The following is a 49,141-nucleotide window of genomic DNA, read 5'->3' as shown; positions in this document are numbered from 1 at the left end:
CTCCATCGACCCCGGCAAATCCTATTGGCCCGATAAACAGAAATCCCCCGGCCGGTGGCCGGGGGAAACTGATAATAATTTGTAAAGCATGTCGCAACTCATCTGTAAACGATGTCTCGACTCTTCACATGGTGGAGGTAAGGGGATTCGAACCCCTGACCTTCTGCATGCCATGCAGACGCGCTACCAACTGCGCCATACCCCCAAACGAGGTGATTCCAGTGGCTTGTACAACCCCTGAACCGAGATAAAACTTTACCGGAGCACTGCCGAAAACTCCAAATCGGCTGTTCGAGACGCTGGTCACAATCCTCTATTCACACGGTGCTCCCCAAGTGGAAGAATATGGGTCGGGACCTGCCGGCCCCACCCATTCCTTCGAAAGGCGCAATCCCATGACCATCGGACTGACCCCATACCTGCGTTTCGCCGGAGACGCCAAGGAAGCTATGGAGTTCTACCACCAGGTACTAGGTGGCGAGCTTTCCATGATGACCTTCCAAGAAGGCATGAATGACAACAATCCGGCCGTTGCCGACCAGATTATGCACTCCTCGCTATTCGTTGAACGCGGCCTGCACTTCATGGCCTCGGACACCCCGACCGAAATGGACGTCCGGGGCAATGGCGTGATCGCGCTAAGCAGCGACGGGACGGCCGGAGCCGACGCGGAGACCCTGACTAGGTGGTGGGAAGGATTGGGCGAAGGCGGCCAGATCAACATGCCATTGGAGCGGGCCCCGTGGGGCGACTCCTTTGGCGAGCTGCGCGACAAGTTCGGCGTGGTCTGGATGTTCAACATCACCGCGGTGGCCAGCTAGCCGAAGCGCTAGTGGGTGCGCGCCTGCTCGCGGGCTTCCAAAGCTTCGCGGCCTACGAGCAGGCCCACCTTCTTCGCGCGGATCTGGGTGATCCACGCGATCAGCAGACCCAAGGCGGCCAGGCCAGCGCCGACCACAGATGGGGCGCGGAAGCCGTAACCGGCGGCAATCACCGCGGCACCCAGGGCGGCGCCCAGCGCGTTGGCAACATTCAGCGCCGAGTGGTTCAGCGAAGCAGCCAGCGACTGCGCATGCGGGGCCGAATCCATCAGCAGCGTCTGCAACGCAGGGATCAGCAGGGAACCCACCGCGCCCATCACGAAGACCATGATCATCGTCGGAACCACCCAGCTGGTCACGGCAGCGAAAATCAGCATGGTGGCGATCATGAAAACGGAAGAAAGCTTGATCGCGCCGAAGATCGACCAGTCGGCAAGCCTGCCACCGGCCAGCGAACCAACGACCATGCCTACGCCATAGAGCGCCAAAGCCAGCGGCACCAGCTCAATTGGCAGTCCTGCTTCTTCGGTCAGCGTTGGCGAAATGTAGGAGTAGACCGCGAAGAATCCGCCGAAGCCGACAATGCCGGTGAGCATCGCCAGCCACACCTGGGCGCTCTTCAAGGCGGTCAGCTCGCGGCGGATGCTCGCCCCGGCGTCGGTCTTGCGCCATGGGACGAACAAGCTAATCAGCACAGCGGTCAACACGCCGATCGCAGTAACGACCAGGAACATCGAACGCCAGCCGTATTCCTGGCCGAGCCGGGTCACCAACGGGACACCGGCAACGTTGGCCACCGAAAGCCCGAGCATCACCCAGGCAATGGCGCGTCCGCGCATCGTGGCCGGAACCAGGCTGCCGGCAAGCACCCCGGCCAGCCCGAAGTAGGCTCCATGCGGCAGGCCTGCAAGGAAGCGGGTCACCAGCATGGTGTTGTAGTCCGGAGCGAAGAATGAGGAGAGGTTGGCGAGCGTGAAGAAGAGAATCAGCAGCTGCACCGCACGCTTGCGCGGGATCTTGGCAGCCAGCGCAGTGAGCACCGGGGCGCCCACCACTACGCCGATTGCGTAGGCGCTGATCATCAGGCCCATCTGCGCATAGCCCACTTCCAGATCAGCGGCGCCTTCCTGGAGCAAGCCCATCATGGCAAACTCCGTGACACCGATGCCGACGCCGCCCATGGCCAAGGCAATAATTGCCAGCAGTAGTTTTCCGCCAGATACATAGGCAGTCATTCAATTTCTCAATTCATGGCAGGGTCTTGGGAAGCGGCTCCCTCGGCGCTCTTATCCATCGTAGTGACTGCAGCGGGCGACAGTGGCAATCCCCGAGCGGAAAATTACGAATCCCACAGTTTTTTGTGCCACTGTATTAAGTCCTATGCCTCATTCATCGCACCATCGCCTGTCGGCCTCGCGAATAATCGCGAGGTTCTTCTTTGTCATGCTCTGTCTCGCGCTGGCCGGGCTAATGGTGTTCCACCAGCAGATCCCCGATGTCCTGGGTCTCGGATTGATCGTCGATAACCTGGCCCCGTGGATGGGCCTCGGAATTCCAGTGCTCTTGCTGATGGCCTTGGTGGTGCGCGGACGCATCAGCTTCATCGGCCTGCTCGTACCGGTCGTTGTTTGGGCTGTGCTCTTCGGGCCGGCGTTCCTGCCTTCGGACCGGCGCGCACCAGAAGCTTCCCTGCTGGTTGCCACGCAAAACGTCCACGAGTCTGCGGGGGTGCAGGCGGCCCGCGAATTGGCAGCCAACGGCGCGCAGGTCATCACCCTGCAGGAAATCGGTGAAGGCCAGGAGCCGGAAATCACCGCCGAGCTCACCCAATCCCATCCTTACAGCTACATGGTCAGCACCGTAGGCGTGTGGAGCTCCTATCCGCTGAAGAATCCAGAGCCCCTGGATCTGGGGCTGGGTTGGGACCGCGCGTTGCGGGTGGACGTGGCCAGCGAAAAAGGGGATGTACGCCTGTATGCTGTGCATGCGGCGTCGGCCAGGCCTACCGGCCATCACGAGCGGGACATGATGCTTGCTTCCTTGGCCGGCTACCTCGCCGATGACGATTCTCCGAAGATCGTTGCCGCCGGAGACTTCAACGCCACCAGCTCCGACCGCCACTTCGCGCCGGTCGCCAACCAGCTGGAGGAAGCCCACTACAGCGACTGGGGCTTGGCCCTGACCTGGCCGCGGTCCCTGTTCCCGATGCTCGGCATCGACCATGTGATGCTGCGCGGAGTCGAATCGGCCGGCCTGGAGCGGCTGGAAATCGCCGATTCCGATCATTACGCGCTCGCTGCCACGATCGACCTGGGGAACTAGTTCCCTTCCAGCCCGGTCTGGCGCAGCGTGATGTTAATGCGTCCGCCGCCAAGGCCCAAGCCTGCTGGCGCGGTCCCGGCATGGATCTTGCTCACCCCGTGATAGGCGAAGCGTGAGGGGCCGTCGAAGACGAACAGGTCCCCCGAGGCCAGCCGGATCTCTTGCCATGGCCGGTTGCGGTTCTCGGTATTGCCCAGGCGGAATGTTGCCGAATCGCCGATGGACAGCGAAACCACCGGGGCGTTGATGCGCTCTTGCGCATCCTGGTGCATGCCCATGGCGGCCTGCACGTCGTAGTAGTTCACGATAGCCGCATCGGGCTGGTAGTCCTGCGCGCGCTGCAGGTCACCCGTAGCTTCTGCGACCGCCTGCTTGCCCAAGCGGACCAGCCAGTCTTCCATGGGCGCCACTGATTGCCCGTCCAGGTCGTCAGCGGTCTTGGAGTAGCGGTTCGGGCTCCAATGCCACCCCAGGCACAAGCTCTGCACGCTCATCGGATGGCCGTTGACGGCTGTGCGGTGCGGCGGAACAGGCCCGCTGCCCCATTCGAAGAAGCGCCGGACGATCCACTGCTGCGCGGGCGCGTCCAGCCACCCCGGCAAGTGCCAGGCTCCTGGGCGCAAGGCTCCCCCGGTACGGGGCAGTGCACTGTCGTCGAACAGGGATTCCATGTTCCCAGCGTGCCCGTTGCAGGCAGAACTCGGCAAGTCTCCCGCGTATTCGCTCACTGAACTTTGCAGGATCAGCCAGGCCGGTGCCTCGCAACAATATTTACATTAGAGACTTTGTGTTTCGTCTTACCCTCGCGAACATTTCGAAAAGGTTAACCTTTACTCGAATTATTGCGCTTGAAACATTTGCGATACCTCCGGGAAAACCTGGGCGCCTAAGCTGGGTGCATCCACTAGTTCAAGGAGAATCCCATGTCACCCCTAGAAACTCGAGCAGAATCAAGGAAACCATGATTGGCATCGACCTCGAACTGCGCGGATGCACTGTGCTGATCGCTGGAAGTAAATCCGGGAGCAAAAATACTGCGCTGCGCTTCCAGGCGGAGGGCGCCACGGTGCTCACCGCCGACGGGCCCTTCCAGGCAGTACAGTTGCTGGAACAAGCCGGCCTACTGGTGATCTGCGATGCCGAACCGCTGCGCTTCGCCTCGGTGGTGCAGGCCGCGCGCATTCCCGTCATGCACCTTGGACCAGCGACCCGGGCCGGATCCATCACCCTGCTCGGTGGCGGCCCCGGCGCATTGGACCTGCTGACCCTGCGCGGCGTGCGGGCCCTGGCCGAAGCAGAAGTCGTCTTCGCCGACAGGCTCGGTCCCGCAGCGCACCTGCCGGCTCTCGCACCGCAAGCTCAAATCGTGGACGTCGGCAAGCTTCCCGGACACCACAAGCTCACCCAACGGGATATCGAAGCCCTGATGATCGAAGCGGCCCGCGGTGGCGCTGCCGTAGTCCGGCTCAAGGGCGGAGATCCCTTCGTCTTCGGCCGCGGCTTCGAAGAAATCGCGGCCGCTACCGCTGCGAGCATCCCGATCAGCGTCATCCCGGGACTGAGCTCGTGCATCACCGTGCCGGCAGCAGCCGGCATCCCGGTCACCGCGCGCGGGGTGAACACCATGTTCACCGTGGTCTCGGCCCACGATCCACTCAGCGATGCGCAGCTTGACCACCTGGCCAAGCTGGGCGGAAGCATCGTGATCCTGATGGGCATGGGCACCATCGAGCAGACCGTCGCCGGGCTGCACCGGGTCGGCATGGACCCGCAAATGCCATGCGCCATCGTCGAATCCGGCACCACCGACATCCAGCGCACCAGCTGCACCCGGCTAGCCCGTCTCGCCGAAACAGCCCGCGGCCATTCCAACCCTGCAGTCATTGTCATCGGTGAAGTCGCTGGGCTGCCGGCCACCCTGGTGAACGCGGCAGCGCAAGAAGAGCCGGCCACGCTGGCAGCGCAATTGGAAGTGGCCTGATGAGCAGCCCCAAACCCTTGGCCGGCTTCCGGCTGGCCGTCACCAGCGACCGCCGTTCCGCAGAACTCATCGAAGCCTTCGAACGCCGCGGCGCCGAGGTGACCCATACTCCGCTGCTCCAGCTCGCCCCGCTGGACGATGAGCAGCAACTGATCGCGCAAACGCAAAAGCTGATTGAGGTCCGTCCGCAGGTAGCCGTCATTACGACCGCCTACGGACTGCGCCGCTGGGTTGATACCTCCGAGGCTGCCGGCATTGGCGACGAGCTGCTGGCAGCGCTCGGGCAGGCGCAGCTCTACGTCCGCGGGGCCAAAGCCCATGGCGCCGTCAAGGCGCTGGGCCTGGAACCGGCCGCCGTGGCCAAGGACGGGCGCAGCGCCTCCATGCTGGAACTGCTGGAGGGCAAGCTCCAGGGCGCCACCGTTGCCTTGCAGCTTCATGCCGATTCCGACCATGGAATGCCCCAGAGCCTGCGCGAGCTGGGCGCTCGCCGGGTGCTGAAGGTGGAGCCCTACCGCTGGCAGGACACCAGCAGCGATAGCGGGATTTCTGCTTTGGTGGAGGGCCTGTGCGCCGCCCACTTCGACGCGGTGACCTTCACCAGCGCGCCAAGCGTGCATGCGCTGTTCGCCGCTGCCAAGGCGCGCAATCGCTTGCCCGCCCTGCTGCGCTCCCTGGCCGAGCGCGTCGCAGTGGCCACCGTTGGACCGGTGACTGCTGCCCCGCTGATCGAGGAGGGCATCTGCCCGCTGGTTCCCGAGCGCCATCGCATGGGTGCGATGATCGGCCAGCTCGTGGAGCATCTGGCCTCGCTGGGCACGTTGCAGGCCCAAACGGTCCACGGCCAGGTGCAGCTGCGCGGTCGTACCCTCTCGGTCCAGGACGAAAACTGCGAGTTGACGCCCGGGCAGGCCGAATTGGTGCGGGCGCTGATCGAGGCCGGCGGCAGCGTCCTCTCCCGCGACGAGCTGGGGGCCGCGCTTCCGGAAGCCAGTTCCAAGCATGCCTTGGATATGACCCTGAGCCGGCTGCGCAAGGCGTTGCCGCAACCGGAAATCATCGCCACGGTCATCAAACGTGGGTACAGGCTGAACGTATGATCGCCCCGATGGGCTTTTTCCCTCCGGGTTACGTAGGATCGATGTCATGGTTAATATTCAGGTTGCCGGTGAAGCCCTCGTCGATATCGTCGATGGTGTGGCGCATCCCGGCGGTTCCCCGATGAATGTTGCTGTTGGACTGGGCCGATTGGGCCACGAAGTCCTGCTCCAGACGGACATCGGCGATGACGAGCATGGCCGGCTGATCGCCGAACATGTGGCGGCCTCAGGCGTTCAGCTCGCAGCCGGATCACACACCGATGCGCAGACTTCCAGCGCCACCGTCGTGCTGGACGAGTCCGGAGATGCCAACTACGAGTTCCAGCTGAACTGCAAATTGCAGAGCATGGCTTCGACCCAAGCCACCTTGTTCCATTCAGGATCCGTTGCAGCATTCCAGGGTCCGAGTGCCGCTCGAATCCATGAGGCTTTCGAGGCTTCCCCACCGGGCCAGATCCTGAGCTTCGATCCGAACCTGCGCCCGGAGCTGGTCGAGGACCGGGCAGAATCGGTCAAGCAGATCGAGAAGCTGGCCGGGCTGGCGGATATCGTCAAGCTCAGTGACGAAGACGCCCTGTGGCTCTATCCGGGATGGGACACCAATCGCATCCTGGAGCACTTCTTGGAGCGCGGGGCATCGCTAGCGATCATTACCTTCGGCGCACGCGGAGCCGAGGCCCGGACCAGGCAAAGCGAAGTCATGGTTCCCTCGATTTCGGTGCGCACCGTAGATACGGTCGGCGCCGGTGATGCGTTCATGGCCGGGCTGCTCCACGCCATCTTGGACAGCTCGCTGGCCAAGTCCCTTCGCGATGGCACGCAGCTGGACAGCGTCGAGCTGGAGAAGGTCATGCAGATCGCTTCGGTGTGCGCGGGAATCACCGTGTCGCGCGCCGGGGCGAATCCTCCAACCCTTGACGAGCTGAATCATTTCCTCAGTTCCACGACGCGCTAGACCTTTCATTTCTGGCCGATAGTCGCTGGGATCTCCGCCTGGAATGGCGCTGATCCCAGCGACTATTTATTTCATTCGTTGTGGGTGACTAGCATTATCCGCCGGCAGCCAGCCCAGCAGCCTGGACTATCGAAGGAAACCGCTGACCAGGTTGCTAGAGTTCCTTGCAGAGCACTATGCACGATTCATTGAGGAGGCCCCATGGGCAGCAAGGTTCCAGCGGCCGATAACACCTTGCGGATCCTCAGGTTGCTGGCCAGCAGGAAGACCCCGACTCCGGCGGCAATGATCGCCACGTTGCTGGAGCTTCCTCGATCCAGTGTCTACCAGCTGCTGAACGTGATGCTGGAGCACGGATTCATCACCCACTATCCAGAGGACAAATCCTATGGTCTGGGTGTCTCCGCTTTTGAGCTTTCCAGCGCCTATACCCGCCAGGAACCGCTGGCACGGCTGGGTGCCCCGCTGATTGCCCAGCTGGTCGACAAGGTCGGGGAAAGCGCCCACCTGGCCGTGCTGCATGGTTCCGATGTTCTCTACATTGTCGAAGAACGCGCCAAGGGCCGGCCATCCTTGGTCACCGACGTGGGTGTTCGCCTGCCTTCGCACCTGACCGCATCCGGCAGGGCAATTCTCGCCGCGCTGCCCAAATCCCAGGTGCGTGCGCTCTACCCCGGTGCTGCCAGCTTCACGGAGCGAGTGGCCGAGTCATCGATCTCCAGCTACTCGCAGTTGCGCCGCGAGCTGGACCAGAGCACGCAGCGCGGCTATGCCGTAGAGCGCGGGGATGTCACCCCGGATTTCCACTCGCTCGCGGTAGAAATCCGGGATTCCAGCGATTGGCCGGTGGCCGCCGTTGCTGTCACCTTCCTGGCCGATCGTGTCCCCGAAGAGCAGTGGGAGACTCTCCTGCTGCAGATCCGCGCCACCGCTTCGGTGATTACCTCGCGGGTGCAGGGCAAACGTCCGTCCTAGCCAGGGGCTACTGGTTCGAGAATGCCGCGTCGAAGGACGCTTCGGGGCGTTTGAACAGGAGGCTGCGGATGTAGCCCACAGCTTCCTTCGCACCGTGCAAGCGGTCCATTCCCGCGTCTTCCCATTCGATGGAGATGGGGCCCTTGTACCCGTGGAAGTCCAGTGCGCGGAAGGCATCTTCCCAGTTGATGTCTCCGTGGCCGGTGGAGACGAAGTCCCAGCGCCGGCGGGGATCGCCCCATGGGAGATGGGAACCCAGGATGCCGTTGCGCCCGTTGGGATGATGCATCCGGGTGTCCTTGCAATCCACGTGGTAGATGCGGTCGGCGAAGTCGGTGATGAATGCGACCGGGTCGATGCCCTGCCAGAACATATGGCTGGGATCCCAGTTCAGCCCGAACGCTTCGCGGTGGCCGATTGCTTCCATGGTGCGCACGGTGGTCCAGTGATCGTAGGCGATCTCGGAGGGGTGCACCTCCAGCGCGAACTTCACCCCCTGCTCATCGAATTCGTCCATGATCGGATTCCAGCGATCCGCGAAGTCCTCGTAGCCTGCATCGATGACTTCGCCCGGAACCGGCGGGAACATGGCGACGTACTGCCAGATCTTCGAGCCGGTAAAGCCAACCACTACACCGGCACCGAGCTTGCGGGCGACGCGGGCCGAGCGCTTCATGTCCTCGGCGGCCCGCTGGCGGACGCCTTCCCCATCCCCATCGCCCCAGACATAGTCGCGCAGGATGGCCTGGTGGCGGAAGTCGATGGGGTCATCGCAGACAGCTTGGCCGCCCAGGTGGTTGGAGATCGCCCAGGCTTTCAGCCCGTATTTGTCCAGGATTTCCAGCCGCGACTGGAGGTAGGCCGGATCCTCGTCGGCACGCTTGAGGTCCAGGTGGTCACCGCTGGCTGCGATTTCCAATCCGTCATAACCCCATTCGGAAGCCAGCCGGGCGACTTCTTCGAAGGGCATATCAGCCCACTGGCCGGTGAAAAGCGTCACTGGATGCGTCGCGTTCATGGTGGTTTCTCCTCTAGTCATCGGTGTCGATCCAGTCCCCGGAATCAGCCGATTCCAGAACGGCATCGGTCAAGCGGCAGGCGCGGGCGCCATCGGCAAAAGTTGGAAGCCCTTCGGGCGCTTCGCCACGGATCGCCGCGTAGGTGTCGGCCACGAAAGCGGCGAAAGCATCAAGGTAGCCCATCGGGTGTCCTGCGGGGACCACCGACAAGCGTGCGGCGTCGGGACTGAGGTCAGTGGCCTGGCGGGACAGGATCGAGGACATGTCGGGTTTGCCGATCCACAGTTCTTCCGGCTTTTCCTGCTTGAATTCCAGCGCCGACCGGTCTCCGGACAGCTCGATGGTCAAGGCGTTCTTCCGGCCGGCGTTGACCTGTGACACCATCAGCGTGCCGATGGCTCCCGAAGCCATCTGCACAATCAAGGCAGCAGCATCCTCGGTATCGACGTCCACGGCGCCTCGCTGCTTATGGGCAATGGAGGTGGTCGCGTTCAGCCGAACGATCCGCTCCCCCGCAATGAATTCCAGCAGATCCACCAGATGCGAACCGATGTCCGCGAAGGCCCGAGAAGGACCGCCTTTGTCCGGTTCTACCCGCCAGTTGCTGTCGCTGACCGTATGCATCCAGTCTTGCAGGTACTGGCCACGCACGGTCAGCAGCCGGCCAAGTTTCCCTTCCTGAACGTGGGCCCGGGCCTGCCGCACCATGGGGTGGTAGCGGTAGACGAACGGCACCGAAGCCACGGCTCGGGAACGCGATGCCAGCAATGCCAGCTCGCCGGCTTCCCGGGCGCTGGTCGCCAGCGGCTTCTCGCAAACAACGGACAGGCCAGCTGCCAGTGCGGAGGCTGCCTGCTCGGCATGCAACGCATTGGGCGAGGTGACATGCACGGCGTCGCATTGGGCGAGCAGCGCTTCGACGCTGCCGAAACCGGGCACGCCCAGGGCGGCTGACGCTTGGCGGGTGGATTGCTCGCCGTTGGACCGCACCCCGATGAGCTGGGCGCCTGCCCGGCGGATCGCATCGGCGTGGGTCCGGGCCATGAAGCCGCCGCCGATGACGCCGACCTTCAGTTCCTGCATGGCCGGTGCAGCCTGCTGGCTGTTCAACTGGGACATGTAATTCCTTGTCTTTTCTTACTTGACCGCGCCGGAGGACAAGCCTGCGACCAGGTGCCGTTGCGCGAAGAGGAAACCGACCAGCACCGGAATCGATACCACCACCGAGGCGGCCATCATCTGGTTCCAGTACACATCGGTCTGCGAAGCGTAGGCCTGCAAGCCGATGGACAGCGTCCTGGTGTCCGAATTGGTGAGCACACTGGCGAAGAGCACTTCGCTCCAGGAGGTGATGAAGCAGTAGACCGACACCGCGATGATCCCCGGGCGTGCTACCGGCAAGACCACCTTGAGCAGTGCGCCGAGCCGGCCAAGTCCATCGACCATGGCCGCCTCTTCCAGTTCCTTGGGCATGGCGGCAAAGAAGCCGGTGAGCATCCAGATGGAGAATGGCAGGGAGAACGTCATGTAGGTGACGATCAGCCCCAGGTAGGTTCCGTTCAGCTGCAGTCCCACGGCACGCTCCAGCTGGGTGAAGATCAAGAAGAGCGGCAGCAGGAACAGGATGCCGGGGAACATCTGGGTGGAGAGCACGATCAGCCGGAAGGACCGCGCCCCGCGGAAGTCGAAGCGCGAGAGCGCATAGGCGGCCAGGATCGCGATGGAAACCGAGAGGATGGTGGCGCTGATGGTCACGATCAACGAGTTGGCGAAGTACTTGCCCAGCGGCACCGTGGTCCAGATATCCAGGTACGGGGCCAGCGTGATTTCCGAGGGAATCCATTCGAAGGCGCCGCGCACATCCTTGAGGGGCTTGATGGAGGTCGTGAGCACCACGTAGAGCGGCAGCACGATGATCAGGGTGATGAAGGCTAGTCCGAAAACTCGCAGGATGCGGAAGCCGCGGGTCTCAATCATCGATGCTCTTTCCCTTCGGCATGACAAGTCGGATGTAGAACGCTGAGACGATCAGCAGGGCAATCAGCAGGACGACGCTCAAGGCGCCGCCCACGCCGAAGTTCCAGTTGTTGAAGGACTGCTGGTAGATCAACGGGGAAATCAGGGTTGCTTCTTCCGGGGACACCGGGCCGAAGAGCAGGTAGGGGATGTCGAACTGGTTGAACACCCACAGTCCCAGCATCAAAAGCAGCACCACGTTGGCGTGCTTGATCATTGGCAGGGTGATCCTGGTGAACTGCTTCCACAGGCTGGCTCCATCCAGGGACGCGGCTTCATAGACTTCGTTCGGGATGGATTGCAGGGCGGCCAGCAGCATCAGGAAAGCGAAAGGCCAGAATTGCCAGACGGCGACAACCACCATGACAAAGAAGGAATTCCCGCCCAATAGCCAGAACGGCCCTTCCTCCAGGATCCCGAGGTCTTCGACCAGGAAGCGGTTGACCATGCCATCGCGCTGGTTGAACATGAACGCCCAGGCGATGGTGGTGACGTAGCTTGGCAGTGCGTAGGGAACCAGGAACAGGGTGCGGAAGAATCCGTTGCTGCGGAATTTGGATGCCAGCAAGACCGCGGCGAAGATGCCAAGGCTCCAGGCGATTGCCACTACCAGGAAGGTGAACAGGAAGGTGCGCCCGAGGGCGTCGAAGAATTGGGAACCGATCGGACCGTTGGGGTCCAGCGCGGTGGTGAAGTTCTGCAGTCCCACGAACGGGGCCTTGACCCAGTTGGCAATGGAGAACTGGGTCAGCGAGAGGAAGGCGATCCATACGCCGAGCAGCATCGGGATGATGTGGATCAGCAGTTCCAGGAATGCTGCGGGAGCTGAGAGCGCATAGGGGAAGAACCGGTCGCGCTTGATTGAACTGCGCTTGATCGCCCTTGAAGCGTCGCGGGGCTTGAGCGGTTCGCTGATTCGAGGCGGTGTCTGGGCTGGCGCCGACATTCGGTCTCCTTTCATGAAAACGAATTTGGGTGCTGCAACTGGCCGCGGGGGCGCAAGGAGGTCCGCTCCCGCGGCCAGTGCAACGTGTCGGGCCGCTAGCTAGCCGGCATCTGCTTCTGCGCGTCTTCCAATGCCTTGCGGACATCGGCCTCGGTGATTTTTTCGCCCTGGGCAATCCTGGCGAATTGCTTGGCGATGGCCTCGCCTACGAGGGATTCCATCTGCCCTTCGGTGGGGAACAGCGGCATCGGGGCAGCGTTATTGGCCAGGATCTCCTTCTTGGCCTGCTGCTCGGGGGTGTCGAAGGCCGGGTCGTCGAAAGCTTCGGTGACCGATGGCAGCGAGGTGTACTTGGCGTTCAGCTTCTTCTGCTCATCGACGCTGAGCAGGTGGTTCACGAATTCAAGGGCGGCGTCCTTGTTATCCGAGTTCTCGAAGACGCTCACGTTGATGCCGGCAACCAGCGACTGGGTGGCTTCCAGCCCGGTGGCATCGGCGTTCTTCAGCGGGATGGGCGCCATGGCGTAGTCCTTGAAGTCAGCGGCATTGAAGGACTTGCCCGGGGCCTGGTCGAAGAACATGGCGGCGTTGCCGTCCATGATTTCCCCTGGCAGCACCGAACCGTCATTGATCTCGGCGTTGGACTTGGAGACAACGCCGTCCTCGCCCATCAGCTGGATCCAGTCGTTGACGCCGCTGACGACGCCATCATTGGTGAAGTCCGGCTTGCCGTCCGTGGTGTACAGCTCGCCGCCGTTCTGCATGCCCAGGATGAATGCGGAGTGGGCATTATTGGCGGTACGCTGTCCGGCCAAGGTGAAGCCGTACTGGTCGACCTTGCCGTCGTCGTCGGTATCCTTGGTCAGCTTCTTGGCGGTGGCCAAGAATTCATCCCAGGTCTTCGGAGCCTGCTTGATGCCGGCTTCCTCGAACATCTTGGTGTTGTAGTACAGGCCGTAGGCCATGGAATACAACGGCAGCGAGGTTGGGGCCTGGCCCTCGGCGCCGCCGGTGGCCAGGGCTGCCGGCACGAACTTCTCGGCTCCGCCTATGGCTTCCAGCGCCTCGCCTTCAAAGGGGACGAAGGCGCCGCTGGCCTGCAAGGTGGTGGCCCAGGTGTTGCCGATGTTCAGCACGTCCGGCCCTTCGCCGCTGGAAACGGCGGTGAGGATGCGGTTGTACAGGTCGGCCCAGGGAACGACTTCCAGCTCGACCTCGATGCCGGTTTCCTCGGTGAACCGCTTGATGGATTCGCCCAGGATCTCCTCGTCCTGGGTGACTGAGCTGCCCTGGTTCGAAGCCCAGTAGGTGATGGTCCCGCCGGCTTCTTCCGAGCCGGAGCCGGAAGCCGAGCCGGAACAGGCGGCCAGGCCGCTGAGCGACAACGCTGCGATGGAGGTAATCGCCGTGAAGCGCCCCAGCTTGCTCTTGAAATGTGGTGCAGACATGTTTATTCCTTTTCAGGTGCGGGTGATGCTGTCAAGGGGTGGTGCTTCAGGCAAGGATGCCGGGAGCCGAAGGATCCCAGGCTGGGTCCAGCAGCGCGATGGGCTCGATCGTCGAGGCCACGTCGATGAATGCTCCCGATTCCATTGCTTCCGCGGCGCAGACCATGATGTCCAGGACGTGGAACGCCAGTTCGCCGGGCACGCGTTCCTTGCGTCCCTCGCGGATGGCTTGGGCGAGTTCGGCAACGCCGGTGCCGCGCCCGTAGGTGGATCCTTGGGCGGTGACAACGCTCGGCTCCTGGTCCTCCAGGTGCAGGATGGTGTCTCCGGTGAATTCGTTCGGATCCGGCAGCTGCGCGGTGCCTTCCGTTCCGGAGATCTCCACGAACCCTGCACGCTTGAGCTTGGAGTCGAAGCTGAAGATGCACTGCGCACTGGCCCCGGATTCGAAGGAGAGCAGCGCTCCGACGTGGGTTGGGACCTCGACCGGGAAGCTGGTTCCGGCCTTGGGGCCTGCACCGATGACCCGCTGCGCGCGGGCCTGCGAACCCAGGGCGGCAACCTTGGCTACCGGGCCGAAGACCCGCACCAGGGTGGTCAGGTAGTAGGGCCCGAGGTCGAAGAGCGGTCCCGCGCCGTGGGCGAAGAGGAATTCCGGGCTGTGGTGCCAGGATTCCGGGCCGGGGCCCTGGAAGATGGCCAGGCCCGAAAGCGGGGTGCCGATGGCGCCTGCTTCAATCTGCCGCAGGCCGGTCTGCAGGCCCGCACCCAGGATGGTATCCGGGGCCACGGCGACGCGGACTCCTGCTGCCTTGGCGGCTTCGACCAGCTGCCGTCCGGATTCGCGGTCCAGCGCGTAGGGCTTCTCGCCCCAGACGTGCTTGCCGGCGGCCACCGCCTGCAGGGCTACCTCGACATGCACTGCCGGGATCGTCAGGTTCACGACGATCTGGATGTCTTCGCGGGCCAGCAATTCGGCGTAGGTTCCCGAGGCTTCCACGGACCATTTGCGCGCTTGGCTTGCTGCGCGTTCGGTATCCAGGTCGGCGATGAACCGCACGGCGAGGTCCGGGAATGCGGTGAGGTTCTCCAGGTACTGGTCGCTGATGGTGCCGGCTCCGACAATGCCCACGCCCATGGGCTGATTCTGAAATTCCATAGTCCCTAGTTCTTTTCTGCTACGAGGTAGGCGCGGCTTTCGGACACGGCCTGGAAGATGTCGCCTGCGAAGTCATCGAGTTCCACTACATGCAGCATGCCGTTGGTGGCGTCGATGATCTGGTCGATCGGCATGGATCCGCTGCCCACTGGAACCTGTTCCTTGTGGTTCTTGGACTTCGGCCCGTCCTTGATGTGCAGGGCTACGACGCGGGGTGCCAGCGCTTCAAGCAGCTGGAGCACATCGGCGCCGCCCACGGCAACCCAGTAGGTGTCCACTTCCAGGACGACTTCCGGGTCCAGCAGGCTAGCCAGGTATTCCAGGGCCGTCTTGGAATTGATCTTGCTGGAGATCTCCCAGTCGTGGTTGTGGTAGCCGACCCTGATGCCGTATTCGGCCCCGCGCCGGGAGGCGGCGTTGAGCTTCTGCGCGATGGCACCGATGGACTCGGCATCCTGCCACTGCTCCGCCGGGATGAACGGATCGATGACGGTGCTGATGCCGAGTTTGCCGGCCGCGGCGAAGACCTCGTCGTAGTCCGAGGAGAGCAGCGGTGCGTGCGCCGTTGGCGCGCTGAGTTCGTTCTCGGCCAGCGCCAGTGCATACTCGTCAGCGCGGGCCACGAAGTTGTACGGCTCGACTTGCGTGTAGCCGATGCCAGCTACGCGTTCGAGCGTCGCGGCCAGGTTCTCTGCGATGTGCTCGCGCAGCGTGTACAGCTGGATTGATAGGTCGTGGGCAGGCAAAGGCGTCTCCTGAAAGAAGTGGTGGGTGCGATCCAGATGCTCATGACTTGCATCACACCTTGAGACTAGTTTTACTTTTGTCGATAGTCAATAGAAGTATGTCGACATTCTCATAAAGTGTTTCGGCTTCGCGTCCATTGCTGTGTTTTACTGGGTTCATGGCCAATCCTTCGAGCCCCCAAAGCATGCAATTCGCCCGCGGCGCCAGTGGGGCAGGCGACGTCTTGCAACTGTTCATGGACGGTGCCGCGCACAGCCGCACGGACCTTGCCGCCCTGACCGGCATGGCTCGCTCCACCCTGCAAGAGCGCCTCGACGTGCTCATCCAGCTGGGCCTGGTTGGCACCATCGCGGATGGCGCGTCCACCGGAGGCCGCCCTCCCCAGCGGCTTGCCCTGCTCCCCGATGCCCGCCTGGTGCTGGCCGTCGATCTGGGAGCCAGCCACCTGCGCGTTGCCCTGACCGATCTGGCCCCCACTCCCCTAGTGCAATCCCAGGCTCCCATTTCCTTCGCCGACGGCCCGGTGGCGATCTTGCAGACCGCGATGGATCTGGCCGATGGCTTGCTCGATTCGCTGGGCCGCACCCGTGACGATGTCATTGCCATAGGCATGGGAGTGCCAGGGCCGGTGAATTTCGAGACCGGCCGTCCCGCCAATCCGCCCATCATGCCCGGATGGGACGACTTCGACATCCCCGCTTGGTTCCAGCAGCAGCTGGACGCCTTGGTAGTCGTGGACAATGACGTCAACCTCATGGCCATTGGCGAGAAGGACCAGCTGGAGACCGGCAGCGAGGACTTCATTTTCGTCAAGCTGGCCACCGGCATCGGCTCGGGCATCATTTCCGGAGGACTGCTGCAACGCGGAGCGCAGGGTACAGCCGGCGATATCGGGCACGTGCGCATCCGCCGCGGCGATGGCATCTACTGCCATTGCGGCAATGAAGGCTGCCTGGAAGCCGTAGCTGCCGGACCCAAAATTGCCACCGCGTTGCGGGCGCAGGGCATCGAAGCGCACAGCAACACCGATGTGGTCGCCCTGGTGAACTCGGGGAACATCCAAGCGATCCATGCAGTGCGCCAAGCCGGCCGCGACTTGGGCGAGGTATTGGCTGCCAGCGTGAGCTTGCTGAACCCGTCGCTGATCGTGGTCGGCGGACGGATCTCCGCCGCCGGAGAGCACCTGCTGGCAGGCATCCGCGAGGTGGTCTACCAGCGCGGAGCGCCACTGTCCACCCAGCACCTGCAGATCCGCACCTCGCGCAGCTGGGAAGTTGGAGCCCTGCGCGGAGCCAGCATGATCGCCATCAGCCAGGCCCTGAGCCCGGAGGCCATCGAACGCAGCGCGCTGGCGCTGATCCCCGCCACCTAGGAGCTGGAGGCAACCGGAAATTCCTCCGATTCTGAAATACCGGACAGCTCTGCCTATTCCCCGGTACCCAAGCCATGGCCGATAGCCAATGATGGAATCAGTTAGCTACGTTACATCGTAAGGAATTGCCATGAGCCACGAACCACGTGTTGTCCGCGCCCCGCGCGGTACCGAACTGACCGCCAAGTCCTGGGCCACCGAAGCCCCATTGCGCATGCTGATGAACAACTTGGATCCGGAAGTTGCCGAACGCCCCGAGGATCTCGTGGTCTACGGCGGCACCGGCAAGGCAGCCCGCTCATGGGAGGCATTCGATGCGATCGTCCAGACGCTCAAGGACCTGGAAGAGAACGAGACGCTGCTGGTGCAGTCCGGCAAGCCGGTCGGCGTCTTCAAGACCAACAAGTGGGCACCACGGGTGCTGATTGCCAACTCCAACCTCGTTGGCGACTGGGCCAACTGGGAGCACTTCCGCAAGCTCGAAGCTGAAGGCCTGATGATGTACGGCCAGATGACCGCCGGTTCGTGGATCTACATCGGCACCCAGGGCATCTTGCAGGGCACCTACGAAACCTTCGCCGCGATCGCCGAGAAGCGCTTCAAGGGCTCGCTGGCCGGAACCTTGACCTTGACCGGCGGCTGCGGCGGCATGGGCGGCGCCCAGCCGCTGGCCGTGACCCTCAACGGCGGTGCCGTGCTGATCGTTGACGTGGATGAAACCCGACTGCGCCGCCGTGCCTCCAAGCGCTACCTCGATGAGGTCGAGCTGGATCTGGACAAGGCGCTGGGCAAAGTCCTGGCAGCCAAGTCCGAAGGCCGCCCGCTGTCGGTGGGCTACGTCGGCAACGCCGCCGAGGTCTTCCCGGCGCTGCTCAAGCGCCACGAAGCTGGAGAATTCTCCTTCGACATCGTCACCGACCAGACCAGTGCCCACGATCCGCTCAGCTACCTGCCGGTGGAATACACCATGGACCAATGGCACGCCGAAGCCGAAGCCGATCCGGCCGGCTTCACCAAGAAAGCCCAGGCCGCCATGGCCGCGCAGGTCGAGGCGATGGTGGGATTCCAGGACGCCGGCGCGGAGGTCTTCGACTACGGCAACTCGATCCGCGACGAGGCACGCAAGGGCGGTTTCACCCGCGCCTTCGAATTCCCGGGCTTCGTCCCGGCCTACATCCGTCCGCTGTTCTGCGAAGGCCTGGGCCCGTTCCGCTGGGTAGCGCTGTCCGGGGATCCCGAGGACATCAAGGTCACCGACCAGGCGCTGAAGGACCTGTTCCCGGAAAACCAGCACCTGCATCGCTGGCTGGATGCCGCACAGAAGCACGTGGAGTTCGAGGGCCTGCCGGCGCGCATCTGCTGGCTGGGCTACGGCGAGCGCCACAAGGCCGGCTTGCTGTTCAACCAGCTGGTCGCCGAAGGCAAGGTCTCTGCACCTATCGTGATCGGCCGCGACCATCTGGATTCGGGTTCGGTAGCTTCGCCGTACCGCGAGACCGAGGCCATGAAGGATGGCACCGATGCCGTGGCCGACTGGCCGCTGCTGAACGCCTTGACCGCAACCAGTTCGGGTGCCACCTGGGTTTCGATCCACCATGGCGGTGGCGTGGGCATGGGCCGTTCCATCCACGCCGGCCAGGTCTCCTTGGCTGACGGCAGCGAAATGGCCGCCGCGAAGCTGGAGGCACTGCTGACCAATGACCCGGGCATGGGCGTCATCCGCCACGTCGATGCCGGATACGAACGCGCCGCCGAAGTTGCCGCTGAGCGCGGCGTGCGCATCCCGATGGCCGCACAGGAGAAGTAGGACGCGCACATAGCCTGAGGCACCACTGATTGTGGTGCCTCAGGCTATTTATTCAATTCCAGGACCACGCGGCCCGGTTTACGGCTTGCGGGTTTCCGCGCTGATAAACCAGGCTTGCTGCTCCAGATCCGCAATGTACTGGTGCAGGATATCGGCGGTGGTCGGATCCGCTTCATCCACCGGGTCATGGACCTCTCGCATGACTCCCACAGTGGTCTGCAGTGCCTTGACTACCATGTCCACTGCATTGGTGGTCAGGATTTCGGTATTCACGGGTTGTTCCAGCTTCGTGTACTTCGTGACCGTTGCTGCCAGCCCGTCCGGAGTGGCATGCAAAGCTCGCATCCGCTCGGCGATTTCATCCGAGCCGCGGCGCGCGATGTCAACGATTTCGTCGAGGTTCTGGTGCAGGTCGCGGAAGTTGGGACCAACGACGTTCCAGTGGATTTGCTTGCCCACCAATTGCAGGTCCAGCAGCTGGATCAGCACGGTCTGCAAGGACTCGCGCAGCACTTCCGGAGCCACGAACCCGTTTTCTGCGTTTTCGCGATCAGTTTTCTTTGCTGGAGTCTTCTTCGAATTAGCCAATGCTTCTCCTTACGTTGTCATGGACGCTTGGGGCAAGACCTTTCTCGGTGTCCCAGTCTGGACACTATCGATTTACCGGGCAGATTCCGACCGGATGGACAATTCTTTCGGAGAACGTTCAGCTTTCTCTTCGCGCCTGTTGAGCAATTCCAGAAGCCGCCATGGCAGCTGCGGAAAATCCTCCTTGTCCCTCGGGTTCCCGGGAATGGCGATTCCTTTAGCACGCAGTAGTGAATATTGGCCGAAGTCTCTGAACACCATGGGTATTGGCTTAACTGCGGGTTTCCAGCGGCCCTGAGCTTCCCCGAAATCCTTGAACCGGGCTTTTTCTACGCATAGCGTAGGGCAAGTCAGGAACCACCGACCCACGGAGGACAGCATGTCTGAGCAGGATGCAAACGAGCAGTTCGGGAACTTCGACAACAACGAATCTGAAGGCTTCGAAAGCCAGTCCAATTCAGATTTCGGATCAAATGACAATGGCGGATTCGAAAGCCAGCAGTCAGAACAGCAGTCCTATGGCGGTGGCGAAAGCCAGCAGTCCTACGGCAATGACAGCCAGTCGGAACAGCAGTCCTACGGTGGCGGCGAAAGCCAGCAGTCAGAACAGCAGTCCTACGGCAGCGACAGCCAGTCCGGACAGCAGTCGGAGCAGCAGTCCTACGGCGATAGCAACGAATCCGGTGAGGAATCGTTTGGCGGCGAAAGCCAGTCCGGACAGCAGTCCGATGGCCAATCGTATGGAAACGATGAAAGCCAGTTTGGTTCCGAAGAGCGGAATGAAGGATTCTAGGAACCAAATAGCCCGGTAGGTTCGCCTGCCGGCTCAAATCGTGCCCCTTCTCCCCCTGGGCACTAGTAATCGCTTCACTGCTTGCACTGGGCAAGCGGTGAAGCGATTACTTTTGTCCCCGCACGGAATCGTCAGCAAATTGCATGGTTGCGTGCTCCCGGGGCACGAGAACTCATTCGTTCCTGAGCCGTTCGCGTTGGTCATTTATCGTCATTCAACGCAGAATGTATCTATACCGCGTGTCCAAATGCGCTGGCCGGTTCGATTGACAGGATGGTTATGTTCTCGAAAATTACCAAACGCCTCGCTGGGCCGCTGGCGGTTGGAATCCTTGCAGTCGCACTGGCAGGTTGCGTGAGCATCCAACCCTCCAGCGAAGAGACAAGCGCACCAGCAGAAGAAAGCATGGCACCGGAGAACGCCGGGCCTATCGAAGGCAGCGTCACCCCAAGCTCCAAAGCCCCAGAAGGCGCTTCTACTGGTACTCCCAATGTTCCGAAGGCACCTGCGGACAGCACCTTCCAGTCCGTCTATGATTTCCTCGATGCGCAAGCGACCGAAATCAGGTGCACGGGCGGCATGGATATCTCTGAAATGGGTCAAATGCTGAAGCTCATCGGCGATTGCCAGAACGTCACCGTCTCTGGTTCCGGAAACATGATCGTCGCTCCGCACATCAAGAATCTTGAGCTGGACGGCAGCGGTAATATCGCAGCGGTCAAGAACATCAAGCACGTAACCTTTAGCGGCATCGGCAATTCTGCCGCATCCCTTAACGAGAACGCCAAGGTCACGGACAACGGCTCGTCCAACAAATTTGGCGAGGAAGCCTTCGAAGGCATCATCTTCTGAAACCGGAACCCCTGAACGGGCCTCCAATTGGAGGTCCGTTCTTTTCTCCCTCCAGGGCACTGTCTGGCATTTCGGACAGATGACCCGAATATCAGTGCCGTGCAAACTCGTTCTGCCGAACAATGGAGATTAGAGACCTCATTGCAGCGTAGAGAACGGATTGAAAATCATGGCTACTTCCCCGCACGTAACCCTGGACCTAGCTGGCGCCACCGCCGATGACGTGATTGCGGTAGCCCGGCACAACGCGCAGATTAGCCTCGCGCCTCAGGTTCTTGAAGAACTGGCAGCAGTCCGCGCCCACATTGATGCCCTGGCTTCAGCCGACACCCCGGTCTATGGCATTTCCACCGGGTTCGGCGCCCTGGCAACGCGCCACATCGCTCCCGAGGACCGCGCTAAACTGCAGCGTTCGCTGATCCGCTCGCATGCAGCCGGCATGGGCGACCCAGTTGAGCGCGAAGTGGTGCGCGCGCTGATGTTCCTGCGCGCCAAGACCCTGGCCTCGGGCCGCACCGGCGTGCGCCCGGTAGTGCTGGAAACCATGGTTGGACTGCTTAATGCCGGCATCACCCCGGTGGTGCGTGAGTACGGTTCGCTGGGTTGCTCAGGAGACCTTGCTCCGCTCTCCCACTGCGCACTGGTCCTGATGGGCGAAGGCGAAGCCACTGACCGCGAAGGCGTGAAGCGCCCCGTGCCGGAGCTCTTTGCTGAAGCAGGACTGGAACCTGTCGAACTGGCGGAGAAGGAAGGCCTGGCGCTGGTCAACGGCACCGACGGCATGCTCGGCCAGCTGCTGATGGCACTGGCAGACCTGGAAGAGCTCGCAGACATTGCCGATGCCACCGCGGCCATGAGCGTCGAAGCCCAGCTGGGCACCGACCAGGTCTTCCGTGCTGAACTGCACGAACCGCTGCGCCCGCATCCGGGCCAGGGCCGCAGTGCTGCAAACATGTTCAGTTTCCTTTCGGGCTCCCCCATTGTCGCTTCGCACCGCGAAGGCGACGGCCGCGTGCAGGATGCCTACTCGCTGCGCTGCTCCCCGCAGGTTACCGGCGCAGTACGCGACACCATCGCCCATGCCCGCCTGGTCGCCACCCGCGAATTGGCAGCAGCCATCGATAACCCTGTCGTGCTGCCATCGGGTGAAGTCACTTCCAACGGCAACTTCCACGGTGCGCCCGTGGCGTACGTCTTGGACTTCTTGGCCATTGCCGTAGCTGACCTGGGATCCATTGCAGAACGCCGGACCGATCGCATGCTCGACCCGGCTCGTTCCCGCGACCTGCCAGCGTTCCTTGCCGATGACCCGGGCGTGGACTCGGGCATGATGATCGCCCAGTACACGCAGGCCGGACTGGTCGCGGAGAACAAGCGTCTGGCCGTACCGGCCAGCGTGGATTCCATCCCGTCATCAGCGATGCAGGAAGACCATGTTTCCCTGGGTTGGCACGCGGCGCGCAAATTGCGCACCTCGGTCGCCAACCTGCGCCGCATCCTGGCAATTGAAATGCTGATTGCCGGTCGAGCCCTGGATCTGCGCCAGCCATTGCAGCCTGGCCCGGCTACCGGCGCCGTATTGGAGCTGCTGCGCACCAAGGTCGCAGGTCCGGGCGAGGACCGTTTCCTCTCTGCCGAGCTGGAAGCTGCTTGCCAGTTGCTGGCCTCCGGGGAAGTGCATCGCGTGCTGGAAACCCATCTGCCAAAGTAGCCGTTCGCGGCCAACTGTGTGGGGTGCCGGACAATGCCCGGGCATCTGCGCGCAAGAGGCGTAAGCTTGGATACCGGGAAACCACTTACCTCGCGTGAAAGAATCGTCTAATGCAACGCACCATGTTCAAGTCCAAGATCCACCGGGCAACTGTCACCCAGGCAGACCTGCACTACGTAGGCTCGGTCACCGTTGACTCCGAGCTGCTCGAAGCCTCGGATATCCTGCCCGGCGAACTGGTCAGCATCGTAGACATCACCAACGGCGCCCGCCTGGAAACCTACACCATCGCCGGCGAGCCGGGCAGCGGGGTCATCGGCATCAATGGTGCGGCAGCGCATCTGGTGCACCCCGGGGACCTGGTCATCCTGATCAGCTATGCGCAGATGGAAGACGCCGAGGCTCGTGGCTATGTGCCGAGCGTGGTGCATGTGGATGCCGATAACAAGATCATCCACCTCGGCGATGATCCTGCCGAAGCGGTGGCCGACGGGGTGCAGACCCCGCCGTACGCACTGCTGAACAGCAACTAGTCCAGCTTCACAAGGCCAGCCGGCGCGCAAGGTATTGCGCGGTTCTGCTGGCCTTGTCTTGCGCCACCGCCGTTGGGGTCCCCTCGGCAACGATGCGCCCGCCGCCATCCCCGCCGGCCGGCCCCAAATCGATCACCCAGTCGCTTGCGGCAACCACATCCATCTGGTGTTCCACCACGATGACGGTGTTGTCCTGGTCGACCAGCTGCTGCAGCTGCGATACCAGCAGCTGCACGTCGGCAGGGTGCAGTCCGGTGGTGGGCTCATCGAGAAGATAGAGCGTGTGCCCGCGGCGCTGGCGCTGGAGTTCGGTGGCCAGCTTGATGCGCTGGGCTTCGCCGCCGGACATTTCGGTAGCTGGCTGGCCCAGCTGCAGATACCCCAGTCCGACTTCGCGCAGGGTCGCCAGGGCCCGTGCCGCGGAAGGGATTCCGGAGAGGAATTCTTCGGCTTGGCTGACGTCCAGTTCCAGGATCTGGGCAATGTTCTTGCCCTGGTATTCGACGTCCAGGGTCTGCTGGTTGTACCGGGTTCCGCGGCATTCGGGACATGGCCCGTAGGTCCCTGGCAAGAAGAGCAGCTCGATTTCCAGGTAGCCTTCGCCCTGGCAGTTCTCGCACCGCCCGCCGGCAACGTTGAAGGAGAAGCGTCCGGCACTGTAGCCGCGTTGCCTGGACAGCGGCAGCTCGGAGAAAGCCTTGCGGACCGCATCGAACAGGCCCGTGTAGGTTGCGACATTGGATCTGGGCGTGCGCCCGATGGGCTTCTGGTCCATGAGCACTACGCGGCTTAGCTGGTCTGCGCCGGTGACCTCGGCGATCACCGCGCGGTCCGCCGCCGCCTCCGGATCCTCCGGCCCGGCAAGCACCGGGCCGCCCGCAGCCTGGGCCAGGGCACCGCAGACCAGGCTGGACTTGCCCGATCCCGACACGCCGGTGACCGAACAGAAGACCCCCAGCGGGAACGCGGCGTCCACGTCGTCCAGGTTGTGCAGGTTCACCCCGCGCAGCTGCACCCATCCTTGGGCTTCGCGCGGCTCGCGGCGCGGCGCAGGCCCGGGATCGAGGAAGCGCCGGGTCACGGATCCCTCAATTCCGGACAGCCCGGAAACTTCTCCGCTGTAGAGCACCTGCCCGCCGTTGCTGCCCGCGCCCGGGCCGACATCGACAATCCATTGCGCACGGCTGACCACATCCATATTGTGCTCCACCACGAACACCGAGTTGCCTTCGGCCTTGAGCGCATCGAGCACCTCGATCAGCGGCTGCACATCGGCCGGGTGCAGTCCGGCCGATGGCTCATCGAGCACGTAGATGACGCCGAACAGTCCCGCGCGCAGCTGGGTGGCGATGCGCAGGCGCTGCATTTCCCCCGGCGACAGCGTCGGGGTGGCGCGGTCCAGGCTCAGGTATCCCAGCCCGAGCTCGACCAGCACCTGGATTCGGCCCAGCAGGTCGGCGCTGATGATGCTCGCGACTTCAGCCTGCGCCTCAGCCTGGGCATCAGCCGCGAAGGGGCGCAAGAGCTCGGCCAGGGAGCTGAGCGGCTTGCCGTTGAATTCCGCGATATCCAGGCCGTCGAAGGTGACCTGGAGGGCATCGGGGCGCAATCCCGTCCCCGAGCACGCCGGGCAATCCTGCGAATGCATGAAAGCCAGCGCCTTGGACCGCAGGTTCTCGCTCTTCGAGGTCGCAACCGTGTGCCGGACGTAGCGTTCGGCACTCCAGAACCGGCCCTTGTACGGTTTGGCCACGCGATCCCGTTCCGGGGTGACTTCCACGACTGGCTGGTCTTCGGTGAACAGCAGCCACTTCCGTGTTTCCGCGGGCAGCTGCTGGAACGGAACGTCGATGTCGTAGCCCAGGTGCGTGGTGATGTCCCGCAGGTTCTTGCCCTGCCAGGCGCCGGGCCAAGCCGCAATCGCGCCGTCCCTGATGCTCAGGGAGGAATCCGGGACCAGCGATTCCTCGCTGACCGAATGCACCGTTCCCGCACCGTGGCATTGCGCGCAGGCGCCGGCCGCGGTGTTGGTGGAAAAGGCATCCGAATCCAGCCTCGCCGCACCCTGGGGGTAGGTTCCTGCGCGGGAGAACAGCATGCGCACGGAGTTGGACAGCGTAGTCAGGGTCCCGACGGTGGAACGGGAACTGGCAGCACCACGCCGTTGCTGCAGGGCCACGGCCGGTGGCAGCCCGGAGATGAATTCCACCTTGGGAGTGTGCCCCTGGGCGATCAGGCGCCGCGCGTAGGGAGCCACCGATTCCAGGAATCGGCGCTGGGATTCAGCGAAGATGGTTCCGAAGGCCAGGGAAGATTTCCCGGAACCGGAGACCCCGGTGAAGGCGACAATGGAATCGCGCGGAATGCGCACTTCGACATTGTCCAGGTTGTTCTCGTTGGCACCCCGCACATGGATGAATCCGTCATGGTCGGCAGGTGCCCGGAAGGATGCAAAGCTCTTCATCTTTCCCACACTATGCGCCTGCACGGGGCGAACTCAATTCGCACCTCGCGCGCTCACCCTTCTGATTGGCAGGCCGCGTCGGGGCATCCTTGCCAGGTCTTCGAGAAGTATCCAACGATATCGGTACCGTGTTCCCACGGGTAGATTTCATCGACCTTCCCGTGGATACGCATCGCCGCCTGCTCCACGGCCAGGTGGAAGAACCGGCAGACCTGTGAGTAGTGCCAGAGATCCGCAATCAGCTCGGCCAGCTGTCCATGGGCCAGCGGCCGGCCCGGTCCGAATCCGGCTGCCGCCATAGCCTGGAGCACGATCTCCTCCGTGAGTTCATGGCCTTTGCCGCAATCGCACCAGGCCAGGCCCTGGCTGGGCATCGACCACACATCAATGCTGCTCCCGGCGGCGCCATCGGGTTCCATCTGCTCCTCCATCGTCGAATTCTGCTTGGCTCCCGAATGTACCGGCCGCGACCTACAGTTTGGCCCGGCGGGCCGGCAGGCTCTTGCCTGCACCGGCATTGCTTGGCATAGTCGTTTGAGCCGGCGGGGTTCAACCAGCTGGCGGATTGAGGCCGAGGAGAACAGTGATGATCAAGCGTTCCCACCCCGATACCAGCGATGGCGCACCACACCGGCAGTGGAACGAGCTGCTGCAGGAAATGCGGGTGATGCAAACTGGTGTGCAGATCCTGGCTGCTTTCCTGGTGGTCCTGCCCTTCCAGGCGAGGTTCGAGATGCTCAGCCGAACCGACGAGGTGGTCTACATCATCTTGCTGGTGGCGGCCACAGTGCTGATTCTGCTGCTGATCACCCCCGTGGCCGTGCACCGGTATCTCTTCGGGCAGCGGCTCAAGGAGCAGACGGTCAGCTTGGGGCACGCCATCGTGAAGATCGTGGGCATCGGCGTGGGCCTGCTGGTCTCGGGTTGCGTCTGGTTTGTGCTGCAGGTGCTCTTCGGCTGGCAAATCGGGGCCTGGATCGGAGGGCCGCTGATCCTGGTGGCCTTGTTCCTGCTGGTGGCGCTGCCGCGAATCCTGATCCGGGTTGGACCAGAGAACGGCTCGGGGCACTAGGCTTCGGGCCGGCTAGGCCAACTTGTCGACGCGGCGCAATATCAGCCGCATCGGCGCATGCCTGAGGGCTCGCGGCAGCAGCCGCGTGGCGGCTCTGGCGACGGCGATGACGCGGGCGTTGCGCTGCGCGGCTTTCCCGGTGAGGCGATAGCCGAAGCCTTCGCGCACCGGGGCCGGCAGCTGGGCGATGGTCACGTCGCGCATCAGCGGCATGCCGATCCGGACCCACCATGGGGCATTGCGTGCTTCGAAAAGTTCGCGGGCCAGCGCCCGGGTCTGGTTGGTGACTTCCAGCTTCGCTTGATTCTGCGCAAAGTACTGCTCGAAGCCGCCGAGGTCCTGCGGCCAGTAGTCGACCGGCATCTGCAAGGCCTCACCGAGCCGTGCGTACTGCAGGTAGAGCTCTTCCTGGTCGGCCTTGATTTCATCCAGGATCTGGCCGGCAATCACGCGGGCCGAATCATAGAGCGTGGCCGCCACCCACAACTGCAGCCTGGGATCCAGCGCAGAATACGCGGGCCTGCCCTCGTCACGCGTTGCGCGAATGGGCCGGTGCGCCGCGTCCACATGGGCGATGATCTTGCGCTGCTGTTCTGCTGTGCCATTGCTCAATGCATAGATATAGCCGAGGGTATGAATCAGCCGGCTGAGCGGGTTGGCGGCGAAATCAGAGTGCTCGGCAATGGCCCGGCCAATCTGCGGGTGGGCCAGCTGAAGCAAGATGGCTCGGCCCGCTCCGAGCAGCAGCCCGGCTTCCGGCGCGATGCGGGAGAAGGGCTCGCCGTTCTCTGCGGCCAGGTTCCTTTGCGTCATGACCCCCATTCTAGGCAGTCGGCTAGCCCAAGGTCATTGGCGCCGATGGCTGCAGGAAGTTTCTCAGGATTCTTGCGTCGCAGCCTTCTTCAGCAGGACAACGACGGAAGCTGCGGCCATGAACACGGTTCCCGCGATCACCGCAATGCTCTGGGGCGCTTGGCCCGGGTCGCTGGACAACGCCGGCACGGTGAGAATCAGGACGGCCGCCCCCAGCACCATGAGGGCAAAAGCTGCATAGAACATCTTCTTCATTGCCGGTCTCCTTGCGTCTCTCCTCGGGTAGCGCGCTGCCGCGAAACAGCTGCGGCATCCGTTCCCTAGAATGCTACCCCGCAGTGCAGGATCGCGTTGGCGTAGGGGGTAGCTTCCCCCGTGCGCACGATGACCTTGGCCTGGGGCAGTTGGGCTTTCAGCTCTTCGTGGGAGATGAAGTCCGGGTCCAGGCCCTTGGCCAGGCACAGTTCCTGGACCGGGCCGTTCTCGGCTTCGGCCGCCAGGGTGCTGTTCTCGATCACCAGGTTCCGGGCCAGGACCTCGAGCACCTGATCGAAGCTGGGCAGCCCCTGCACCAAGGCCAGATCGATGACCAGTGGGCCTTCGGGCAGCGGCAGGCCGCAGTCCGCTATCACCACGGTGTCGGTATGCCCGCACTTGGCCAGGGCGGCCAGCAGCGGGGCGTTGAGAATTTCGGATTTCAGCACAGCGGCTTCCTCAGGTCTTGCTCGAAAAGGGGTCTCAGAGGTTCTGCAGGGAACGCGGGTAGGAAGCCTGGGCGCCGTGCGCCTGCACCGTCAGCGCGGCGAACTTGCCGGCGAATTCTGCGGCCTGCGCCAGGTCATCGCCCTTGGCCAGGCGGGCAGCCACCGCACCGGTGAATGCGTCGCCGGCACCGGTGGTGTCCACGGCCTTGACCTTCACGGCGGGCAGCGCGCGAACCTGGACCCCGCCGTTCTCCCCTGGGAAACGGTCGGCAACCAGGCAGCCATTGGCGCCGAGGGTGATGACCACGCTGGCGATGCCCTGGTCGGCCAGCATCCCGGCCAGGCGCTCGTACTTGCCGTCGAACTGGCGAGCCGGGTGCGGGTTCAGCTGCTGGAGCACGGCTTCGGCCTCATGCTCGTTGACCACCAGCGGGTTGGCCTTGAGCAGGTACTCGCGGTCCAGTTCGATCACCGGCGCCAGGTTGAGCACGATGCGCTGTGTGGCAGCATCCATGGCGGCCTTGATGCCCGAGGCAGGAATCTCGCCCTGCAGCACCAGGATGCCCTCGATGCCCCCGGCGGCCTGCACAGCCTCGCCGGAGACGGTCGAGTTGGCCCCGGAGACCACGGCAATGGAGTTCTCCGCGCCACGGTCCACCTGGATGATGGCTACGCCGGTCGGCTCGCTGGCGCGGGCCACGCGATCGAGTTTCACGCCGGCTTCCTCGAGCTGGCCCAGCGCGATTTCGGCGTGCGAGTCGTTGCCGACGGCGCCGATGAATTCCGTGGCGGCACCGGCCAGCGCGGCGGCCAGCGCCTGGTTGGCGCCCTTGCCGCCGGGCGAGAGCTGGTAGGAATCTGCCAGCACGGTTTCGCCCGGGCCGGGAAGGCGGGCCATCAGCGCGGTGATGTCCACGTTGCTAGAGCCCACAATGGTGACCTGGATGTCCTGCTGCATGCTATTTCCTCTGGTTCTCTCCACCCGGCGGCCGATGGGCGCCGGTGCACTGCTTGATTGCCGCTAAGGGCAGATTACTCGCCTGCGTAGTCGGCGACGTTCTTCTCGTCTACCGTGTCAACGGCGACCTGCACGTTGGCTTCGACTTCTTCGCCCTTGATGGCCTTGGCCAGGATCTGCACCGACTGCTTGCCCAGCTCGGCCGGGTTCTGGGCGATGGTGGCAACCAGGGTGCCATCCTGGACTGCCTTGAAGCCGTCGTCGGTGCCGTCGAAGCCGACTACCAACACGTCCTTGCCGGCCTTGTCGCCCAGCGCCTGGATGGCGCCCAGGGCCATTTCGTCGTTCATCGCCAGCACGCCAGCGGCATCCGGGTTGGCCTGCATCAGGTTGGTGACCACGTCCAGTGCTTCGGCTCGGTCGAAGTTGGCGGTCTGCGAGGAGACGACCTCGATGTCCTTGAACTCGGCCAGGCCCTTGTCGAAGCCTTCGCCGCGCTCGTTGGTTGCCGAGGCGCCTGGAACACCTTCCAGCACGATGATCTTGCCCTTGCCGCCCAGCGCCTCGCCCAGCGCCTTGGCAGCCTGCTCGCCGCCGGCAACGTTATCCGAAGCCACGAAGGAAGCGATCTTGGTCTCGCCCACCGCGCGGTCAACCGCAACGATCGGCAGGCCGGCCTCGGCCACCGGGTTCAGGCCGGCTTCAGCGGTTTCGGTATCCACGGCGTTGATGATCAGGCCGGCCGAGCCGTTGGTTGCCGCGGTTGCCAGCTGGTTGGCCTGGGTTGCGGAGTCGTTCTGCGCGTCGACGACGGACAGGTCGATGCCCTGCGCTTCGGCCTCGGCCTGGGCGCCGTCACGCAGGTCGACGAAGAACGGGTTGTTCAGGGTGGACACTGCCAAGGTGGCCGAGCCGGCCTCTGCTTCGGTGCCGCGGTTGCAGGCGGCCAGGCCGGCCACCAGGGCCAGTCCGACGCTGACGGCTGCGGTCTTGCGGATGATGTTCTTCATGGGGTTCTCCTTTGAACTTTTCTTGAATTGCTGGGTACGGAGGGAAAATCTAGTGCTTGACGTTCTTGCGGCGCAGCACGTCGAAGCCCACGGCGATCGCAATCACGGCGCCGATGACTACCTGCTGCCAGAAGGCGGAAACCGAAAGCAGGTTCAGCCCGTTGCGGATCACGGCCAGCACCAGGGCGCCGATCAGGGTGCCGGAGATGCGTCCCACGCCGCCGGAGAGCGATGCGCCGCCGATGACCACGGCCGCGATGGCATCCAGCTCGTAGCCCGAAGCCAGGGTCGGCTGGGCAGAATCCAGGCGCCCGGCCAGGATCATGCCGGACAAGGCCGCGAAGACGCCGGAGATGACGAAGACGGTGACCAGCACGCGCTTGACCGGGATGCCCGACAGGCGCGCGGCTTCGGTGTTGCCGCCCACGGCGAAGGCGTTCTTGCCGATGACGGTGCGGTTGAGCACGAAGGCGGCAAGCAGGCCGGAGACGACCAGGATCAGAATCGGCACCGGGATCGGGCCCAGGTCATCGCCCAGCCAGGACACCGAGGAGCTTGTGGAGATCGGCCGGCCATCGGAGATCACCAGGGTCAGCCCGCGCACCACGGTGAGCATCGCCAGCGAGGCGATGAAGGTGGGCAGCTTGCCGTAGGCGCTCATCGCACCAGTCACCCAGCCGCACAGTGCACCGACGGCCAGGCCGATCGGGATGGACAGGCCATCGGGCAGGCCGGCGGTGGTGATGGCATAGGAGGAGCCCATGGCCGAGAGCGCCGCGACCGAGCCGACCGAGAGGTCGATGCCGGCGGCGACGATCACGAAGGTCATGCCGAAGGCCATCACCGCGATGGTGGAGACCTGGATGCCGATGTTCATCAGGTTCGGTCCGGTCAGGAAGCGCGGGGTGGCGATGAACAGGGCCAGGCAAAGAATGACCAGGCCAACCAGGGCTCCGTTGTTGGCAAGGAATGCCTTGAAATCAAAGCCCTTCTTCGGGGCAGTAGCTACGCTGCTCATTACTTGGTTCCCATTTCTTCTTCGCGGTGCACATTGCTGACGGCCAGGGACATGATGGCGTCCTGGGTGGCTTCTTCGGTGGCCAGTTCCCCGGCGATGCGTCCCTGGCTCATGACCAGGACGCGGTCGGACATGCCCAGCACTTCGGGCAGTTCGCTGGAGGCCATCAACACGCAGCCTCCGGAGGCGGTGATCTCATTGATCAGTTCGTAGATTTCGACCTTCGCTCCCACGTCCACGCCGCGGGTCGGCTCGTCGAGCAGCAGCACCTTGGCCCCGGCGGTGAACCAGCGGCCGAACACGGCCTTCTGCTGGTTTCCGCCCGAGAGCGAGCGGATGGGCGCATCGATGCTGCCCATGCGGATGCGCAGGCGTTCGGCGACCTGCTGCGCGCGGGCCTTCTGGCCCTTGCGGTCCACCAGTCCGTTCTTGGCGGTGGCGGCCATGGTGGCGTAGCCGATGTTCTCGGCCACCGAGGCATCCAGCACCAGGCCCTGGGTCTTGCGGTCCTCGGGAACGTGCCCGATCCCAGCGCGGGTAGCTGCAGCGACGTCGAAGCTGGCCAGCTTCTTGCCGTTGACCGCCACGACGCCGCTGGCGTACTTGTCGGCTCCGGCGATGGCGCGGATCAGCTCGGTGCGCCCGGCACCCATCAGGCCGGCCAGGGCAACCACTTCGCCGGGGCGGACTTCCAGCGAGATGTCCTTGAGCATGCCCTCGCACAGGTTCTGCACGCTCAGCAGCGGCTTCTGGCCTGGCTCGGTGGCTACGCGCGGGAACTGGGCGTCGATGTCGCGGCCGACCATGAGCCGGACCAGCTCGTTCTCCTCGGTGTCCGCCGGCACGGTGGCAATGAATTTGCCATCGCGCAGCACGTTCACGAAGTCGCCGATTTCGGCAATCTCATCGAGGTGGTGGCTGATGAACACCATGCCCACCCCTTGTTGCTTCAAGGTGGCGACCACCGAGAACAGGTGCGCGATTTCGGCCTTGGTCAATGCCGCGGTGGGCTCATCGAGGATCAGCACGCGGGCGTCCAGACTCAGCGCCTTGGCGATCTCCACGAGTTGCTGCTGGGCCAGGCCCAGCTGGCCCACCGGCGTATCGACATCCAGCGCCAGCCCGAGCTTGTCCATCGCTTCGCGGGCGATCTGGCGCATGGCGCGGCGGTTGATGATGCCGAATTTGCGCGGCACGCGGCCCAGGGTGATGTTCTCGGCGATGGTCATCGACGGGACCAGGTTCAGTTCCTGGTGGATGGTGGCGATGCCCAATGCCTCGGAGGCCTTGGTGTTGGGAATCTTCACGGCCTTGCCGTCCACCAGGATCCGGCCGGCGTCCGGCTCGTGCACGCCGGCGATCATCTTGATCAGCGTCGACTTGCCTGCGCCGTTCTCGCCGAGCAGCACCGAGACCTTGCCGGCATGCACCTCGACGGTGACCTCGTCGATCACCTGTACCGGGCCGAAGGACTTGCAGACCTTGTCCAGGACCAGCAGAGCGTCATTACTCATTTTCGTTCCTTCCATCCTCGCCTATGCGCCGGTGGCGGGTTGCGTTGGGGCCAGCGACTCACGCGCGGTGAATCGGCTGATGAATTCTTGGGGCTCGGGGCTCTTGCCCGCCATGACGTCCTGGAGCGCGGTGACCGCGGCGCGGCCCATGCTGGTCAGGTCGTGGCTGATCGTGGCGATCGGCGGATCGTGCATGAGCATTGCATCCACCTCGTCGAAGGTGATCACCGAGAGCTGCTTCCCGATCCGGATGCCGGCTTCGCGCCACACGGTCAGTGCGCCGATGGCCATCGGCGCATCGGCGATGACCACCGCGGTCGGCTGCAGTTCATGGCCCAGCAGCCAGCGGGCGCCTTCGGCACCCGAGGCAGCGCGGAAGTCGCCGGCAAAGTGCAGGGCAGGATCGGTATCCAGGCCGTTGGCGGCCATCGCCGAGTCGAAGGCACTGTGGCGTTCGCGGGCGGTGGATGCGTGGTCCGGGCCGCCCAAGAAAGCGATTTTGGCGTGGCCCAGGGCCTTCAGCCGCGCGATGGCTTCTTCCAGGGCGCCGGTGCTGGAGGCGGTGATGGATGGGATGCGAAGCTCGGGCAGGGTGCGGTCGACGAAAACCAGCGGAGTGCCCGAGGCAATGATGCGCTGCATCATCTGGCTTGGCCGGTCGGCGTCTTCATCAAGGCCCTGGGGAACGAGAATCAATCCGTCAACGCGACGCGAAAGCATCGCGGCGAGGAACTGGTCCTGCTGTTCGGTGTCCTCGTTGGCATTGCCAATGAAGGTCATCATTCCCGCGGCGTGGGCCTGCTGCTCGACGGCATGCGCGAGATCGGAGAAGTAGGGGTTGCGCACATCGGATATCAGCAGCGCGATGGTGTCGGTTTTGGTGGAGCGCAGGGAGCGGGCCTGGGCATTGGGCACGAAACCCAAATCCTTGGCGACAGCTTCCACTTTTTCGCGGGAAGCGGCCGAAGTGGCGGGGTGGCCGGATAGAACGCGCGAGGCAGTCGCGGAAGATACTCCGGCTGCAAGTGCCACATCCTTGATGGTGACAGCGTTCATGTCGATAAGCCCCTTTGCTTACGTGTAATCGATTCCATGGAATCGATTACACAGTTTTCCGCACAAAGAAATTTAAGTCAATACGCTGCCCCTGGGCCTCGGATAATCCTTATCCATGGAGCAGAATTTTTAGGCTCGTGACTAGCCGCTTTCAGTTGTCAGCGGTCTCCAGCCCGAATTGCCCAATAATCAAAGTCACCTCGCGGCCAGCTGGCCCGATGGTCGCTAAGATGGTGCTTGTGTCGGTCAACCAGCTTTCAGATAGCGCCCAGAACTATCTCAAGATCATCTTCGGTCTCAACGAGTGGTCGAGCGATCCGGTAACCGCCAGCATCATCGCCAGCAAATCAGGCATGAAGCTCTCCACGGTTTCCGGCGCCCTGGGCAAATTGCGCCAGCAGGGCCTGCTCGACCATGCGCCCTATGGCGCCGTAACGCTGACCGAACTGGGACGCGAGTATGCGGTGACCATGGTGCGCCGCCATCGCCTGATCGAAACTTTCCTGGTGCAGATGCTGGGCTACCGCTGGGACCAAGTGCATGACGAGGCCGAGAGCCTGGAGCATGCGGTATCCGATTTCATGATCGAGCGCATCGACAGCTTGCTGGAGCACCCCACCCGCGACCCGCATGGCGACCCCATCCCGACGGCCGAAGGCCGCATTTCCATCCCGCAGGCGTTCAACCTGAGCGAAGCCAGCGATGACGCCCAGGTGGTTGTCGAACGCATCGCCGATGACGATTCGCAGCTGCTGCAGTATTTCTCCGATCATCGGATCGTTGTCGGCGCGCAACTGCGCATTACCGCTGGCGAGCAATTCTCCGAGACAGTGAATGTCCAGGTCTGCTCAACTGGCGAAACCCTGCGCTTGGGTTCGCGTGCAGCCGCGGCCGCATGGGTCTCCCTTCTCCCCTGAATAGCCTTTCCAGGTCCTGGTCAACGGCAAGCGGAAGGCCCGTGGCATCGACGCGTCCCTGCACCCAGGGTGCTGATTGTCCGGCCAATAGTCTAAAGTGATGATCAACCAGGGATACTGCAATGTACAAGTTTTACATGGGGGTACATTGCAGCATTCTTGGCGAACTCCTGCGCTCACACTCTCTTGAAAGACATCACCTTGCCAAGAAAACTCATTGCTGCGCTCTGCGCTGCAGTTTTGGTGCTCGCTGGATGCAGCGCACCGGCAGAACCTTCGGCACTTACCGGGATGGATCCCGCACCGGTTGAAGACCTGCTGGCAACAGATCGGCCATTGCTGGTTGAACGGGCTGCCACCAGCAGCAAGAAGGTCCTTCCCGGGGCGAAGCTCAAGGGCCCCAAGGCCACCGCAATGCTCAAGACCCTGCCGGTAAAGGGCAAGGCGGCCGCCACTGGGTACAACCGGAACAAGAAGTTCGGCAATGGGTGGAAGGACTTCGACAAGGACAAATGCGATGAACGCCAGGACACCTTGTCCCGGGACATGTCCAAGGTGAAGTTCAAGGACCGCAAGAAGTGCACCCTAGCTTCGGGCACGTTGCATGACAGCTACACCGGCAAGAGGATCAACTGGAAGGTCAAGTCAGGCAGCGTCGACATTGACCACGTGGTTTCCCTGAAGAACGCGTGGATCTCCGGCGGCCAGAAGCTTTCCCAGGCCCAGCGCCAGGCTCTGGCTAACGACCCGCTGAATTTGATGGCCGCTGATGCCTCTGCCAATCGCCAAAAGGGCGATAAGAACACAGCTGAATGGCTCCCCAAGAACAAGTCCTTCCGATGCCAGTACGTAGCCACCCAGATCAGCGTCAAGAAGAAGTACGCGCTGTCGGTCACCAAAGCCGAAAAGCAGGCGATGGCCAAAGTGCTCAAGAGCTGCCGCAACCAGAAGGCCGCGAAAGTCACCACGATCAAGCCTGCCGGTTCCAAGCCCAAGGCATCCCCGAAGAAGGACGTGCACAAGGCTCCTTCCGCGGTCAAGGGCACCGTGCATCCGGGCGCTTACTGCAAGCAGGCAGACAAGGGAAAGCGCGGCAAGTCCAAGGCCGGCAAACTCTACACCTGCAAGACCGACGCCAAGGGCAAACTGCGCTGGCGCGCCTAATGCCGCTTGCAGGTCCCGATCGAGCCAACTGGTTCAGCTGCCCATCCGGGCGCAGCGCAGGGCAGCGCCCTTCCAGTTAGCAGGGTGGTCGGGTGGAGGTTCAAGCCATGCGCCGGATCGCCCGGATCCGGATCCAGCCATGAATCGAGAGGACCTGCCGCAGCGTTGCCGGCCATGGGAAGTACGCTGATTCGCTGATGCGTGCATCCATTGCCCATCAGCTGTCGCCGGCGAACGCACGTCTCACACGCCATTTTCCTTTCAGCTGCGGGAAACTTGCCACCGCCTTCTACGCGTTCGCCGCAAGCGCCTTGCGCCGCCCCTTGCTGGCCAGCCGGGTGGCAATGAGTCCTTGCTTCGGACTGAACAGATAGGCAATTCCAAAAATCGCCGCCTGGGCCAGAACCACCATTCCGCCGGTTGATGCATCGAGGTAATAGCTCATGTAGACCCCCAGGATTCCTGCACAGGCTGCGAGGATCGGTGCGATCAGAAGCATCTTCCCGAATCGATCGGTCAACAGGTAGGCCGTGGCGCCGGGGATGATCAGCATGGCAACTACCAGGATGACGCCCACCGCCTGCAAAGCCACAACAGAGGTCATGGCCAATAGCCCCAGGAGCACCGCACCGATGATCCGCGGGCTCATCCCCAAGGCATGTGCGTGCGTTTGGTCAAAGGCATAGAGGGTGAAGTCCTTGCGCTTGAGAATCAGGATGGCGAAGGTGATCGCGCCAAGCACCAGGACCTGCCACAGGTCATTGGCCGAGACGCCCAGCAAATTGCCGAAGATGATGTGGTTTAGATCCACATGGCTCGGCGTGACCGAGACCAGCACCAGCCCGATGGAGAAGAGCGTGGTGAAGACGATGCCAATGGCAGCATCTTCCTTGAGCTTGGTGGTGTCGCGGACTCCCCCGATCAGGGCCACCGCGAGGAATCCGAAGACCAGGGCACCCAGGGCAAAGGGAGCACCCACGATGTAGGCCAGCACGACTCCGGGCAAGACCGCATGCGAGACTGCATCGCCCATCAGCGACCAGCCAATGAGGACCAGCCAGCAGGACAGGACCGCGCACAGTACGGCGGCGATGATCGTAACCAGCAGGGCGCGCACCATGAAGGTGTAGCCCAGCGGCTCAGCTAGCAATTCAATGAGGTTCATTCCCCGCCTCGCTTCATGGGATCCAGCCCGAAGGCCAGGGCCAGGTTTTCTGCCTGCAGCACGAGATCCGGATGGCCATGCATCAGCACCTTGCGCATCAGGAGCACCGCTTCATCGGCAAGTTCCGGAAGCGCGTGCAGGTCGTGGGTGGAAATCAGCACGCTGCCGCCTTCATCAGCAACTTCGCGCAACAGCTTGGTGATCGTTGCTTCGCTGCGTTTATCCACGCCTGCGAAAGGCTCATCGAGCAGCATGATATTGGCGCCCTGGGCAATGCATCGGGCGACGAAGGCACGCTTTTTCTGGCCTCCGGAGAGCTGGCCGATTTGCCGGTTGGCAAAACTGGCCAGCTCCACCCGTTCGAGGGCTTCATCCACGGCGGCGTGGTCCCTCTTCCTGGCTCTCCTGGTCCATCCCATTTGCCCGTAGCGCCCGGTCATCACCACTTCACGCACCGAGATCGGGAAGTTCCAATCCACGGCTTCGCTTTGCGGCACGTAGGCAAGCTGCCCGCTTTTCCGAGCTTGCAGCGGGTCGGTGCCGTTGATGCGCACGCTGCCGGTGTCGGGCTTGATCTGCCCCATGATGGTTTTGAACAGCGTGGATTTGCCCGAGCCGTTCATCCCGACCAGGCCGCAGACCCGACCGCGGCCCAACTGCAAGGAGGCATGGTCCAGGGCCAGCACGGGGCCGTAGTGGACGGTCGCGGCCGACACATCAATTGCGAGGGCATCGCTGGGCTTCGCGTTCATGGTGTTCCGCCTTTCAAGGCACGGGCGATGGTTCTGGTGTCATGCGAGATCAGGTCCAGGTAGCTGGGTACTGGACCACCAGGCTCGGATAGCGAGTCCACATAGAGCGTTCCGCCATAGGAGGCATCGGTGGATTCGACGACTCGTTGCATGGCCGCATCGGAGACCGTGGATTCGCAGAAGACCGCAGGAACATCGTTTTCCCTGACAAAGTCAATCGCCGCGGCGACCTTGCGCGGCGTAGCCTGCGATTCCGCGTTGACGGCCCAGAGATACTTTTCGGCCATGGCGGTATCCCGGGCCAGATAGCTGAAGGCCCCTTCGCAGGTCACCAGTACCCGCTGGCGTTCGGGGATTTCTGCCAGTGCCGCTTCGAGCTCGTCGTGGACCTTTTGCAGTTCGGCTTGGTAGGCCTTGGCGTTGTCCCGGTAGTCGCGCGCATTGGCCGGGTCCAGTTCGGTAAATGCATCTGCCATGCGGTCCACGTAGATTTTCACGTTCAATGGGCTCATCCACGCATGCGGATTGGGCTTTCCCGCACCTTCTTCCTGGACGATATCGATGGCCTTGATCCCTTGGCTGACGGTGGCATGCGGAGCGTCATTGCCTTCGACGAATTGCTGGAACCAGGCTTCGAGGTTCAGCCCGTTATCGAGAATCAGGTCCGCATGCGATGCCCGGCGCAGATCATCAGGGGTAGGTTCGTAACCGTGGATCTCCGCACCAAGACGGGTAATTGATTCAACGCGCAGGTGATCGCCTGCGACATTCTGGGCGATGTCCTGCAGGACCGTGAAGGTTGTCAGCACCACCGGCCGGTGGTCTTGGCTGTCGGCGGGCACGGCACTTTGGCTACCGCCGCATCCAGCGAGCGCGAACAGGCATGCCAAGCCAGCAGCCAGCCAGCCTGCGCGTTGCCCCGCACGTGATCGGGGCTTGAGGGTTCGCACCATTGCACACCATTCCAAATCTCGCCATGACGATTAGTTCGTCCCCCTCAATCATAATGTTTGAGGGGTCGAACATTGCAAGTTCGCGTCGGCAGATTTCGGTGCGCCCTACTGCATCAGACCCCCAGCAGGGTATTAACCAGCCTGGCTGCGGTGCGGGCCGTTCTTCCGTCAATATCCAATGATGGATTCAATTCGACAACATCGACCAGCGCCAGCTTGTCACTGCGCGCCAGCATCGCGCAGACCCCGTGGATTACTTCCAGCGGCACCCCGAATCCGGCAGGGGCGCTAACCCCGGGGGCGACCGAGGCAGGAAGCACATCCAGGTCAATGGTCAGGTACAGCTTGTCTACGCTCTCCATGAAGTCGGCAATGAAGGCCAGGACGGAAGGCAGCTGCCCGGCAGTGCACTGCTCGTCAAGCAGGTAGCGCACTTCCAGGGCGCGGGCCTGCTCGAAGAGGACCCGGGTATTGTTCGGTTTGCTGATGCCCACCACGGCATAGTTGAAATCTTGTCCCGCCGCCTGCAGGTCCTTGGCAATATCCAGGAAAGGAGTGCCGCTGCTCCGCCGCGGAGCACTGCGCAGATCGAAATGCGCATCCAGATTCAAGATGCCCAGCCGAGTTCCAGGCTCTTGGCTGCAATGCCGGAAAAGGCCGTTGAACGAACCGTAAGCCGTTTCATGGCCGCCGCCGAGCACGACTGGAAGCATCCCTCCTCCGAGCAAAGCGCTCACCGACTGCGCCAGCCGCTCCTGCCCTGATTCAAGCTCATCGCCAGATACTGCGACATCACCAGCATCAATCAGGAGCCGTGGCTCGTGGATAGCAAGGGAACCCAGGGCGGCACGCAGCGCCTGTGGTCCTTGCGCCGCCCCGGCCCGGCCCTCGTTGCGCAGCACGCCGGCATCCGAAGCGAAACCGAGCAGCGCTGCCGGTCCCCGCCCGCTGGACTGGTCGTCAGCCTTGCGGTTGATTTGCTGATGCCATCTCAGGTGCTGCTCGCCGGCACCGTCATTGCGCCCGCTCCACGTAGCCGCTGCCCGGTCAACAGCCAATTCCGGCTTAAAATTCTCCATGGTTCCAGCTGACCAGAGACACCGCGAGTACGCTATGCCCCCTGCGCATCTTCGTCTGAAACACCAGACAGCAGCAGATTAGCGGGTTCGCAGCGCCCCGTAGTCCAGCGGACCTCCCGTGGCCGAGTTGCCGTAGACCTCCACATGGATGTGATCCATATGCATCGTGGTGTCATTCCAATTGCCGGTGAACTGGTTTCCGTACTTTCCTGATCCGGAATACGGCGTCCAGCCTGTCGTGGGAAGCCAAATCCGGTCTTGCCAGATCAGGTAATAGATACCCAGCTGACTGCGGTTATCCAGCAGGAACTGGGCCAGCTTCTTGCCCTGGGCAACCCGCTGCCTGTTCTTGTAGTCGCGAATCATCAGGTCCACGGCCTTCCCGGAGCTGTGCCCGGCAGAGCCGCTTCGAATGGTATGAATGGCGCTGATAGTATCGCCGGTCTTCCCCTGCAACGCAGCGATGACGCGCTGCGCATCGGGTTGCAACGTTCCCGGCTCATTTTTGGAAAGGTAGTTTTCCTTGACCCAGCCGGTGGCCTGGGGAGCGGCGACTTGCGCCCATCCGGAATCGCTGCGCAGGTAGGCGACTTTCTGCCCCGCTGGCAGCACGGCTTTGCTCTGGTGGCTGATTCCCGCGCCGGCGCGGAGGTTCACGTTGGTTGTGGTCCAGCGGTATTCGGCTTTCGGTGCCGGTGCCGGTCGCGGCGCCTGCGGTTTGCTAGTAGCAAGATAGCCATTGCTGATCCATCCGGTGCCCTGCGTTGAGGCAACTCGCGTCCAGCCATTGGCCGTTCCCAGGACGCTGACCTGCTGGCCCTTGGAGATGACCGCCAGTGATTTATGGCCGGTGGAGTACCCGGAGCGCAGGTGCACATTAGCCGTCGTCCAGCGCTTGGCCTGCTTCAGCGGCGTGTAGGCCTTGGCCACCAGTACGCTTGATGGAACCCATCCCATCGTCTTGGAAGTCTTCACTCGCGCCCAGCCATTCGACGTGCCGTGCAGGGTGAGCTTGGACCCCGCTGGCACGGTCCCCAGGGACTTGGCAGAGCCCGAAGCGCCGACGCGCAGGGCGGTATTAGCCAGGATCCAGCGAGCCGATGGGTTGGCGGGCTTGTAGGCGGTGCTGGACAGGCTAGTGCTAGGCACCCAGCCGGTGCCGCGCTGGGACTTGATCTGGGACCAGGAACCTCGGGTTGCGTACAAGCCGACTTTTTCACCCGGCGCAAGGCTTCCAAGGGATGGAGATGAGCTGCGATTGGACTGGCGCAGGACGCTGCTGCTGATCAGCCAACGGTTCCCGATCGTTTTCCGGGTTGCTGCCGGTTGCGACGACAGCTGCTTGGCCGGCAGCCAGCCGCGTTTTCCGGCAGAAATGGCATAGGTCCACGAGCCTGACGTGCGCAGCCACTCGACTTTGGCTCCAGCTGGAACACCCGCAACGCGTGCCGCTTTGGCAGAGGCGGACTTGCGCAGCACTTGCGCGGTTTTCGCATACCGGTACACCGGCGCGGGCATTGCGGTAGACAGCTGGCTGGTGGGCACGAAACCGGTGATCTTGCCGATTCTGATCCGGCTCCAGGAACCGGTTGCGCCCAGGCGCTGGACCTCGGCTTTGCGCATGGCCCCGGTCAAGGCCGCGGATGCCGCCGATGCCTTCTTGCGCACCGGCTGGAAGGAAATCAGATAGCGCACGGCTGAGGTCTTGGGCTTTGCCGGCGCCAGCGCTTTCGGCGTTGCCAGGTACTTGGCCGAGACCCAGCCGGTCTTCTTCATGTAGCTCGCTTGCACCCAGCCCGATGAACCCTTGGACGCGAGGAGCTTGGCACCTTTGGGAATGACTAGCAGCGACGCGGATCGGGCCGATGGCGACTTGCGCAAATTCAGGTTGGTGGTGGTCTGCTTGGCAATTGCCGGAGGAGCGGCAGCGAGTTGCGCCAGGCCGGCTGGAGCCTGCGTTGAGGCGCTGGCGCCAGCTGCGGTCCCGAAGGACAGCATCAGGACCAGCAGCAGGCCCAGTACACGTTTAGAGAATTTCAATGTCAGTGCTTTCGAGCAAGGGCATATTGCCGTTTCCTGCGGCCCACGGAAGTGCACAGCGATCCGCTGTGGTGACAATTGCTGTTACCGCCAAGGAAATCATGACACAGGTATGGCGGTTTCACCGCGCTTGGATTCTAAGGTTCTAGCGTGCCTCGGAAATGACGAAAGCGGTGACGGATCCGGGTTCGATTTCAGTTCGCCCGGCATCCTGGATGACAGGTCCAGCGGCCTGCCGCGACAAGCGGTCGAATTCCCTGCGCGGCAGGTGCTTGATGCCCACCGGAGCATGGGCGTGGAGCCACGCTTCGACCTCTTCCGCTGGGGATTCTGTCAGCCAGGCGAACAGCGCGTGTGCTGCCTGCGCCGCGGCCTTGCCTGTGGACATGTCCAAGGATTTGTTCAGTACGATGCTGATCTGCGCATCCAGGACTTCCTCCGCTTTTGGAAGCTGCGTGCCGGAGACCTGCAACTTGGCAATCAGCTTCGGCAAGTCAGCGGCCGGCAATGGAGGCAAGCCAACGGCTCGGGCCTTGCCCACTTCACTGACCATTTGCTCAGGGAACATCTCCAGCACCTTGGCGAACATCTTGGGATTAGCCCGGCGTACCGATTTGGCGTAGGCCTGTGAAGCCCACTGCTGCCAATCCGGGTTCTGCGGATCTTGCAGATAGGCAATCACGGCTGCTCGTGCCACCGCTGACAGGCCCTCGTCCTCGCTCGACGGATCCTCCTTGTCGATTCGCAGGATGATGGGCTGGACCAGTTCCCCGGGGTCGCGATCGCGCAGTTCAGTCATAGTCTTATTCTATGGCGAGTGGTGGCCCTGAAATACTCGGAGCGGACTAGCAGTGCCCCGACTGGCGAAGCCGATTGCTCCCCGGCTTCCACCGCGTGCACAGCGCGGCATTGCGCCATGTTCCAATGCTTGGCTTACTGCTGGCCTATGGGCCCGAGCACTGGTGCTTCGGGGAACGGCAAGCTGACCAGCAAGCTGATTCCAATCACCTCCGCGAACACCACCGTTTCGCCAGTGGGCGTGCAGTTCATCGAGCCCACGGTACGTACCGATGGGCTGGGCACCGTGCTGCTCGATGAGGCTGTCGGCAAATCGTGGTGGACCCTGCTGTTCCGGGCAACGATCCAGCGGAGATCCTGCCGGCGCGCACTCTTGCCAACTACGAGGAGCTGGGCGCGCCTGGTGCCGTTGTCCTAGAAATCCATTACGGATGGCCCGCAAGCCTTTGATGCTGTCTTGGCAGCAATGAACTTCCAGGGTGCAGTTCGCGTCGTTGCGGATATTTGGCCAGCACCGGCTAACTAGCGGCTTGGACTCTTGCCTAGCGCCGCCGCACCTTGCGAACAATCAGCAAGATGACACTGGTAAGCATGGCCGTCGCCAAGCTGACCAGCAGCGGAGTCTGCCACGGAATTTCCAGGACACTTCCGGTGAATTGTTCCCAGAAGGAGCCGACGGTCTTCCAGCCAGTGGTCTTCGATCCAATAACTCTGGCCGCGCTTTCCACGACTGCCGGCATCATCCATTGGATAGCCAATGCGAAAACCCACATCAGCAGGTTCATGACCCTCGAGAACCCGACGAATCCCAAGATGAGGCCGAGGATCAGCGGCCCGGAATACCAAAGGTAAACGTAGTACGACTGGGCGCCCGCAACGAGCGATGCGATGATCTGCAGCCAATAGCTCACGCCTACAGTGAGCGTTGCATAGAAGAGCACCGCTATGGGCAGCCGCAATTTAGTGGCCAGGAAATACCAGGCTTGGCTGACCAGCAGCAGGCCACCGAAAACCCAAAGATGGCGAATCGAAGCTGGGGAGAGTTCCCCGTCCAAGAGCCCCGGTTCGAATGCTTGGAGTCCTTGGAACCCCAGGCCCAAGAGTCCCAGGACCATGCCCACGGCAGTCACGATGGCAAAGCCGGTGCGACTATATCCAATGCGTCGGGCAAACCAGCAGCCCCAGAGGGTGATCACGGAGAAAACCACCAGCAGCCCTTGGGCGTCGTCGCTGGCATGCGGGAGAATTGAGCGGTCTTCCTGACCGATCCATAACCACGGCAACACCGCGATCGCAGTGATCAGCAATCCGGCGACCAATTGCATCCACCAGTTTTGCCAGACGCGCCTCATTGAACCCACTCTTACTCCTCGGTGTCCCTACGCGCTCATTGTTCCAGAGCCAGAGCGAAGCATCGCGAATGCCGGCAGGCGTTTCCTCCAACTCGCTCGGAGCTTGTGATTCGAATGTGAGTGATTTTGGCAGAAATGCCAGATGGCCCACGGGCATTCCACCCAACTGGAATGCCCGCGAGCCATCTGGACTATGTCTTCTACCTTGCCTCGGCGTGGGTGGCCAGGGCTCCTTGATCCCGTAAATGCAGATGGTTTACGTCATCAGGCGGTCCTCGTTGATTTCGGCGGTAACCTGTTCAACTTCATCTACCAACAGTGAACTACACATAGATCACACTGTGCAACAGGCGTGCTAACAACTAGTCAATATGATCAATCGGACAAGGAATATCTCGTTATTATTCACCATTTTGTCGTGAGATCTGAATCACAAATTTTTGATCAGGAAATGCGGCTGGGACTATTGACCTTGACGTTGCGTCAACCATTAGCGTGGTAGCCATGAAGGATTCAACTAGCCACGAGCCGGCAGTTCACCACTCGATTGCGCATGTCTCAAAATCCGCTGGCATCAGCAGCCGTACCTTGCGGCACTACGACCAGATCGGCTTGCTGAAACCTGACTACCTGTCCGCCAACGGCTACCGGTTCTACACCGACGGGCAGCTGGTCCGGCTCCAGCAGATTCTCCTGCTCAAGCAGCTGGGCATCAAGCTGGAGACCATCGCTGAAATCCTGGACGAGCAACGCGATGAACTGGTCGCGCTGAGCACCCACAAGGAACAGCTCCATAGGCAGCGTGCGGCGCTGGACCGGCAGATCGCTGCCTTGGAGCACAGCATTTCAACACTAACGACAGGAGGAAACATGGAACCGGAAAAGAGCTTTGACGGCTTCAACGAGCAGTACAAGCAAGAGGTTGCCGAACGCTGGGGCGCCGACGCGTATGAAGCATCGAATCGCTGGTGGCGTTCCAAAACCGGGGACCAGCAAAACGCATTCATGGAAGAGGTAAAGATGCTCAATCAGGATTGGATCGTGGCGGGGAAGAATTCCGTCCCAGCGGACAGCTTCGAAGCCCAGGAATTAGCGGCTCGACATGTGCGCTGGCTCCAGAGCGCCAAGGGCACCCCGCTGGATTCCGGCGATCCGGCACAGCACAAGGCATATATCTGCAATCTCGGCGAGATGTATGTCGCTGATCCGCGGTTTGCAAAGAACTACGGCGGATACGCGGAGCTGGTTCGCGACGCATTGCGGATCTTTGCAGAACGGGCTATCGAGCTGGACTAGGCTGTGGCTGTTCCCTATGGACTCGGGAACAGCCAAGGGCACCGCATTCAGCTCTGGGATTCGTTCGCGATATCGTCGCGGGCCTGCGCATAGCGTTCTTGGATATAGTTCTCCAGTGCAACGCGTTCCACGCGCCACATGCCCCGCCCGCCAATTTGGATGGCCGGCAGCTCGCCGCTTTTCACCAAAGCGCGGACCTGGGGCAGCTTCACATTCAGTTCCTCTGCCACGTCTTCCAACCGCAAAAACCTCATATCAACAGGTTACTGTGATTAGCGCCCATTTGATCTCAGCCTGGTTATTTTGTGGATAAAAGATGGCTTTTCGCCCGAGCATTCGCCCTGTTGACCCCAGTAGCCGACTTGCACGCAATAATATCGGCCAATCCGCGCAACACATTTGGGATTCACTGGTCATATTGACTAAAATCTAGGTTGGTACTTATGCACGCGCAACACAACCTGTCTCAGGAGACCACCACATGAATTCGGATACGTATCAGCTCGATGAAACCGACCGGCGTATCCTTCTGGCACTCGATGCGGATCCGCGTGTGCCGATCATGATGCTGGCGCAGCAGCTGGGCCTGGCCCGCGGCACCGTGCAGACTCGTTTGGAACGCTTGGCCCATTCAGGTGCGTTGCGCCCGAACACCGCGCGAATCCTCCCTGCGTCCATGGGCCGTGGCGTCAGCGCTTTCGTTAGCGCTGAATTGAACCAGGCCAGCTTGAATGAGGCCATCGCCGCACTGCGCCAGATTCCCGAGATTCTGGAATGCGTCGCGCCGGCGGGAGACACGGACCTGTTGATTCGTGTGGCCGCGACTGACCCGGATGACCTGTACCGGGTCAGTGAAGAGATCCGCCTCTGCCCGGGCATAACCCGCACTTCCACCTCGATGATCCTGCGCGATGTCATCCCATTCCGCACTACCGAGCTGCTCAAGAAGCTGAGCCAGGACTAGCTCCCAGTATGTTGGAGTCCAATGCGTAAACGCCGTTGCCGGCACCGCAAGGTGGCCGGCAGCGGCGTTTGGCATTATGGCCTGTTTGGAACTTCTTCGAGAATGGCAGCGGGCAGATACTTGGCCGAGCGGTACACCTGCATCATGGACAGCAGGCAGAGCACGGCAAGCAGGCCAATGAATAGAGCAGGATGAGCGACCGTGCGCCACAGTGCAAAGAATGTCGGGAAGCTGAACCCGATGAAACAGCACATGTAGAACCGGCCGGTCAATTTGCCGACATCGGCGCCGCCGGCAAGATCCAATACCTGGCTTAGCCCGGCAACCAGCAAAATGCCATTGGCCGAACCGGCTATGGCGAATGCGATAATTCCCAAGAATTCTGAGCCGCTCAGCGACACTGCGATCATCATGAGCAGTGCAGCCAGCGAGGTAGCCAGTCCAGCCATGAGCAGCTTGATCTTGCCCAAGTCATTGAATCTCTTGACGAATGGCTGGATCAAGGTGCCCATGCCCATGGTGACCGCGACTGCCAAGGTGGTGTAGAACAGGCTGGATTCACCGGCGCCGTTGCTCAGCGCCGGAACCACGGCAAACCCTGTTGCCGCCATGCCAAAGACCCATGGGGCTGCGGGCAAGACGATGCGGTAGAACCGCTGGAGGTTTGCCGGAGTCGTCACGTCGGCCTCCAGATGATGCCCTGCCCGGTCAGTGACTCGGTCTTCTCGGGTGAAGAACATCAACAGCAACCAGGACAGCGCCGCGGCGGCATGGACGATGTATGCCAGTTCCGGGCTGCCGCTGGTCCCGACAATTGCCCCTGAAATGACCGGTCCCAGCGCGAAGCCCAAGGACGTGCACAGCGCGGCGCGAGTCGCGCCGGCAGCTCCCGGGCTAAGCAGCTTCACCCAGCTGGTGATGGCAACCATGGCCAGGCCCATGCCCAAGCCGGTCAGGATGCGTCCCGCATAGAGACCGGACTCGTGAACCGATCCGAAGATGAGCCCGAGGGATCCCAGAATGGAGCAGGCCAGGGCTAGCAGCGAAAATGGCTTGCGCCCGAACTTGTCCGCCAGCGGTCCGCCGAAAGCCAACGCCGGGATCATGCCCGCCAGGTAGCTGCCCATGACCAGCATGGCCTCGAACTCACTGAGTTCGCGGAATTGCTGGTACCAATTGATCAGCGATACGTATTGGTTGGCGCACCAACCAGTGAGCACAAGGCATACGCCCGGAAGCCACCACGGAGTTGCCTTTCGGGTGGTGATGCGAACAGTGATTTCTACCGCTCCAACTCGTGGAACAGTTCACGGACGCGATCAGCAATTTCATCGCGGATCATGTTCATTCGTTCGGCACCGGTGATGCCGTCTTCACTGGGTTCGTAGGTGACCCAGCGTTCGGTCTTGATGGAGGGATCGAATTGCGGATTCGCATCGGAGCCAAGGATTACCACGCGGTCAACTTGCTCGACGACGCGAGGGTCGATGGCCTTGGGCGTGCCCTGCGACATGTCTGCGCCGGCCTGCGAGAGCGATTCAACCGCTTCGTGGTTGATGCCTGAACCTGGGTTGGTTCCAGCCGAGTAGCTGGTAACTTTCCCTTCAGAAATGTAGTCCATCAATGCGGCCGCCATTTGCGATTTGCCTGCATTGCGGGAGCAGATGAAAAGTACCGAGTTAGCCATGAACCTATTGAACCATTTGCGCGCCGGTTAGGGGCCTTTGGACGAGAAGGTTGCGAAGCAGGCAAAGACCTGCCTTTGGCGAAAGCAAACAGCACTCCCACTGTAGCTAAAAGTGGCGGAATTGGCTACGGTTGGAAATACTCAGCCCAAGGCAATAGGAGAAAACGTTGCTTGCTCTACATAAGAAGATGATTGTATCCGGCGTCGTCATCGTGTTGGCAGGCGTTCTCATCAGCAGCATCTTGCCAGTCCTGGCGATGTGGAGCTTCGAATCCGGTTTTGGAAGCAGCCCTTTGGGCAGCGCGCCGCTGGCTTTCCTTAATTCATTGATCCAGAGCGCGCTCATCCCCTTCGGCGCCGTGCTGGCCGCCATCGGCGTGGCCAAGCACATGACCCGGGCCGACGCCGCCGATTAGCGGCAAGATAGCTCCTGCGGCGGCACCGAACACGAAGGACCACCCGCGATTCGTTCGCGAGTGGTCCTTCTGGTTCGTTGCGCCGGTCCTACTTCAGCAGCTTGTAGGTCTTGATGGTTTCTCCCTTGAAGAACGCCGGGTGGCGCACCCGCATCCACAGCATGATGCCAACGCCCAGCAGCAGCACGCCGACCCCGAGGATGAACACCATGCCCACTCCCCCGATATTGGAGCCCGAACCGTAGTCCGGATTCATGGATTCGATGGCGGTGGCAAAGAACATCACCAGCAAGACGACGCCACCTGCCAACGGCGCCAAGAACTTGCAGAAGAAGTTCCTGGCATTGGCGAACAGTTCCCCGCGGAAGTACCAGACGCAGGCCAAGGCGGTCAGCCCGTAGTAGAAGCAGATCATCAGGCCCAGCGCCGTGATCGTGTCCCACAATGCGTTCTCCGAGAGCAGCCTGGTGACCACGTAGAACACGGCAGCGGCAGCAGCGGAGGCGAAAGTCGCCACCGACGGGGACATGAAGCGCGCGGAGATCTTCGCGAAGCTGGAGGGCAGCGCCTTGTAGTAGCCCATGGCCAGCAAGGTGCGTGCCGGCGAAACCATGGTGGATTGCAGCGAGGCCGCGGAGGAGGACAAGATGGCCAAGGACATCAGCATCGCCAGCGGGCCCATGACCGGACCGGAAAGCACCGCGAAAATTGATTCCTGGTTCTCCGGGTTGCCTGCGCCCAGGCCCGTGGTGCCCACCCCGGCCCAGTAGATCACCCCGAGGGATACGGCCAGGTACAACGCGA

50 protein-coding genes and 1 tRNA gene (1 of these 51 running past the window's edge) are annotated in these 49,141 nt (G+C 62.4%); 19 read left to right on the top strand and 32 right to left on the bottom strand.

Annotated elements, in window-relative coordinates:
• Positions 1 to 129: 129 nt before the first annotated feature.
• Positions 130 to 205, bottom strand: a tRNA-Ala gene (locus ACIOU9_RS11460).
• Positions 206 to 395: 190 nt separating this feature from the next.
• Between ACIOU9_RS11460 and ACIOU9_RS11455 the strand changes: the two genes are divergently transcribed.
• Positions 396 to 821 (top strand): VOC family protein, encoded by a 426-nt coding sequence (locus tag ACIOU9_RS11455; protein ID WP_402696949.1) that lies wholly within the window; start codon positions 396 to 398, stop codon positions 819 to 821.
• Positions 822 to 829: 8 nt separating this feature from the next.
• Here the strand turns inward: ACIOU9_RS11455 and ACIOU9_RS11450 are convergent, their stop codons facing one another.
• Positions 830 to 2,056: an MFS transporter gene (locus ACIOU9_RS11450; RefSeq protein ID WP_332594618.1), complete on the bottom strand. Its 1,227-nt coding sequence runs from the start codon at positions 2,054 to 2,056 to the stop codon at positions 830 to 832.
• 208 nt (positions 2,057 to 2,264) lie between these two features.
• Between ACIOU9_RS11450 and ACIOU9_RS11445 the strand changes: the two genes are divergently transcribed.
• The gene (locus tag ACIOU9_RS11445; RefSeq protein ID WP_166650774.1) at positions 2,265 to 3,143 is read left to right on the top strand and encodes an endonuclease/exonuclease/phosphatase family protein; all 879 of its coding nucleotides are present in this window, start codon (positions 2,265 to 2,267) and stop codon (positions 3,141 to 3,143) included.
• On the opposite strand, the gene ACIOU9_RS11440 is transcribed toward ACIOU9_RS11445, so the two are convergent.
• On the bottom strand, positions 3,140 to 3,814 hold the full coding sequence (locus ACIOU9_RS11440) for an alpha-ketoglutarate-dependent dioxygenase AlkB (protein ID WP_133833993.1): 675 nt from the start codon (positions 3,812 to 3,814) through the stop codon (positions 3,140 to 3,142). The two genes, ACIOU9_RS11445 and ACIOU9_RS11440, sit on opposite strands and share 4 nt — an antisense overlap.
• 290 nt (positions 3,815 to 4,104) lie before the next feature.
• Here ACIOU9_RS11440 and cobA point away from each other — a divergent pair, with 290 nt between their 5' ends.
• The 4 genes from cobA to ACIOU9_RS11420 all read left to right on the top strand — a co-directional run bounded on the left by cobA (position 4,105) and on the right by ACIOU9_RS11420 (position 8,154).
• Entirely contained in the window at positions 4,105 to 5,124 is a 1,020-nt protein-coding gene (cobA, locus tag ACIOU9_RS11435; RefSeq protein ID WP_402696947.1) for a uroporphyrinogen-III C-methyltransferase, read from the top strand.
• Positions 5,124 to 6,224: a uroporphyrinogen-III synthase gene (locus tag ACIOU9_RS11430; RefSeq protein WP_402696946.1), complete on the top strand. Its 1,101-nt coding sequence runs from the start codon at positions 5,124 to 5,126 to the stop codon at positions 6,222 to 6,224. The genes cobA and ACIOU9_RS11430 overlap by 1 nt, the downstream gene beginning before the upstream one ends.
• A gap of 46 nt (positions 6,225 to 6,270) precedes the next feature.
• Positions 6,271 to 7,179: a carbohydrate kinase gene (locus ACIOU9_RS11425; protein WP_105656354.1), complete on the top strand. Its 909-nt coding sequence runs from the start codon at positions 6,271 to 6,273 to the stop codon at positions 7,177 to 7,179.
• Between the two features lie 201 nt (positions 7,180 to 7,380).
• Positions 7,381 to 8,154, top strand: a complete 774-nt coding sequence (locus ACIOU9_RS11420) for an IclR family transcriptional regulator (RefSeq protein WP_105661938.1) — start codon at positions 7,381 to 7,383, stop codon at positions 8,152 to 8,154.
• A 7-nt stretch (positions 8,155 to 8,161) separates the two neighbouring features.
• Here the strand turns inward: ACIOU9_RS11420 and ACIOU9_RS11415 are convergent, their stop codons facing one another.
• The 7 genes from ACIOU9_RS11415 to ACIOU9_RS11385 form a co-directional block, all read right to left on the bottom strand.
• Positions 8,162 to 9,172, bottom strand: coding sequence for a sugar phosphate isomerase/epimerase (locus tag ACIOU9_RS11415; protein ID WP_332487608.1), 1,011 nt, complete (start codon positions 9,170 to 9,172; stop codon positions 8,162 to 8,164).
• A 13-nt stretch (positions 9,173 to 9,185) separates the two neighbouring features.
• The gene (locus ACIOU9_RS11410; RefSeq protein WP_332487606.1) at positions 9,186 to 10,292 is read right to left on the bottom strand and encodes a Gfo/Idh/MocA family oxidoreductase; all 1,107 of its coding nucleotides are present in this window, start codon (positions 10,290 to 10,292) and stop codon (positions 9,186 to 9,188) included.
• 18 nt (positions 10,293 to 10,310) lie between these two features.
• Positions 10,311 to 11,150: a carbohydrate ABC transporter permease gene (locus ACIOU9_RS11405; protein ID WP_105656351.1), complete on the bottom strand. Its 840-nt coding sequence runs from the start codon at positions 11,148 to 11,150 to the stop codon at positions 10,311 to 10,313.
• A complete protein-coding gene (locus ACIOU9_RS11400) occupies positions 11,143 to 12,135 on the bottom strand; it encodes a carbohydrate ABC transporter permease (protein ID WP_105656350.1) in 993 nt (330 codons plus the stop codon). The genes ACIOU9_RS11405 and ACIOU9_RS11400 overlap by 8 nt, the downstream gene beginning before the upstream one ends.
• A 95-nt stretch (positions 12,136 to 12,230) precedes the next feature.
• Entirely contained in the window at positions 12,231 to 13,583 is a 1,353-nt protein-coding gene (locus tag ACIOU9_RS11395) for an ABC transporter substrate-binding protein (protein ID WP_105656349.1), read from the bottom strand.
• A 46-nt stretch (positions 13,584 to 13,629) separates the two neighbouring features.
• Entirely contained in the window at positions 13,630 to 14,742 is a 1,113-nt protein-coding gene (locus tag ACIOU9_RS11390) for a Gfo/Idh/MocA family oxidoreductase (RefSeq protein WP_332487602.1), read from the bottom strand.
• A gap of 5 nt (positions 14,743 to 14,747) precedes the next feature.
• Entirely contained in the window at positions 14,748 to 15,488 is a 741-nt protein-coding gene (locus ACIOU9_RS11385) for a sugar phosphate isomerase/epimerase (protein WP_332503319.1), read from the bottom strand.
• 158 nt (positions 15,489 to 15,646) lie between these two features.
• Here ACIOU9_RS11385 and ACIOU9_RS11380 point away from each other — a divergent pair, with 158 nt between their 5' ends.
• A complete protein-coding gene (locus tag ACIOU9_RS11380; protein ID WP_332487599.1) occupies positions 15,647 to 16,861 on the top strand; it encodes an ROK family transcriptional regulator in 1,215 nt (404 codons plus the stop codon).
• Positions 16,862 to 16,991: 130 nt separating this feature from the next.
• Complete coding sequence (gene hutU, locus ACIOU9_RS11375) at positions 16,992 to 18,668, top strand: urocanate hydratase (protein WP_105661944.1); 1,677 nt, start codon at positions 16,992 to 16,994, stop codon at positions 18,666 to 18,668.
• Between the two features lie 78 nt (positions 18,669 to 18,746).
• On the opposite strand, the gene ACIOU9_RS11370 is transcribed toward hutU, so the two are convergent.
• The gene (locus ACIOU9_RS11370; RefSeq protein ID WP_133834001.1) at positions 18,747 to 19,256 is read right to left on the bottom strand and encodes a Dps family protein; all 510 of its coding nucleotides are present in this window, start codon (positions 19,254 to 19,256) and stop codon (positions 18,747 to 18,749) included.
• Between the two features lie 379 nt (positions 19,257 to 19,635).
• Between ACIOU9_RS11370 and ACIOU9_RS11365 the strand changes: the two genes are divergently transcribed.
• From ACIOU9_RS11365 to panD, 4 genes are all read left to right on the top strand, one after another.
• Positions 19,636 to 20,049, top strand: a complete 414-nt coding sequence (locus tag ACIOU9_RS11365) for a hypothetical protein (protein WP_133834002.1) — start codon at positions 19,636 to 19,638, stop codon at positions 20,047 to 20,049.
• Between the two features lie 405 nt (positions 20,050 to 20,454).
• Complete coding sequence (locus ACIOU9_RS11360; protein WP_402696944.1) at positions 20,455 to 20,901, top strand: DUF3060 domain-containing protein; 447 nt, start codon at positions 20,455 to 20,457, stop codon at positions 20,899 to 20,901.
• Between the two features lie 169 nt (positions 20,902 to 21,070).
• Positions 21,071 to 22,612: a histidine ammonia-lyase gene (gene hutH / locus ACIOU9_RS11355; protein WP_133834003.1), complete on the top strand. Its 1,542-nt coding sequence runs from the start codon at positions 21,071 to 21,073 to the stop codon at positions 22,610 to 22,612.
• A 110-nt stretch (positions 22,613 to 22,722) separates the two neighbouring features.
• Positions 22,723 to 23,145, top strand: coding sequence for an aspartate 1-decarboxylase (gene panD, locus ACIOU9_RS11350; protein WP_332503325.1), 423 nt, complete (start codon positions 22,723 to 22,725; stop codon positions 23,143 to 23,145).
• Between the two features lie 7 nt (positions 23,146 to 23,152).
• On the opposite strand, the gene ACIOU9_RS11345 is transcribed toward panD, so the two are convergent.
• Both ACIOU9_RS11345 and ACIOU9_RS11340 read right to left on the bottom strand, forming a co-directional pair.
• Positions 23,153 to 25,609, bottom strand: coding sequence for an excinuclease ABC subunit UvrA (locus ACIOU9_RS11345; RefSeq protein WP_332730763.1), 2,457 nt, complete (start codon positions 25,607 to 25,609; stop codon positions 23,153 to 23,155).
• Between the two features lie 53 nt (positions 25,610 to 25,662).
• Positions 25,663 to 26,040 carry a hypothetical protein gene (locus tag ACIOU9_RS11340; RefSeq protein ID WP_105656338.1) on the bottom strand — a complete coding sequence of 126 codons (378 nt, stop codon included), beginning with the start codon at positions 26,038 to 26,040 and terminating at the stop codon, positions 25,663 to 25,665.
• A gap of 155 nt (positions 26,041 to 26,195) precedes the next feature.
• Between ACIOU9_RS11340 and ACIOU9_RS11335 the strand changes: the two genes are divergently transcribed.
• Positions 26,196 to 26,681, top strand: a complete 486-nt coding sequence (locus tag ACIOU9_RS11335) for a DUF6328 family protein (RefSeq protein WP_105656337.1) — start codon at positions 26,196 to 26,198, stop codon at positions 26,679 to 26,681.
• A 12-nt stretch (positions 26,682 to 26,693) separates the two neighbouring features.
• On the opposite strand, the gene ACIOU9_RS11330 is transcribed toward ACIOU9_RS11335, so the two are convergent.
• The 8 genes from ACIOU9_RS11330 to ACIOU9_RS11295 form a co-directional block, all read right to left on the bottom strand.
• On the bottom strand, positions 26,694 to 27,494 hold the full coding sequence (locus tag ACIOU9_RS11330; RefSeq protein WP_332487583.1) for an oxygenase MpaB family protein: 801 nt from the start codon (positions 27,492 to 27,494) through the stop codon (positions 26,694 to 26,696).
• Positions 27,495 to 27,557: 63 nt separating this feature from the next.
• Positions 27,558 to 27,749 carry a hypothetical protein gene (locus ACIOU9_RS11325; protein WP_332487581.1) on the bottom strand — a complete coding sequence of 64 codons (192 nt, stop codon included), beginning with the start codon at positions 27,747 to 27,749 and terminating at the stop codon, positions 27,558 to 27,560.
• A 65-nt stretch (positions 27,750 to 27,814) separates the two neighbouring features.
• The gene (gene rbsD, locus ACIOU9_RS11320) at positions 27,815 to 28,198 is read right to left on the bottom strand and encodes a D-ribose pyranase (protein WP_332487579.1); all 384 of its coding nucleotides are present in this window, start codon (positions 28,196 to 28,198) and stop codon (positions 27,815 to 27,817) included.
• Between the two features lie 34 nt (positions 28,199 to 28,232).
• Positions 28,233 to 29,156 (bottom strand): ribokinase, encoded by a 924-nt coding sequence (locus ACIOU9_RS11315; RefSeq protein WP_332487577.1) that lies wholly within the window; start codon positions 29,154 to 29,156, stop codon positions 28,233 to 28,235.
• Between the two features lie 74 nt (positions 29,157 to 29,230).
• Positions 29,231 to 30,166, bottom strand: coding sequence for a substrate-binding domain-containing protein (locus ACIOU9_RS11310; protein ID WP_105656332.1), 936 nt, complete (start codon positions 30,164 to 30,166; stop codon positions 29,231 to 29,233).
• A gap of 49 nt (positions 30,167 to 30,215) precedes the next feature.
• Positions 30,216 to 31,184 carry an ABC transporter permease gene (locus ACIOU9_RS11305; RefSeq protein ID WP_105661957.1) on the bottom strand — a complete coding sequence of 323 codons (969 nt, stop codon included), beginning with the start codon at positions 31,182 to 31,184 and terminating at the stop codon, positions 30,216 to 30,218.
• Positions 31,184 to 32,698, bottom strand: a complete 1,515-nt coding sequence (locus tag ACIOU9_RS11300; RefSeq protein ID WP_105661958.1) for a sugar ABC transporter ATP-binding protein — start codon at positions 32,696 to 32,698, stop codon at positions 31,184 to 31,186. Before ACIOU9_RS11300 ends, ACIOU9_RS11305 begins: the two co-directional genes overlap by 1 nt.
• A 21-nt stretch (positions 32,699 to 32,719) precedes the next feature.
• On the bottom strand, positions 32,720 to 33,754 hold the full coding sequence (locus ACIOU9_RS11295) for a LacI family DNA-binding transcriptional regulator (RefSeq protein ID WP_105656329.1): 1,035 nt from the start codon (positions 33,752 to 33,754) through the stop codon (positions 32,720 to 32,722).
• Positions 33,755 to 33,993: 239 nt separating this feature from the next.
• On the opposite strand from ACIOU9_RS11295, the gene ACIOU9_RS11290 reads away from it, so the two are divergent.
• Together ACIOU9_RS11290 and ACIOU9_RS11285 are read left to right on the top strand one after the other, a co-directional pair.
• Entirely contained in the window at positions 33,994 to 34,671 is a 678-nt protein-coding gene (locus tag ACIOU9_RS11290; protein ID WP_105662148.1) for a metal-dependent transcriptional regulator, read from the top strand.
• Positions 34,672 to 34,872: 201 nt separating this feature from the next.
• Positions 34,873 to 35,835 (top strand): HNH endonuclease family protein, encoded by a 963-nt coding sequence (locus ACIOU9_RS11285; protein ID WP_133834014.1) that lies wholly within the window; start codon positions 34,873 to 34,875, stop codon positions 35,833 to 35,835.
• A 289-nt stretch (positions 35,836 to 36,124) separates the two neighbouring features.
• On the opposite strand, the gene ACIOU9_RS11280 is transcribed toward ACIOU9_RS11285, so the two are convergent.
• The 6 genes from ACIOU9_RS11280 to ACIOU9_RS11255 all read right to left on the bottom strand — a co-directional run bounded on the left by ACIOU9_RS11280 (position 36,125) and on the right by ACIOU9_RS11255 (position 42,623).
• Positions 36,125 to 37,000, bottom strand: coding sequence for a metal ABC transporter permease (locus ACIOU9_RS11280; RefSeq protein WP_105656327.1), 876 nt, complete (start codon positions 36,998 to 37,000; stop codon positions 36,125 to 36,127).
• Positions 36,997 to 37,752: a metal ABC transporter ATP-binding protein gene (locus ACIOU9_RS11275; RefSeq protein ID WP_105656326.1), complete on the bottom strand. Its 756-nt coding sequence runs from the start codon at positions 37,750 to 37,752 to the stop codon at positions 36,997 to 36,999. Before ACIOU9_RS11275 ends, ACIOU9_RS11280 begins: the two co-directional genes overlap by 4 nt.
• Positions 37,749 to 38,705 carry a metal ABC transporter substrate-binding protein gene (locus ACIOU9_RS11270; protein WP_105656325.1) on the bottom strand — a complete coding sequence of 319 codons (957 nt, stop codon included), beginning with the start codon at positions 38,703 to 38,705 and terminating at the stop codon, positions 37,749 to 37,751. The genes ACIOU9_RS11275 and ACIOU9_RS11270 overlap by 4 nt, the downstream gene beginning before the upstream one ends.
• 113 nt (positions 38,706 to 38,818) lie before the next feature.
• The gene (hutG, locus tag ACIOU9_RS11265) at positions 38,819 to 39,784 is read right to left on the bottom strand and encodes a formimidoylglutamase (RefSeq protein WP_332487565.1); all 966 of its coding nucleotides are present in this window, start codon (positions 39,782 to 39,784) and stop codon (positions 38,819 to 38,821) included.
• A gap of 78 nt (positions 39,785 to 39,862) precedes the next feature.
• A complete protein-coding gene (locus ACIOU9_RS11260) occupies positions 39,863 to 41,824 on the bottom strand; it encodes an SH3 domain-containing protein (RefSeq protein ID WP_105661962.1) in 1,962 nt (653 codons plus the stop codon).
• A 145-nt stretch (positions 41,825 to 41,969) separates the two neighbouring features.
• Positions 41,970 to 42,623 (bottom strand): peptidyl-tRNA hydrolase, encoded by a 654-nt coding sequence (locus ACIOU9_RS11255; RefSeq protein ID WP_105656322.1) that lies wholly within the window; start codon positions 42,621 to 42,623, stop codon positions 41,970 to 41,972.
• 147 nt (positions 42,624 to 42,770) lie between these two features.
• On the opposite strand from ACIOU9_RS11255, the gene ACIOU9_RS11250 reads away from it, so the two are divergent.
• Positions 42,771 to 43,040, top strand: a complete 270-nt coding sequence (locus ACIOU9_RS11250) for a hypothetical protein (RefSeq protein ID WP_105661964.1) — start codon at positions 42,771 to 42,773, stop codon at positions 43,038 to 43,040.
• A 124-nt stretch (positions 43,041 to 43,164) separates the two neighbouring features.
• On the opposite strand, the gene ACIOU9_RS11245 is transcribed toward ACIOU9_RS11250, so the two are convergent.
• Entirely contained in the window at positions 43,165 to 43,983 is an 819-nt protein-coding gene (locus ACIOU9_RS11245; protein ID WP_332502710.1) for a hypothetical protein, read from the bottom strand.
• A 495-nt stretch (positions 43,984 to 44,478) separates the two neighbouring features.
• Here ACIOU9_RS11245 and ACIOU9_RS11240 point away from each other — a divergent pair, with 495 nt between their 5' ends.
• Positions 44,479 to 45,270, top strand: coding sequence for a MerR family transcriptional regulator (locus ACIOU9_RS11240; protein WP_332487558.1), 792 nt, complete (start codon positions 44,479 to 44,481; stop codon positions 45,268 to 45,270).
• Between the two features lie 47 nt (positions 45,271 to 45,317).
• Here ACIOU9_RS11240 and ACIOU9_RS11235 read toward each other — a convergent pair whose 3' ends face one another.
• Positions 45,318 to 45,524: a helix-turn-helix domain-containing protein gene (locus tag ACIOU9_RS11235; RefSeq protein ID WP_105656318.1), complete on the bottom strand. Its 207-nt coding sequence runs from the start codon at positions 45,522 to 45,524 to the stop codon at positions 45,318 to 45,320.
• Positions 45,525 to 45,751: 227 nt separating this feature from the next.
• On the opposite strand from ACIOU9_RS11235, the gene ACIOU9_RS11230 reads away from it, so the two are divergent.
• Positions 45,752 to 46,234, top strand: a complete 483-nt coding sequence (locus tag ACIOU9_RS11230) for an Lrp/AsnC family transcriptional regulator (protein WP_332487556.1) — start codon at positions 45,752 to 45,754, stop codon at positions 46,232 to 46,234.
• A gap of 74 nt (positions 46,235 to 46,308) precedes the next feature.
• Here ACIOU9_RS11230 and ACIOU9_RS11225 read toward each other — a convergent pair whose 3' ends face one another.
• Together ACIOU9_RS11225 and ACIOU9_RS11220 are read right to left on the bottom strand one after the other, a co-directional pair.
• Entirely contained in the window at positions 46,309 to 47,454 is a 1,146-nt protein-coding gene (locus ACIOU9_RS11225; protein ID WP_388023154.1) for an MFS transporter, read from the bottom strand.
• Positions 47,455 to 47,516: 62 nt separating this feature from the next.
• Positions 47,517 to 47,921 carry a low molecular weight phosphatase family protein gene (locus ACIOU9_RS11220; RefSeq protein WP_105656315.1) on the bottom strand — a complete coding sequence of 135 codons (405 nt, stop codon included), beginning with the start codon at positions 47,919 to 47,921 and terminating at the stop codon, positions 47,517 to 47,519.
• 167 nt (positions 47,922 to 48,088) lie between these two features.
• Between ACIOU9_RS11220 and ACIOU9_RS11215 the strand changes: the two genes are divergently transcribed.
• Positions 48,089 to 48,337 (top strand): hypothetical protein, encoded by a 249-nt coding sequence (locus ACIOU9_RS11215; protein WP_146112217.1) that lies wholly within the window; start codon positions 48,089 to 48,091, stop codon positions 48,335 to 48,337.
• Positions 48,338 to 48,425: 88 nt separating this feature from the next.
• Here ACIOU9_RS11215 and ACIOU9_RS11210 read toward each other — a convergent pair whose 3' ends face one another.
• Positions 48,426 to 49,141: the 3' portion of an APC family permease gene (locus tag ACIOU9_RS11210; protein ID WP_402696938.1), read on the bottom strand. The gene runs 808 nt beyond the window's last position; the window shows 716 of its 1,524 coding nt (coding positions 809-1,524); the start codon falls outside the window, past its right edge — the gene reads right to left on this strand; it ends in the stop codon at positions 48,426 to 48,428.

Origin of the sequence: Glutamicibacter sp. NPDC087583, assembly GCF_044743685.1 — a bacterium.
In the GTDB taxonomy this organism is placed as follows: Bacteria; Actinomycetota; Actinomycetes; order Actinomycetales; family Micrococcaceae; genus Glutamicibacter.
Note: the sequence above shows the minus strand (reverse complement) of the source record. Positions and strands in the feature narration are given on the sequence as shown.

What these genes read in the sequence shown, in the direction of transcription:
- ACIOU9_RS11455 (WP_402696949.1), top strand. Translation starts at nt 396, where the DNA reads ATGACCATCGGACTGACCCCATACCTGCGTTTCGCCGGAGACGCCAAG.
- ACIOU9_RS11450 (WP_332594618.1), bottom strand. Translation starts at nt 2,056, where the DNA reads ATGACTGCCTATGTATCTGGCGGAAAACTACTGCTGGCAATTATTGCC.
- ACIOU9_RS11445 (WP_166650774.1), top strand. Translation starts at nt 2,265, where the DNA reads ATGCTCTGTCTCGCGCTGGCCGGGCTAATGGTGTTCCACCAGCAGATC.
- ACIOU9_RS11440 (WP_133833993.1), bottom strand. Translation starts at nt 3,814, where the DNA reads ATGGAATCCCTGTTCGACGACAGTGCACTGCCCCGTACCGGGGGAGCC.
- cobA (WP_402696947.1), top strand. Translation starts at nt 4,105, where the DNA reads ATGATTGGCATCGACCTCGAACTGCGCGGATGCACTGTGCTGATCGCT.
- ACIOU9_RS11430 (WP_402696946.1), top strand. Translation starts at nt 5,124, where the DNA reads ATGAGCAGCCCCAAACCCTTGGCCGGCTTCCGGCTGGCCGTCACCAGC.
- ACIOU9_RS11425 (WP_105656354.1), top strand. Translation starts at nt 6,271, where the DNA reads ATGGTTAATATTCAGGTTGCCGGTGAAGCCCTCGTCGATATCGTCGAT.
- ACIOU9_RS11420 (WP_105661938.1), top strand. Translation starts at nt 7,381, where the DNA reads ATGGGCAGCAAGGTTCCAGCGGCCGATAACACCTTGCGGATCCTCAGG.
- ACIOU9_RS11415 (WP_332487608.1), bottom strand. Translation starts at nt 9,172, where the DNA reads ATGAACGCGACGCATCCAGTGACGCTTTTCACCGGCCAGTGGGCTGAT.
- ACIOU9_RS11410 (WP_332487606.1), bottom strand. Translation starts at nt 10,292, where the DNA reads ATGTCCCAGTTGAACAGCCAGCAGGCTGCACCGGCCATGCAGGAACTG.
- ACIOU9_RS11405 (WP_105656351.1), bottom strand. Translation starts at nt 11,150, where the DNA reads ATGATTGAGACCCGCGGCTTCCGCATCCTGCGAGTTTTCGGACTAGCC.
- ACIOU9_RS11400 (WP_105656350.1), bottom strand. Translation starts at nt 12,135, where the DNA reads ATGTCGGCGCCAGCCCAGACACCGCCTCGAATCAGCGAACCGCTCAAG.
- ACIOU9_RS11395 (WP_105656349.1), bottom strand. Translation starts at nt 13,583, where the DNA reads ATGTCTGCACCACATTTCAAGAGCAAGCTGGGGCGCTTCACGGCGATT.
- ACIOU9_RS11390 (WP_332487602.1), bottom strand. Translation starts at nt 14,742, where the DNA reads ATGGAATTTCAGAATCAGCCCATGGGCGTGGGCATTGTCGGAGCCGGC.
- ACIOU9_RS11380 (WP_332487599.1), top strand. Translation starts at nt 15,647, where the DNA reads ATGGCCAATCCTTCGAGCCCCCAAAGCATGCAATTCGCCCGCGGCGCC.
- hutU (WP_105661944.1), top strand. Translation starts at nt 16,992, where the DNA reads ATGAGCCACGAACCACGTGTTGTCCGCGCCCCGCGCGGTACCGAACTG.
- ACIOU9_RS11365 (WP_133834002.1), top strand. Translation starts at nt 19,636, where the DNA reads ATGTCTGAGCAGGATGCAAACGAGCAGTTCGGGAACTTCGACAACAAC.
- ACIOU9_RS11360 (WP_402696944.1), top strand. Translation starts at nt 20,455, where the DNA reads ATGGCACCGGAGAACGCCGGGCCTATCGAAGGCAGCGTCACCCCAAGC.
- hutH (WP_133834003.1), top strand. Translation starts at nt 21,071, where the DNA reads ATGGCTACTTCCCCGCACGTAACCCTGGACCTAGCTGGCGCCACCGCC.
- panD (WP_332503325.1), top strand. Translation starts at nt 22,723, where the DNA reads ATGCAACGCACCATGTTCAAGTCCAAGATCCACCGGGCAACTGTCACC.
- ACIOU9_RS11345 (WP_332730763.1), bottom strand. Translation starts at nt 25,609, where the DNA reads ATGAAGAGCTTTGCATCCTTCCGGGCACCTGCCGACCATGACGGATTC.
- ACIOU9_RS11340 (WP_105656338.1), bottom strand. Translation starts at nt 26,040, where the DNA reads ATGGAGGAGCAGATGGAACCCGATGGCGCCGCCGGGAGCAGCATTGAT.
- ACIOU9_RS11335 (WP_105656337.1), top strand. Translation starts at nt 26,196, where the DNA reads ATGATCAAGCGTTCCCACCCCGATACCAGCGATGGCGCACCACACCGG.
- ACIOU9_RS11330 (WP_332487583.1), bottom strand. Translation starts at nt 27,494, where the DNA reads ATGACGCAAAGGAACCTGGCCGCAGAGAACGGCGAGCCCTTCTCCCGC.
- ACIOU9_RS11325 (WP_332487581.1), bottom strand. Translation starts at nt 27,749, where the DNA reads ATGAAGAAGATGTTCTATGCAGCTTTTGCCCTCATGGTGCTGGGGGCG.
- ACIOU9_RS11315 (WP_332487577.1), bottom strand. Translation starts at nt 29,156, where the DNA reads ATGCAGCAGGACATCCAGGTCACCATTGTGGGCTCTAGCAACGTGGAC.
- ACIOU9_RS11310 (WP_105656332.1), bottom strand. Translation starts at nt 30,166, where the DNA reads ATGAAGAACATCATCCGCAAGACCGCAGCCGTCAGCGTCGGACTGGCC.
- ACIOU9_RS11305 (WP_105661957.1), bottom strand. Translation starts at nt 31,184, where the DNA reads ATGAGCAGCGTAGCTACTGCCCCGAAGAAGGGCTTTGATTTCAAGGCA.
- ACIOU9_RS11300 (WP_105661958.1), bottom strand. Translation starts at nt 32,698, where the DNA reads ATGAGTAATGACGCTCTGCTGGTCCTGGACAAGGTCTGCAAGTCCTTC.
- ACIOU9_RS11295 (WP_105656329.1), bottom strand. Translation starts at nt 33,754, where the DNA reads ATGAACGCTGTCACCATCAAGGATGTGGCACTTGCAGCCGGAGTATCT.
- ACIOU9_RS11280 (WP_105656327.1), bottom strand. Translation starts at nt 37,000, where the DNA reads ATGAACCTCATTGAATTGCTAGCTGAGCCGCTGGGCTACACCTTCATG.
- ACIOU9_RS11275 (WP_105656326.1), bottom strand. Translation starts at nt 37,752, where the DNA reads ATGAACGCGAAGCCCAGCGATGCCCTCGCAATTGATGTGTCGGCCGCG.
- ACIOU9_RS11270 (WP_105656325.1), bottom strand. Translation starts at nt 38,705, where the DNA reads ATGGTGCGAACCCTCAAGCCCCGATCACGTGCGGGGCAACGCGCAGGC.
- hutG (WP_332487565.1), bottom strand. Translation starts at nt 39,784, where the DNA reads ATGGAGAATTTTAAGCCGGAATTGGCTGTTGACCGGGCAGCGGCTACG.
- ACIOU9_RS11255 (WP_105656322.1), bottom strand. Translation starts at nt 42,623, where the DNA reads ATGACTGAACTGCGCGATCGCGACCCCGGGGAACTGGTCCAGCCCATC.
- ACIOU9_RS11250 (WP_105661964.1), top strand. Translation starts at nt 42,771, where the DNA reads ATGGGCCCGAGCACTGGTGCTTCGGGGAACGGCAAGCTGACCAGCAAG.
- ACIOU9_RS11240 (WP_332487558.1), top strand. Translation starts at nt 44,479, where the DNA reads ATGAAGGATTCAACTAGCCACGAGCCGGCAGTTCACCACTCGATTGCG.
- ACIOU9_RS11235 (WP_105656318.1), bottom strand. Translation starts at nt 45,524, where the DNA reads ATGAGGTTTTTGCGGTTGGAAGACGTGGCAGAGGAACTGAATGTGAAG.
- ACIOU9_RS11230 (WP_332487556.1), top strand. Translation starts at nt 45,752, where the DNA reads ATGAATTCGGATACGTATCAGCTCGATGAAACCGACCGGCGTATCCTT.
- ACIOU9_RS11220 (WP_105656315.1), bottom strand. Translation starts at nt 47,921, where the DNA reads ATGGCTAACTCGGTACTTTTCATCTGCTCCCGCAATGCAGGCAAATCG.